The sequence below is a fragment of the Thalassovita autumnalis genome, from assembly GCF_001458255.1.
Taxonomy (GTDB): Bacteria; Pseudomonadota; Alphaproteobacteria; order Rhodobacterales; family Rhodobacteraceae; genus Thalassobius; species Thalassobius autumnalis.
On record NZ_CYSB01000038.1, the window covers coordinates 56412 to 113710 of the forward strand.

Sequence of the window (57299 nt, forward strand, 5' to 3'; positions counted from 1 at the left end):
ATGACGGCGATGTTTGCGGGCTTTGGACTGGGGCTGTCCCTGATTGTGGCGATCGGGGCTCAAAATGCGTTTGTGCTGCGTCAGGGTATTCGGCGGCAGCATGTGCTGCCGATCGTGCTGGTCTGCGCGATCAGTGACGCTGTCCTTATCGCTGCTGGTGTCGCTGGGTTTGGTGTGTTGGTTGAACGGCTGCCTTGGCTGGAGGGCGTGATGCGGTTTGGTGGCGCAGCGTTTCTACTGTTTTATGGGGCAAAGGCTTTTCTTTCTGCCTGGAGGGGGCAAGGCAACATGCAAGGGGGCGATAGCAGCGCTGGCAACCTCTGGATCGCGCTGACGACCTGCCTGGTCTTCACCTGGGCCAATCCGCATGTCTATCTGGACACGGTGGTGCTGTTGGGCTCGATCGCGGCGCAATATGACGATCGCGTCGCCTTCGGTGTCGGGGCGGTAACCGCAAGCTTTTGCTTCTTCTTTGCGCTTGGCTACGGCGCGCGTTTGCTTGCACCGATCTTTGAGCGGCCTGTCGCGTGGCAGATACTGGATTTTGCCATCGGGTGTGTGATGTGGCTCATTGCGGTGAGCCTGTTGCTCTGACCAAGCCAGCAATTGCTTTGCGCAAGGGATATGGCTTGTGGTTCCGCCGAACCCATGTCTTCATGCGTGCATGAATGACAGGGCAGACAATAGGGTGAGCGCAGCCATCGGCTGGATGGTGGTGACAGGGCTGCTTTTTGTCTGCGTGACTGCGCTGGTGAAGCTGTTGGGGACAACATTGCCTGCCGCCCAAGCCTCCTTTTTGCGTTATGTTTTGGGGCTTATCTTTGTTGTGCCGGTGCTGGTGCGCAGTCAGTTGTCGGAGATCAATGCCGCCACTTGGCGGCTGTTTGTCTGGCGCGGCCTGGCACATTCCTTTGGCGTCTCTCTGTGGTTTTACGCCATGGCGCGGATCCCTATCGCCGATGTCACCGCGATGAATTACCTGTCGCCGATCTATGTCACCCTCGGCGCGGCTTTGTTTCTGGGCGAACGCTTGCATCTGCGTCGCTTGCTGGCCGTTGCAGGGGCGCTGATTGGTGCGCTGATCATTTTGCGGCCTGGGGTGCGTGAGGTCAGCCCGGGCCATTGGGCGATGATATTCGCCGCACTGGCCTTCGGGGCGTCTTATCTGATGGCGAAACGCCTAAGTGATGTGGTAAACCCGTCGCTGGTTGTCACAATGCTGTCGATCACTGTGGCTATCGGGCTTGCGCCGGTGGCGCTGGCAAATTGGGTGCGACCGGATCTTTATAGTCTTGGCGTGCTGTTCGTTGTGGCCTCTGCGGCGACGGCGGCCCATTACACAATGACGCTGGCCTTTGCGGCTGCGCCGGTGACTGTGACCCAGCCGGTCACCTTTTTGCAACTGCTTTGGGCGGTGCTTCTGGGCTATTTTGTCTTCGACGAAGGTCTTGATATCTGGGTGATAATTGGCGGTTTGGTGATCCTAGGCGCGGTCACATTCATCACCTGGCGCGAGGCTGTATTGAAACGGCGGCTGACCCCACCATCGCCGGCAACCAAACTTTAACCTTTTGCAGTTAAGCTGAGTCTGAGGCGCCGTTCAGAGGCCGCGGGCGGGCCTCTGAAACTTGTCTTAAGAATAGCTGCTGTGTTGGCTCAGGTGCCGCGCGGGTCCAGCAGCTTTTCCAGAACAGCTTGGGCGGTGATCTGGCCGATGATCTCGCCATTTTCAACCACGGCTACAGGTCCGTTTTGGGCCTGTGCCATGACATCACGAATGTCGCTTTCGGGCGGCAGGGCCACGCTGTGGGTGCCGCTGGCGGGTTCCATGACGTCACGGGCGCAAAGAACGCCCAGCGGGTTCATATGGGCGACGAAATCGGCGACATATTCGGTTGCCGGATCGGTGAAGATCTGCTGCGGGGTGCCACATTGCACAATGCGGCCGCCCTCCATGATGGCGATGCGGTTGCCGATCTTGAACGCTTCATCAAGATCGTGACTGACGAAAATGATGGTGCGGTGCAGTTTTTCCTGCAGCTCCAGCAGCTCATCCTGCAACCGGGTGCGGATCAGCGGATCAAGGGCTGAAAACGGCTCATCCATCAGCAGGATCGGCGCGTCGGTGGCAAAGGCGCGGGCCAGGCCCACACGTTGCTGCATCCCGCCCGAAAGGTCAGAGACTTTGCGGTCGCCCCAATCGGACAGGCCAACCAGCGCCAATTGCTCATCGGTTTTTTCCTGCCGCTCGGCCTTGGACATGCCGGCAAGTTCCAGCCCCAGCCAGACGTTTTCACGCACTGTGCGCCAGGGCAGCAGGCCAAATTGCTGGAAAACCATCGCAACATCGTGCTGGCGCACGTTGCGCAGGGTCTTTTCATCCGTTTCGGTGATATTCACCAACCCATGGTCGGTGGCCACCGAAACACTGCCGCGCGCCACCGGGTTCAACCCGTTGACGGCACGCAGCAAGGTCGACTTGCCGGAGCCGGAAAGCCCCATGAGAACAAGGATTTCGCCCTTGTCGACGGTGAGTGAACAATTGTGCACCCCCAGCACCTGACCGGTGCTGGCCTGAATTTCCGAGCGGCTTTGGCCCTGGTCCATCAGCGGCAGGGCCTGTTCGGGATTGTCGCCAAAGACGATGGAGACGTTATCAAAAACAACAGCAGTCATATCAGCGCTCCACCCGCAGCATTCGGTCAAGGGCAATGGCCACCGCCACAATCACCAGCCCGCTTTCAAACCCCAGTGAGGCGTTCACCGTGTTCAGCGCCCGCACCACCGGCACCCCAAGGCCATCCGCGCCCACCAGGGCAGCGATCACCACCATTGAAAGCGACAGCATGATGGTCTGGTTCAACCCGGTCATGATCTGCGGGAAGGCTGAGGGCAGCTCAATCTTCCACAGGGTTTGAAATTTGGTGGCGCCAAAGGCCTGACCCGCTTCGGTCAGGGCGGTGGGCACCTGCGAGACACCCAGCTGGGTCAGCCGGATCGGGGCCGGCAGCACAAAGATGAAGGTCGCCACAAGGCCAGGCACCATGCCGATGCCAAACAGCACGATCATCGGGATCAGATAGACGAAGGTCGGGATGGTCTGCATCATGTCCAGAACCGGAAGGATGGTTTTGTAAAACCGCGGCCGGTGGGCGGCGTAGATGCCGATCGGCACGCCAACCCCCATACAGAACAGCACCGCAAAGAAGATCAGCGTCAGGCTTTCGGTGGTTTCTTCCCAATAGCCCTGGTTCAGCACGTAAAGGAAACACAGGGTGACCAGCACCACCCGCGGCCAGCTGCGCTGCAGGTAATAGGTCAGGGCGGCAAACAGCGCCACGATCACCAGAGCGGGCGGGGCCTGCAAAAGCCACAAGAACCCGTCGATGCCGTTGCTCAGCAGGTCATCAATCGTGTCGAACAGATCGCCGAACGTATCGGTGAGCCAGTCAAACCCTGTTGCGATCCACTTACCAACCGGGATCTTACTTTCTTCAAGCCAGTTCATTTGGCCCCCTAAACGTGATGTGGTCGTGCCCTGTGTGACATCCTGTGTGACACCCAGAGTGATAGTGCCAGAATAATGGTGCCAGTCTAACTGTGACTGTTTCACAGGAATCGGTCTTGGCTGCGCATGCTTGCGGCAATTGCAAAGACAAACGCGCCAGACGGGATGGTCTGGCGCGTTCGGTATTGGCTTACATGCCCAGCGAGGCCTTGACGGCGGCAACAGCATCGCCACCGTCTTTGGTGGTCACGCCATCCAGCCAGCCCATGAAGGCATCGGGGTTGTCTTTCAGCCAGGCGCCGGCCGCTTTTGCAGGTTCTTCACCGTCATCCAGGATCGCACCCATGATTTCGTTTTCCATCGCCAGCGAAAACTCAAGGTTTTCCAGCATCTTACCAACGTTGGCACATTCGCTGATGTAGCCCTGACGCACGTTGGTGTTCACGATGGCACCGCCCAGGTTCGGGCCAAAGAACGCATCGCCACCGGTCAGGTAGGACATTTCAAAGTTGGCGTTCATCGGGTGGGGTTCCCAGCCGAGGAAGACGATCGGGTCTTCTTTGCGCACGGCGCGGGCGACCTGGGCCAGCATGCCCTGTTCGGAGCTTTCAACAACCTCAAAACCCTTCAGGCCAAAGGCGTCGCTGTCGATCATTTCCATGATCAGGCGGTTGCCGTCATTGCCCGGCTCAATGCCGAAGATCTTGCCGTCCAGCGCGTCACGCTGGGCGTTGATGTCGGCAAAGTCCTTGATGCCCAGATCGGCGGCGGCTTTGTTCACGGCGAGGGTGTATTTGGCGCCTTCCAGGTTGGCGCGCACAATCTCAACGGTGCCGGCCTCATAATAGGGGGCGATGTCACCGATCATGGTGGGCATCCAGTTGCCAAGGAAGACGTCAACGTCGCCATTGGCCATCGAGGTGTAGGTCACAGGCACCGACAGAACCTTGATGTCGGTCTCATATCCCAGCGCTTCCAGCACAACGGTGGTTGCGGCGGTGGTGGCGGTGATGTCGGTCCAGCCCACATCAGAGAAGGTAACCTTGCCGCAATCGGCCAAGGCAGGTGTGGCTGCCACAAGGGCCAGCGCGGAAAGAGTTGTCTTAAGGGTCATCATGACCTCCCTGAGTGTTGTCGTGTTTTTTCTTGATTGACGAGTCAATAAAAAACAAATTAGCTTAGCCTGGCAAGAATTATTCTACGAGTATCCGATGCCGAAGCTTGGAATGGAGCCTATACGGCGGGCTGCGCTTGTAAAAGCGACGATTGCCGAGATCGGTGAAACGGGCACATTGGATGTGACCGTGAGCCAGATTGCCAAGAGGGCAGGGATGTCCTCGGCTTTGGCGCATCATTACTTTGGTGGCAAAGAGCAGATCTTTCTTGCAGCGATGCGGCACACGCTGGCGGTCTACGCGGCTGAGGTGCGTGGCGCGATCGGCATGGCGGCGACGCCGCTGGAACGTGTTGAGGCGATTGTGAAATCCAGCTTCAGCCAGACCAATTTCCGCAGCGAAGTGGTGGCGGCCTGGTTGAATTTCTACGTTCTGGCCCAGGTGTCAGACGAGGCGAGGCGGTTGCTGAACGTCTACCAGATGCGGCTGCGCTCAAATCTCAGGTTTGCGCTGCGCCCGCTGGTTGGACCGGCCGCGCCAGAGGTGGCTGAACGGATCGCGGCGCTGGTCGACGGCGCCTATCTGAAACAGTCGCTGGGCCGCGGTGAGATTGCGCAGGGCGCCGCCGTGGAACTGGTGATGCAGAGTTTTGCCCATGAGGTGGCGGCGCATCAGGGGTAACGGCCCGGATTGCCCCTCTGACCGCCCCCAGGGCCGCCCGAACGGGCACAGGACCAAAGATCAAGATGAACAGGCCTGACCCGCGCCATGCGCGGCAGGGACATTTCCGAAAGGGAACGCAATGAGTTACAAATACCAGCCAGAAGGCAGCCATTTCATCAATGGCCGTTACGTTGAAGATACCACAGGGGCGGTGATTGACGTGATCTACCCCGCCACAGGTGAGGTGATTGCCAAGGTGCATGAAGCCACCGAAGCGGTGATCGAAGAGGCGATCACCAGCGCGCTGGCGGCGCAACAGGCCTGGGCAGCGATGTCGGGCACCGAACGCGGCCGCATTCTGCGCCGCGCCGCCGATATCATCCGCGAGCGCAATCATGAGCTTTCGGTTCTGGAAACCCATGACACCGGCAAGCCGTTGCAGGAAACGCTGGTGGCAGATGCCACCTCGGGCGCCGATGCACTGGAATATTTTGGTGGTCTTGCAGGCAGCCTGACCGGCGAACACATCGCGCTAGGCGACGGCAACTTCGCCTATACCATGCGTGAGGCGCTGGGCCTTTGTGTGGGCATTGGTGCCTGGAACTACCCGACGCAGATCGCCTGCTGGAAAGGCGCACCGGCGCTGGCCTGTGGCAATGCGATGATCTTCAAGCCGTCGGAAACCACACCCTTGTCGGCGCTGAAAGTGGCGGAAATCCTGCATGAGGCCGGTCTGCCCGCTGGCCTTTACAACGTGGTGCAGGGCACCGGCAAAGTGGGCGCGCCACTGGTGACGGATCCGCGGGTGAACAAGGTCTCGCTGACCGGATCAGTGCCGACCGGGCGCAAGGTCTATGCGGCGGCGGCCGAGGGCATGAAACATGTCACCATGGAATTGGGCGGCAAATCCCCGCTGGTGGTCTTTGATGACGCCGACCTCGACAGCGCGGTCAGCGGCGCGATCAACGCGAACTTCTATTCCACCGGCCAGGTCTGTTCAAACGGCACCCGTGTCTTTGTTCAGAAAGGCATCAAAGAGGCGTTTTTGAACCGTCTGGCCGAACGTCTGCAGGGCGCCAAAATGGGCGATCCGCTTGATGAGAGCGTGAACTTCGGCCCCATGGTTTCAGCCGCGCAGCTGGCGATCGTCGAAGGCTATATCGCCAAAGGCAAAGAAGAGGGCGCGCGTCTGGTCGCCGGGGGCAACCGGCTGGATCAGGAGGGTTACTGGATTGAACCAACCGTCTTTGCCGATGTGACCGACGATATGGTTGTGGCACGCGAAGAGATCTTTGGCCCGGTGATGTGTGTGCTTGACTTTGACGACGAAGACGAGGTTCTGGCACGCGCCAATGACACCGAATTTGGTCTGGCCGCTGGCGTCTTCACCGCCGATCTGGCGCGCGGCCACCGCATGGTTGCAGGGTTTGAGGCAGGCACCTGCTTCATCAACTCCTACAATGATGCGCCGGTCGAAGTGCCGTTTGGCGGGTCGAAAATGTCCGGGGTTGGCCGTGAAAACGCCAAAACCGCGATCAACCACTACAGCGAGCTGAAGTCGGTCTTTGTACGTCTGGATGCCTGCGAAGCAGCATTCTGAGGTTTGAGCGGGTTGGGGGCAGATCCCCCGGCCCATCGCCCACCCACCCGCCCCGATGCGCCGGGGGATCTTTCAAGATCTGGCGCGTCCTAAGGGGGCAGGGGCGGGCCACATCTGTTTCTGGAGAAGCGAAATGGAAGCGGATTTTGTCATTGTCGGCGCGGGCTCTGCCGGGTGCGCCATGGCTTACCGGCTGAGCGAAGCCGGTGCATCGGTCATTGTGATCGAACACGGGGGCACCGATGTGGGCCCCTTTATTCAGATGCCGGCGGCGCTGAGTTATCCCATGAACATGAGCCTTTATGATTGGGGCTATATGTCAGAGCCGGAGCCGCATCTGAACAACCGCGAACTGGTCTGTCCACGCGGCAAGGTGATTGGTGGATCCTCCTCCATCAACGGGATGGTCTATGTGCGCGGCCATGCTCATGATTTCGACCACTGGCGCGATCAGGGCGCGGATGGCTGGGGCTATGCGGATGTGCTGCCCTATTACAAACGTATGGAAAGCTGGCACGACGGCGGTCATGGCGGCGATCCCAGCTGGCGCGGCACTGATGGCCCGCTGCATGTCACCCGGGGGCCCCGCAACAACCCGCTGCACGCCGCCTTTGTTGAGGCGGGACGGCAGGCGGGCTACCCGGTCACGCAGGATTACAACGGCGAACAGCAAGAGGGCTTCGGCCCGATGGAGCAGACCGTCTACAAAGGGCGCCGTTGGTCGGCGGCCAATGCCTATCTGCGTCCGGCGCTGGAGTGTGAAAACTGTGAACTGATCCGCGGCCTTGCCTGCAAAGTGGTGATCGAAAATGGTCGCGCCACCGGGGTGGAGATCAAGCGCGGCGGCAAGGTTGAGGTGATTTCGGCCCGCCGTGAGGTGATCCTGTCGGCGTCCTCGCTAAACTCGCCCAAGCTGTTGATGCTGTCGGGGATTGGCCCGGCGCAGCATCTGGCAGAGCATGGGATTGAAGTGGTCGCGGACCGGCCCGGCGTCGGGCAGAACCTGCAGGACCATCTGGAGGTCTATTTCCAGATGGCGGCAAGCCAGCCGATCACCCTCTATAAATACTGGCCGCTGGTGCGCAAAGCGATGGTGGGGGCGCAGTGGCTCTTTACCAAAACCGGTCTGGGCGCCTCGAACCAGTTTGAAAGTGCTGCTTTCATCCGCTCACGTGAGGGGATTGATTACCCGGATATCCAGTATCACTTCCTGCCGTTGGCGGTGCGCTACGATGGCAAGGCCGCGGCCGAGGGGCATGGGTTCCAGGCGCATGTCGGGCCGATGCGGTCGGAAAGCCGGGGCAATGTGACCCTGCGCTCCGCCGATCCGAAGGACGCGCCGGTCATCCGTTTCAACTACATGAGCGAAGAAAGCGACTGGCGCGATTTCCGCCAGTGTCTGCGCCTTACCCGTGAGATCTTTGGCCAGGAGGCGTTCAAGCCTTTCGTCAAACATGAGATCCAACCGGGCAAGGATCTGGTCACCGATGATGAGTTGAACGGGTTTATCCGCGAACACGCTGAAAGCGCCTATCACCCTTGTGGCACATGCCGGATGGGGCGTGCTGATGATCCGATGGCCGTGGTTGACCCGCAGGCGCGGGTGATCGGGGTTGAGGGCTTGCGCGTCGCTGACAGCTCGGTCTTCCCGCGGATCACCAATGGCAACCTCAACGGGCCGTCGATCATGGTGGGCGAAAAAGTGTCAGACGCTGTGCTGGGTCGTGGGCCGTTGCCGTCGGACAATGCCGCGCCCTGGATCAACCCCAATTGGCAGAGCTCGCAGCGCTAAGCGCTACCTCTCTGATATGAAAACACACGGCGCGTGGGGCTTCCGCGCGCCGTTTTTGTTGCCGTTGTTCTCGCTGGGATGCGGGGACTAGATCTTACGAGCCATGGGCCGGGTGCCGTTATTTTAAGAAAGCCACAGCATAAGTTGATCCGGGTCAAAGTGGGGCGGCCCTGCCAGGGGTAGAGTCGGGGCAAGACAGAACAAGGAGAAACGCAATGTCGCACACCCCACATGAACTGGCCGAAGAATTCCCTGAATTTGTTGAAAAAATGTCGGCGCTGAAGGTTTCAGATGCGCATTTTGCCAAGCTGGCAGAGGCCTATCATGAGCTGAACCGCGCCGTGCACCGGGCGGAAACCAATGTGGAGCCGCTTGAGCAACTGGCAGAGGCTGAGCTGCGCAAAAAACGCTCAGCGCTCAAGGATGAGATCTATGCTTATCTGAAAGATGCGGCCTAACGCACCGGGGTCTGAAAGGCTTTAAGATTTCATGCTTGTCAGGTTATGCCTGACCAATGGGGCCGTCTGGCCCCATTTTCGTGTCGCGCCACATTCTTGTGGCGCATTATGGTGCCGTTATTCCACCTTATAGGGCAGCAATTCACGCCTATTGGTGTTGATGGTCAGGCGCCGCTCCAGTGGGGGGACAGATCGCTGGTGGCAGGTTTGTCGTTCGCAGATCCGGCAGGAAATGCCGATCGGCTCAAAGGTTTGCGGGTTTGAAAGGTCCAGGCCGTCCGCGTAGACCAGATCCGCGGCATGACGCACCTCGCAGCCCAGGGAAATGGCGAAACGACGCACTGGGGCGCCAAAGCTGCCACCCCATTTTGACACATCCCGCGCCAGGCTGATGTAGCGCACGCCATCTGGAGTTTCGGCCAATTGGCGCAGGAAACGGCCCGGCGTTTCAAAGGCGCGGTGCACATTCCACAGCGGGCAGGCGCCGCCAAAGCGGGCAAATTGCAGCCGGGTGGCCGAATGGCGTTTGGTGATGGTGCCCGCCTGATCGACCCGCACAAAGAAGAAGGGGATGCCCTTGGCTCCGGGGCGCTGCAGCGTCGACAGCCGGTGGGCGATCTGTTCGATCGAGGCGCCGAACCGGTGTGACAGCAGTTCCAGATCGTGGCGGGTGGCCTGTGCTTCGGCCAGAAAATCGCCATAGGGCATCAGGGCGGCGCCAGCGAAATAATTGGCCAGCCCGATCTTGGCGATCGACCGGGCCTCCTCGGATTGGAAGCGGGCCAGATCCAGCGTGGCCTCCAGCAGTTTGTCCTGTTGCAGCAGCGAGATCTGCAGCAGTAGCTGGAAGGTCTGGGTTTCCGGCGCGGTGCGCGAGGACATGGTCAACGTTCGGGTGTCGGCATCATAATGGCGCACTGGTGCGCTGTCGTTGAAGTTGACCTTCAGTCCGGCGGATTTCAGCGATTTCAACGCATGTAGCCGAATGCCACCCGGGCCTGCGGCACGTGCGAAGCTTTCAGCCGCCCGGTCCACTGCGTCGATGTAGTTGTCGCAATAGTGGAAGAAGTCGCGCACCTCTTCCCAGGGGCTCTGTTGGCTGCCGCGATCTTCACGCCCCAGCGCCTCATCCAGGGAGGCGAGGCGTTCATGGGTCTGCCGGTAGGCGCGGTGCAGATCCAGAAAGGCCCGCGCCAAAGCCGGCGCGTTCGAAGCGGTCAGTCGCAGATCGGCCAGCGGCGGCATGTTATCTGCGAACAGCGGGTCCGCCAGCGCCTCGCGCATATCACTGACCAGCCGCTCACTGTCACCGGTGCTAAGTTCGGTGACGTCAAAACCAAACTCCTGCGCCAGGGCCAGAACCACCGTGGTCGAAACCGGGCGGTTGTTGTTTTCCATCTGGTTCAGATAGGGCAGGGACACGCCGAGTTTGCTGGCAAACTCCTTCTGCGTCAGGCCCAGCCGCTGCCGTGTTTCGCGCAGTTTCGCCCCAGCGTAGAGTTTTTGCGTGGCCATGCGGCTGCCCTCGAATTTACAGATTTGCTCTTACGTGATCGTAAGTTTGCAAACCCCTGGGCGCAAGGTGGCTTGGCTTATGCGGATTGCAACTGTTTGTCGCGGCGGATCACATAGAGGATGCAGGCCATCGACAGGACTGAGGACAGGGTCATCAGGCTGATCAGCGGCAACTCATTGCTGCCGGGCTGGACCAGCACGCCCGCAAAGGCCGACAGCGCCGCGCCGCCGCCAATCATCAAGGTGCTGCCCAGACCTGCCGCGGTGCCTGCCAGATGGGGCCGCACGGACAGGAGGCCCGCGGTGGCATTGGGGATGGTCATGCCGTTGCCGATCCCCACAATGATCATGGAGCCGAAGAAAATGATCGGGCTGCTGATGCCAATCAGGATCAACCCATAGGCCAGCAATAGGCCAGCCGTGGCAAGGGAGGTGCCGCACATCACCATGCGGGTCACGCCAATACGGGCGGAAAAGCGGCCCGAGATAAAGTTGCCAAGGAAGTAGCCGATCCCCGGCGTGGCCATCCACATGCCCAATTGTGTCAGCGGAATGCCAAAATACTCAGTGCCCAGATAGGGCGCGCCGCCGAGGTAGGCAAAGAACGCACCGGACCCCAGCGCGGTGGCCATCGCATAGCCCCAGAACCGGTGCGAAGTCAGGATCTCCGGGTATTCACGGATCTGCTGGCGCATCGGCGTGCCAGTGTGGCGCGCGGTTTCGCCCTGATCAAAGTAGATCAAGGCAAAGATCAACACGCTGGCCACAAACAGCAACTGGAAGGAGGACTTCCAGCCAAAAAGACTGTCAAGCAACCCGCCAAGCGCGGGCGCAATCATCGGCACCAGCGCCATGCCCATGGTGACATAGCCCATGACCGAGGCAGCCTTGTCCTGCGGATAAAGATCACGCACCACCGCCCGGCTGAGCACGATCGCGACCGCAATCACCGCCTGCATCATGCGAAACAGCATGAACACCTCAGCTGTGGGCGCCAACAGGCAGCCGAGCGTTGCGATGCTGAACAACGCCGTGCCCCAGAGCAGCACGGGCCTGCGGCCAAAACGATCCGAGAGTGGGCCGATAAACAGCTGCATCACCGCATTGACCCCGAGGTAGAGCGCGACCGAAAGCTGCATGAAGGCATAATCGGTCTGATAATATTCCGCCATGTTGGGCAGCGAAGGCAGGAAGATATTCATCGCCAGTGCAGACATGCTGGCAAGGATGATCAGCGTTGCCATGGTGGGGGGCGTGCTGCGGTCTAGGAATCGGATCTCAACGCGGTCATTCATTTGTTAATCATATTCGGTGTGGCTGACCCGGCGCAATAGGCGAGGATAGGGTAAGCGTATTCTACCTCAGGCTAAAAGCGAATATATTTGCAAGTTTGCATTTAGCACTCACTGTTCTGCCAAGTGTTTGCAAATTTGCCGGATTCCTCTTTGAGTCGCGCCTCAGCCCCCCTATACCCTTGAGCAAACCATGAAGAGGTCCGTCATGAAAGATATTCTCCAGCAATTGGAAGACCGCCGCGCCGCAGCCCGTCTGGGCGGTGGCCAGCGCCGCATCGACAGCCAACATAAAAAGGGCAAGTTGACCGCACGCGAACGTATTGAGCTGCTTCTGGACGAAGACAGCTTTGAAGAGTTCGACATGTTCAAAACCCATCGCTGCACCGAATTTGGCATGGAAAAGGACAAGCCCGCAGGCGACGGTGTGATCACCGGCTGGGGTACGATCAACGGCCGTATGGTCTATGTCTTCTCTCAGGACTTCACCGTTTTCGGCGGCTCGCTGTCCGAAACCCACGCCCAGAAGATCTGCAAAATCCAAGACATGGCGGTGCAGAACGGTGCGCCGATCATCGGCCTGAACGACTCGGGCGGGGCGCGTATTCAGGAAGGTGTCGACTCGCTGGCGGGATACGCCGAAGTGTTCCAGCGCAACATCATGGCCTCGGGCGTGGTGCCGCAGATTTCGGTGATCATGGGCCCCTGTGCCGGTGGCGCGGTCTATTCGCCCGCGATGACCGACTTTATCTTCATGGTCAAAGACACCTCCTACATGTTTGTGACCGGCCCGGACGTGGTGAAAACCGTGACCAATGAGGTTGTGACCGCCGAAGAGCTGGGCGGTGCCTCCACCCACACCAAGAAGTCCTCGGTCGCTGATGGCGCCTTTGAAAATGACGTTGAAGCGATGGCCGAAGTGCGCCGTCTGGTCGACTTCCTGCCGCTCAACAACCGTGAAAAGCCGCCCGTACGCCCCTTCTTTGATGAGCCGGGCCGCATCGAAGCCTCGCTCGACACGCTGGTGCCGGAAAACCCCAACACCCCCTATGACATGAAAGAGCTCATTCATAAGATCGGGGATGAGGGCGACTTCTACGAAATTCAGGAAGACTACGCGAAAAACATCATCACCGGCTTCATCCGTCTGGAAGGTCAGACCGTGGGTGTTGTTGCAAACCAACCGATGGTTCTGGCGGGCTGTCTGGACATTGATGCCAGCCGCAAGGCCGCCCGTTTCGTGCGGTTCTGCGACTGTTTCGAAATTCCGATCCTGACACTGGTGGACGTGCCGGGCTTCCTGCCGGGGACCAGCCAGGAATATGGCGGCGTGATCAAACACGGCGCGAAACTGCTGTTTGCCTATGGCGAAGCCACGGTGCCGAAAGTGACTGTGATCACCCGTAAGGCCTATGGTGGCGCCTATGACGTGATGGCGTCGAAGCACCTGCGCGGTGATTTCAACTACGCCTGGCCAACCGCGGAAATCGCTGTGATGGGTGCCAAAGGCGCGACTGAGATCATCCACCGCGCCGATCTGGGCGATGCCGAAAAGATCGCGGCCCACACCAAAGACTACGAAGACCGTTTCGCCACCCCCTTTGTGGCGGCCGAACGGGGCTTCATTGATGAGGTGATCCAGCCGAAATCGACCCGTCGCCGTGTCTCCCGCGCCTTTGCCAGTCTGCGCAACAAGCAGCTGAAGAACCCGTGGAAAAAACACGACAACATCCCGCTGTAAATTGAGTGCCGCCGTGTAAGCGGCGGCCTCCATATGACTCCCGCAGGCTTTGTGCTGCTTTTGAGGTATCTCAAATGACCCGCCGCAATTGGCATATCCTGACAGACGGTGACGCGCTGGTTCTGGCGCGGCGCGTCCCTGTGCGTATGGATTTTGCGGCGACGGCTGATTTTCCTGCTTGCAACCGCTTGCTGCTTGCACAACAAATTCGTCAGGACATTTGGCGCAGGCTGCAGCGGCTCAAGGGATATGCACCGGTGGTGCGGATCCAAAGCGATGGCAACCGGTTGCAGGTCACCGCTGGCGGGCAGGTTGATGGGGCGATCCCTTCGGATCTGTCGGATCAGGTGGCTGAGATTTTGAACACACCAGCGCTGCGCCAGCGTTGGATCGCCCATGCGGCCCGCACCCGAGAGGGGCAGCGCCATGTCTAGGGGGATCAGACATACCGCCGCGCTTGGGGGCATCCTTTGTTGGATCGGCGCGGCCACGGCGGCAGGGCAAGAGGAGGCTCTCGCCGCTGTGCCCTCCGGGCTGACCCTTGCCTTGATGGATAAACGGATCGAAGCACAGCCCGACGGATCGGATTGGGCACGCTTCCGCTTTGTGGCACCGGCCCTGGCCGAAGGCGTGGGGTACGACGTGGTTGAGGGCGATTTTGCCCACCTCTGCCATGAGGTTGCCCTGCCGGATCTGCAGGATCGCGGCCGCGCTGTGGCGCAGGTGGTGATCTCCCTGTCTTCAAAAGAACTTGGTTTCGGCGAAATTCAGCCTGAAATCATTCAGTTTTTCGAGGCTTTTCGCATCGAAAACGACCGCTGCATCTGGGAGGCATTCTGATGTTCCCACTATATGTTGCGAAACCGGTGGTGACTCCAGCACAGGTTGCGGCTTTGACGTCACAGATCGGCGCGCTGCGGGTGGTTGCGTATGCTTGCACCCGGGCTTCCTGTATGATCGGATCAGGCGGCGATTGCGTCGCTCGCACCTCACAAAGGGGGCAGGTTGGGGCAAAAGCCCTTAATTGGTTGTTCCATTCGAACAGGAGAATCACATGTCGAACTGTTTCAAAACCGTTCTGGCGCTGGGTCTGGTTGCTGCTCTGGCAGCCTGCGCACAGCAAGAAGAAGAATACGTTGTCGTCGAGCCCGAGCCGATCTCGGTTGAGCCCGTCTACACCGGCAAATACAAGTAATGTAGGCTATCGCCTTCTTACACAGGAACAGGCCGCGGGTCGGCCTGTTCCGGTCAGCCCGCGCGCCCTTATCAAAGGGAGCAAATCATGCTGAAACATCGCGGGTTTCCGGGCCGTATGCCCAGCACCGATTACCAATTCACCATCCGTCGTGCGAACCCCAAAGGGGCAACCGCATTGATTGCGCGCGAACGCTACCGTGACCGCCGCCCGCCAGACCGGCGTGCCGACACCGCCTTTATGAAGGCGCTGTGGGAGCATTTTGGCGATCAGCCGTTTGAACGCGGCAATCTGGATGCAGGCCGGTTGAGCTGGATGTTTGGCCGTGAGGTGCTTGCTGCCGAAGATCCCTTTGATCCCGAAAGCTATGAGGCGCTCCTTGTCATTGATGAGGCCAAAGCGCGCGCGGCTTTTCCTGAGGCTTTTGAGGAAGAGTAATCGGCATGAACTTGCGCAGCCCCCAGAGATTTGAGCAGGAAGCGGCCCAAAGCACCGCGGCAGGTGCCGCGCGCTTGGCTGACTGCGCGCTCTGGGGCAGCGTGATCTTCGTAGGCAGCGCCCCAAAGCCTGGGGGCGTCTCTACAGCTTGTGTCCCAAGCCATACCCCTTCCCTTTACGGACGGAGGCGCCACACCCCTGGCCCTTCGTCCATTTTTTCCGCCATCCCCCGCATTACGGCCCGCAGCCGCGCCTTTGTGGCCCCGCAGAACCGGCAGAGCTTTGCCGATTTTGCCGCCCCCGCAGCGCGCCCCTTGGCAGCGGCAGCGGATGGCGATGTTCTCTCTTTCAGAGCAACAAGAAAGAGAGGCTATTCATGCAGTACAGAACACCAGCCGCGAAAGTTTGGATCCTTGCCGTCCTCGGCGCCACTGCGCTCAGCGCCTGCGGTGACTCGGTCGCGGAACGGGCGCTTTACGGCGCCGGCGCGGGCGTGGCCACAGCGGCCGTCGTCGATGGCAACCTTGGCACCGGCGCAGTTGCCGGCGCTGCGGCCAACGTCGCTTACTGCGAACTTTACCCGTCACGCTGCTGATGCGGCGCTGACATCCGTGCGGGCTGTGCCCGTGCGCCATCAAGAATTGAACCCCACCCCGGCCGCGCGCCGTGGTGGGGTTTTTGTTGCCATGTGTCCGGGCAGCCTCCGCCCGGATGCCAAATTGGAAGGGACGAGAAATGTTCAATAAGATCCTGATCGCGAACCGGGGCGAGATTGCCTGCCGCGTCATGAAAACTGCCCGCAAGATGGGTATCAAGACCGTTGCGATCTATTCGGATGCAGACAAACAGGCGCTGCATGTGAAAATGGCGGATGAGGCGATCCACATCGGCCCGCCGCCTGCGAACCAGTCCTATATCGTCATCGACAAGGTGATGGATGCGATCCGCCAGTCGGGCGCCGAAGCGGTTCACCCTGGCTATGGCTTCCTGTCGGAAAACGCCAAATTCGCTGAGGCGCTGGAGGCCGAAGGCGTTGCCTTTGTCGGCCCGCCCAAAGGCGCGATTGAGGCCATGGGCGACAAGATCACCTCGAAGAAGATCGCTCAAGAGGCCGGCGTGTCCACCGTTCCGGGCTACATGGGCCTGATTGAGGATGCCGATGAGGCGGTGAAGATCTCCAACGAAATCGGCTATCCGGTGATGATTAAAGCCTCCGCCGGTGGTGGCGGTAAAGGCATGCGGATTGCCTGGAACGATGACGAGGCTCGCGAAGGGTTCCAGTCGTCCAAAAACGAAGCGGCGAACAGCTTTGGTGACGACCGGATCTTCATTGAGAAATTCGTCACCCAGCCGCGCCACATCGAAATTCAGGTGCTTTGCGATGCGCATGGCAACGGCATCTACCTGAACGAACGTGAATGCTCGATCCAGCGCCGGAACCAGAAGGTTGTGGAAGAGGCCCCGTCGCCGTTCCTGGACGAAGCCACCCGCAAGGCCATGGGCGAACAGTCCGTCGCGCTGGCCAAGGCCGTGGGCTATGCCTCTGCCGGTACCGTTGAATTCATCGTCGATGGGGACAAGAACTTCTACTTCCTGGAAATGAACACCCGTCTGCAGGTGGAACACCCTGTGACCGAGCTGATCACCGGTGTCGATCTGGTCGAACAGATGATCCGCGTCGCCAACGGTGAGCCGCTGAGCATCACGCAGGACGACGTACAGATCAACGGTTGGGCCATTGAGAACCGCGTTTACGCCGAAGATCCCTATCGTAACTTCCTGCCCTCCATCGGCCGTCTGACCCGCTATCGTCCGCCGGCAGAAATCGCTGCGGGTCCCATGCAGGACAATGGCAAATGGGCCGATGATGCCACCGTTGGCGAAGGCTTTGCCGTGCGCAACGACACCGGCGTCTTTGAGGGTGGTGAGATCTCGATGTATTACGACCCGATGATCGCCAAGCTTTGCACCTGGGCGCCGACCCGTGGTGAGGCGATTGAGGCCATGCGCAACGCGCTGGACGGGTTTGAGTTGGAAGGCATCGGCCACAACCTGCCTTTCGTCAGCGCAGTGATGGATCATCCGAAATTCATCAGCGGTGACATGACCACCGCCTTCATCGCCGAAGAATACCCCGAAGGTTTCGAAGGGGTGGACCTGCCGGAAGAGGCGCTGAAACGCATCGCTGCCGCCTGTGCCGCCATGCATCGCGTCGCCGAAATCCGCCGCACCCGTGTTTCGGGCCGGATGGACAACCACGAACGCCGTGTTGGCACCGATTGGGTTGTGACCCTGCAAGGCGCTGAGTTCGGTGTTGAAATCGACGCTGACCACGAAGGTTCTACTGTGAAGTTCGCCGATGGCAGCAGCCTGCGCGTGGCCTCGGACTGGACACCGGGCGATCAACTGGCCGAACTGACCGTGGGCGGTGAAACCCTGGTCTTGAAGGTCGGCAAAATCTCGGGCGGCTTCCGCATCCGCAGCCGTGGCGCCGATCTGAAGGTCCATGTGCGCACCGCGCGTCAGGCCGAACTGGCCAAGCTGATGCCGGAAAAACTGCCGCCGGATACCTCGAAAATGCTGCTCTGCCCGATGCCGGGTCTGATCGTGAAGATCGACGTGGAAGTGGGCGACGAAGTGCAGGATGGTCAGGCGCTCTGCACCGTTGAGGCGATGAAGATGGAAAACATCCTGCGCGCCGAAAAGAAAGCCGTGGTCAAAAAGATCAACGCGGCCGCAGGCGACAGCCTGGCCGTGGATGATGTGATCATCGAGTTCGAATGATAAGATGTTGGGCAGGGTTACATACCCTGCCTGCGGTCTGCCCGCAGGCGGTGCCATCCCTTATTGGGGTGGCTCTCACTCCTTGCCCAGCTGTTCCCGGATTTCCTGCTGCCGTGTCGGCCATTTGTCGATGGAGCGGGTGATTTCGCGCACCGTCCAGGGGGCGGGTTTGCGCAGTTTGACTTCACCGTCCTTGTCGATCAGCGCCAGCATGAAGCCGCGCGGGCGCAGCTTCTTGCGCAGGGCGGAACCGCTTTTGCGGTCGGTGTCGGTCATCACAACCACATCGCGCAGCAGCAGCTCTTCGATGTCGGATTCCAGAAACCGCATCTGTTCCACAAAACGCGGATCGGCGGCGGCGTCGGCAAAGACGACAATGGGCCGTTTGACCCAGAGAAAGTCATCCAGCGTCACATCGGCGCTGTCCACGATGGGCAGGGCAGGGGCGGCAGCCGCTCCCGGTTCAGTTGCAGCTGCGGGCGCAGCTTCGGCCTCCGTGGCCTCTTGCGCCGCCAAAGAGGTGCCGCCCAGCATGGGCAGCGCCAAAAACGTAAGAATTCCAAACACTCGTCGCATCAAAGCAAGGCCTCCTGTCGATCACGATATAGGCATCCTTGCCCCGATTGCGACCGTGAAATGCACAAATCTTGGTGTGTCGGCAGGGCCGCAGGCCATCCCACCCCATTCCCGGACAAAGGGCGCCCCTCCCGGCGCAAAGAAGAGGACCAAAGCATGACCAACAGCAAAGACGATTGGCGCAAACTGGCCGAGAAAGAACTGCGCGGCCGCCCGCTGGATGATCTCAACTGGGACACGCTGGAAGGCATCAAGGTGCAGCCGCTCTACACGGCTGAGGACACCGAAGGCCTGCCGCATATGGGTGAGCTGCCGGGCTTTGGCCCCTTCACCCGTGGCGTGAAGGCCACGATGTATGCCGGCCGTCCCTGGACCATCCGCCAATATGCCGGTTTTTCCACCGCCGAAGAATCCAACGCCTTTTACCGCAAGAACCTTGCGGCAGGTCAGCAGGGTGTTTCGGTCGCTTTCGATCTGGCCACCCACCGCGGCTATGACAGTGACCATGAACGGGTTGTTGGTGACGTCGGCAAGGCCGGTGTGGCGATTGACTCGGTTGAGGATATGAAAATCCTATTTGACGGCATTCCGCTGGATAAGGTTTCGGTCTCGATGACCATGAACGGCGCGGTGATCCCGATCCTGGCAAGTTTCATCGTGGCCGGTGAAGAACAGGGCCATGACAAGAGCCTTCTGGCGGGCACCATTCAGAACGACATTCTGAAAGAGTTCATGGTGCGCAACACCTATATCTACCCGCCTGAGCCGTCGATGCGGATCATCTCGGACATCATCGAGTACACCTCGAATGAGATGCCGAAGTTCAACTCGATCTCGATCTCCGGCTACCACATGCAGGAAGCGGGTGCGAACCTGGTACAGGAACTGGCCTACACGCTGGCCGATGGCCGTGAATATGTGCGCGCCGCGATCAACGCCGGCATGGACGTAGACAAATTCGCCGGCCGCCTGTCGTTCTTCTTTGCCATTGGCATGAACTTCTTCATGGAAGCCGCCAAACTGCGCGCGGCGCGGATGCTGTGGCACCGCATCATGACCGAATTTGGCGCCCAGTCCGAACGTTCCAAGATGTTGCGCACCCACTGCCAGACCTCAGGCGTCAGCCTGCAGGAACAGGATCCTTATAACAACGTGATCCGTACTGCTTATGAGGCGATGTCAGCGGTTCTGGGCGGCACCCAGTCGCTGCACACCAACGCATTGGACGAAGCCATCGCCCTGCCGACCGAGTTCTCGGCGCGGATTGCCCGCAACACCCAGATCATCCTGCAGGAAGAAACCGGTGTGACCAATGTGGTCGACCCGCTGGCAGGTTCTTACTACGTGGAAAGCCTGACCAATGAACTGGCCGAAAAGGCCTGGGCCTTGATCGAAGAGGTTGAGGAAATGGGGGGCATGACCAAGGCCGTGGCCTCAGGCATGCCGAAACTGCGGATTGAGGAATCGGCGGCGAAACGTCAGGCGATGATCGACCGCGGCGAAGAGGTCATTGTGGGCGTGAACAAATACCGCCTGTCCGAGGAAGACCCGATCGATATTCTGGATGTGGACAACGTCGCGGTGCGCGAAAGCCAGATTGCCCGTCTGAACCAGATCCGTGAGACCCGCGATGAGGCGGCGTGCAGCGCTGCGCTGGAGGCCTTGACCAAAGGCGCCTCCGAAGGGGGCAACCTGCTGGCGCTGTCCGTCGAAGCCGCCCGCGCCCGTGCAACAGTAGGGGAAATCAGCATGGCCATGGAAAAAGAATTCGGCCGTCACCGCGCCGAGGTCAAAACCCTCGCCGGGGTCTACGGTGCCGCCTATGAAGGCGACGAAGGTTTTGCCGCCATTCAGAAATCCATCGAGGCCTTCGCCGAGGAAGAGGGCCGTCGCCCGCGTCTCTTGGTGGTCAAAATGGGTCAGGATGGCCACGACCGTGGCGCCAAGGTGATCGCCACTGCCTTTGCCGACATCGGCTTTGACGTGGACGTTGGCCCGCTGTTCCAGACCCCGGCTGAGGCCGCACAGGATGCGGTGGACAACGATGTGCATGTGGTTGGCATCTCGTCCCAGGCCGCCGGTCACAAGACGCTTGCCCCGCAGCTGATCGAGGCGCTGAAAGAAAAAGACGCCGAAGACATCATCGTGATCTGCGGCGGCGTGATCCCGCAGCAGGATTATGAGTTCCTGCAAAACGCTGGTGTGAAGGCGATCTTCGGCCCCGGCACCAATATTCCTGAGGCGGCAGAGGACATCCTGAAGCTGATCCGCGAAGCCCGCGCCTGATGTGATCGCGTGCTGGGGGGCGGCAGGGCAGGGAGGGCGTTGCCCTCTTCGCCCCTCCTGCGGCGGGCCGCCTTCACCAAGAGTACTTGCGGTAAGATGAATGCGCAGGAAACGGATCGTGCGCTGAAAAGAACACTCTAAGATCCCCGGCAGACCAGCTGTCGGGGATTTTTTTCGTGAAGACCACCTCCCAACCCAACTCAATGATCGCGCAGAGCTTTCTGCTGCTGCTCTGCCTTGCTGCCGTTTGGGGCGGCTCCTTCCTGTTTGCCGAACTTGCTCTGCGCGAGGTACCCCCCCTGACCATCACCCTGCATCGGGTGGTCTGGGCGGTGCCTGCGCTGTTGCTGGCGCTGCGCTTGGGGGGGCTGGCGCTGCCCCGGTCTGCGCGGTTCTGGGGTGGCGCCTTGGGGATGGGGCTGTTGAACAACGCGATCCCATTTTCGCTGATCTTCTGGGGGCAACAGCAGATTGAGGCCGGGCTGGCCTCAATCCTGAACGGCACCACAGCGATGTTCGGCGCAGTAGTGGCGGGGCTGTTGCTGCCGGATGAGCCGTTGACGCGAAACAAACTGACAGGCGCCGTGCTGGGCCTTTCGGGCGTGGCGGTCATCATGGGACCAGAGGCGCTGGGCGGTTTTGATCCGGCCAATCTGGCGCAGCTGGCGGTGCTTGGGGCGGCGCTATCTTATGCGCTGGCCAGTGTCTGGGGCAAACGCCTGCTGGGCGGCCATCCACCTTTGGTGAATGCCTCGGGCATGCTGATCGGCGCGGCTGTCTTGATGCTGCCCGTGGTGTTGCTGGTCGAAGGTCCACCCCGGTTTGACCTCTCCGCGGGCACTTTTGGCGCGCTCGCCGGGCTGGCGCTCCTGTCGACGTCATTGGCCTATGGCCTTTACTTTGCGATCCTGCGCCGGGCTGGGGCGGCCAATCTGATGTTGGTCACCCTGTTGATCCCACCCTTTGCCATTGCGCTGGGCGCTCTGGTCCTGGGGGAACGGATCGGCGCGGCCGAGGGGGTAGGCTTTGCGGTGATCGCTCTGGGCTTTGTGGTGACAGACGGACGTCTATTGTCACGGTGTCGCCGCGTAAGCCAAACGCGCGGCGCAGGCTCGTAACCTCAACACCCCTTTTCAATGTTCCCCAAATACTCCCGCCGGAGGCGGCGCAGCGGTGGTCACAAAAAAGGCGCCCGAAACAGGGGCGCCTTCTTGCAGTCTTTCAGTATGAAGAAATCAGGCCGCTTCGGTCTGCGGCTCTTCCTTCTCGCGTCCCGCCAACAGAAGCGCACCGGCGCCCAACAGGGCCGAGATGGCTGAACCGGACAGCACGCCAAGGCGCACCTGGTTCATCATCGCCGCATCCGAGAAGCTGAGCGAGCCGATGAACAGCGACATGGTAAAGCCGATGCCCGCCAAACAGGCGACGCCATAGATATGCATCCAGTTGGCGCCATGTGGCATGCGTGACATGCCGGATTTGACCATCACATAGGTGATGCCGAAGACACCCAGCTGCTTGCCCGCGATCAGACCCAGGGCGATGCCCAGCGGCAGCGGCGCAAGGAGATCGGCAAAGGTCATGCCCTGCAGCACCACACCGGCGTTTGCAAAGGCAAAGATCGGGATGATCAGGTAGAGCACATAGGGCGTCAGGCCGTGTTCCAGCGAATGCAGCGGGCTCTTGCCCCATTTGTCGGTCAGCGGGATGCAGAAGGCGGTGACAACACCGGCCAGCGTCGCATGGACACCCGATTTCAGCACGAAGAACCACATCACCACACCCAGCATCAGCGCCGGGGCCACGCGGTGCGCACCTTTCAGGTTCAGCCAGATCAGCCCGCCCAGCGGCAGCAGCGCCAGATAGAGGTAATCCACCTTCAGCTCCGCCGTGTAGAACAGCGCGATGATCACGATGGCGCCAAGGTCATCAAGGATGGCCAGCGTCAGCAGGAACACCTTCAGCGATGCGGGCGCGCGGGTCCCCATCAGAGCCAGGATCCCCAGCGCAAAGGCAATGTCGGTTGCGGCGGGAATGGCCCAGCCGGAAATCGAAGGCAGCCCCCAGTTGAAGAAGGCAAAGATCAGCGCCGGGACGATCATACCGCCCACAGCCGCCATGCCCGGCAGCACCACATCGGCGGGGTTCTTCAGTTTGCCTTCCATCATCTCACGCTTCAGCTCAAGACCGATGAGGAAGAAGAAGATCGCCATCAAACCGTCGTTGATCCACAGGATCAGCGGTTTCTTCAGCCCTTCACCGTCCAGTGTGACCGCCAGATAGCTGCCCAGCACGCTTTCATAGGTTCCAGACAGGGCCGAGTTTGCGACGACCAGCGCGGCCACAGCGGATAGCATCAAGAGGATGCCACCAGAGGCCTCATGCCTGAAAAATTTGTCGATTGCGCGAAGCAGCATTGCGTTTCCTTTGCTCTGTATCCAAGTTTCCTGCCGAGATGGGTTGATTTTTGCTTAGTGCAATACCAACGACTGGGGAGAAAAACTGTTTAATGCTGGTTCTAGACCATATTGCCGTGGCGGCAAACACACTTGATGAGGGCCGCGCCTTTGTGGCGCAGCGTCTTGGGATTGAAATGGGGCCCGGCGGTCAACATGCGCGCTTTGGCACCCATAACCTGCTGATCGGATTGGAAGACGGGCTATATATGGAAGTCATCGCAATTGACCCAGAGGCACCCCCACCCCCGGATGCCCGTTGGTTTGATCTGGATGGCTTTGCCGGTGCGCCTTGCCTGCACAATTGGATCTGCCGGTCTGAGGATATTGAGGCCGCGCTGGCACAGATGCCCGCAGGGGCCGGGCGGGTCGTGGATTTGGCACGGGGTGATCTGCGCTGGAAGATGGCGGTGCCGCAGGAGGGCAAGCTGCCCTATGATGAGATCTGTCCGGCGTTGATGCAGTGGCAGGGGGATCACCCGGCGGCCAAGCTGCCGCAAAGTGGCGCGCGCCTGAAACGGTTGGAGCTGACCCATCCAGACGCGGATACGCTGGCGGCGACATTGGCACCGTTGCTGCAGGATCCGCGGATTGCCCTGCAAACCGGTGACGCCCCTTTGATGCGTGCTTGTTTTGAGGTTGAAGGGCAGGAGCGGTGGCTGTGACCCCTGAGATCCGACCGGCCAAGGCGGCAGATGCGGCGGCAATTGCGGCGATCTGGAACAAGATCATCGTTGAAACCACGGTGACCTTCACCACGATTGAAAAGACCCCCGAGGCTGTGGCCGAAGATATTGCCGCACGTCAGGCGGCGGGGCAGGGCTATCTGGTGGCCAGTGACGGGGCGCAGCTTCTTGGTCTGGCCTGTTACGGGCCGTTTCGCGGCGGGCCGGGCTACCGTTTTGCGATGGAACATACGATCTACCTCAGTGAGGCGGCCAAAGGCCAAGGGCTGGGGCGGCGGCTGATCACCGCGCTTGAAGAGCACGCGCGCGCCGCTGGTCACAGCTGCCTGATTGGGGCGGTCAGTGGGGAAAACACCGCCGCGCAGGCCTTTCACAGCCGCATGGGCTACGTTGAGGTCGGCAGATTACCGCGCGTTGGGCATAAATTCGGCCGTTTCCTCGATATGGTCTTGATGCAGAAGCTGCTTTAGGTCTTTCTATCGCGCAACTTACACCGCCCCCCAAACCCACCGCAGCTATTTGGCGGTGGGATCTGCAATATTTCTCAAGACATTCTGAACCCTGAGATCCACCTTACACCCTGACAGCCGCAGCCCGGCAGGATAGACTGACCCCATGTCCATTTGGAAACGCATAGGCGAGGCGCTGAGCGCCCTGACCAGCGGTGAGCCGCTGAGCGAGATCTTTGACCGGCTGCGCACGCCGCCGGAACGCTCGGTCGCGTTCACGATTGCGGTGATCGCGCTCTCGGCCAAGATGGCCAAGGCGGATGGTCTGGTGACCCGGGATGAGGTCACCGCGATGCGTGAGGTGTTCCAGATCGCGCAGGAAGATGAGGCTGGCGCCGCCCGTGTCTTCAATCTGGCGCGGCGCGATGTGGCTGGCTTTGAGGATTACGCGCTGAAGATCCGGCGAATGTTTGACAGTTCAGACACCTGCCTGTGTGATCTGATGGAGGGGCTGTTCCACATTGCAATGGCGGATGGCACCTACCACCCGGCGGAGGACGATTTCCTGCATCAGGTGGCCGATATCTTTGGCATTGCCGATCACGACTTCCGCGCGCTGCGGGCCCGTTTTGTGCCGGATGCCGCGCCGGATCCCTATACCGTGCTGGGTGTGGCGCCGGAAACGCCGATGTCTGACATTCGCAAGGCCTGGAAACGTCTGGTGCGCGATACCCATCCCGATGCGATGATGGCACGCGGCGTCCCGCAGGAGATGATCCGCATGGCCGAAAAGCGGATGATTGACCTCAACCGCGCCTGGGAAGAAATCACCGCACTGAAGGGGCCAGAGGCCGCCTGATGCGGATCGCCACCTACAACGTCGAATGGTTCAACAGCCTCTTTGATGATGCGGGCACCCCGCTGGAGGATGGTGGCTGGTCGTCCCGGCGTGATGTCACCCGGGTCCAGCAGCTGACGGCGCTGGGCATTGTCTTTACCGCGATGGATGCCGATGCCGTGATGGTGATTGAGGCACCGGATCAGAACTCCCGCCGTCAGACCGTACCTGCGCTGGAGGCGTTTGCCGCCAAGTTTGACCTGCGCGCGCGCAAGGCGGTGATCGGCTTTGCCAATGACACCCAGCAGGAAATTGCACTGCTTTATGACCTGGATGTGCTGCAGGCCCGTCATGACCCGCAGGGCGATGAAACCGGCAAGAAGGGCAGCCAGGGCGCGCCGCGGTTTGATGGGGTGTTCCGCATTGATCTGGATGTGGACGCGACCGAAGATCTGGTGCGGTTTTCCAAACCTCCGCTGGAGCTGGCGCTGGAAACCGCTTCTGGCTTTCAGTTCCGCATGATCGGGGCGCATCTGAAATCGAAAGCCCCCCATGGCGCGCGGGGGCGGGATGCGGTGATGCGGGCCTCCATCGCCAATCGGCGCAAACAGCTGGCGCAGGCCATCTGGCTGCGGCAGCGGGTGGAAACCCATCTGGCGGCGGGCACCCCGCTGATGGTGCTGGGGGACCTGAACGACGGCCCCGGCCTGGATGAATACGAAGATCTGTTTGGCCGGTCCTCGGTTGAGATTGTGCTGGGCCAGAAGGGGCAGCACGATCCGCAGCTGTGCCTCTTTGATCCGCACGCGCAGGCGGTGCTGAACAATCGCTGGGCCTCTCCCTCCTCGTCACGGTTCTATATCGCGGAGGAGAAGCGGTATCTGCAGGCGCTCTTGGACTACATCATGATTTCGCCTGATCTGCGGGGCCGGTCGCCTGAGTGGCGGATCTGGCACCCGTTTGAGGATCAGGCCTGTTTCGGGCGCCCTGAACTGCGTGAGGCGCTGTTGGCCGCCAGTGACCATTTCCCGGTGGTGCTGGACATCGACCTGCCGTGAGCGGCAGGGGCCGGATGCGCGCAAGCGGGATGAGCGAAAATAGGCGCGAATTCGGTGAGGCGAATACACCAGCCTCGGAATCGCCCCGCTGACGCGCTATACTGGCACCATGAGACATCTGCTGATCCTCCCCGTGTTCTGCGCCGCATTCGTCGCGCCCTATGCAACCCCGCTTGCCGCGCAAGAGGCTGAGGCGGAGGAGGAAGGGTTTTCCCTGATGGAGGAGGGGGCCAAGCTGTTTCTCAAAGGCATCATCCAGGAGATGGAGCCCGCCATTGATGAGCTGAATGACCTCACCGCCGAAATGGAACCTGCGCTGCGGGCCTTGGTGGATGAAATGGGCCCGGCCTTCATGGAGCTGCTGGACAAGGTCGATGACATCACCATGTATCACGCCCCCGAGGTGCTGCCGAACGGCGATATCATCCTGCGCCGTAAACAACCTGATGAGGTTGAGCCTCCTGCGGGGGAAGCCAATAATGAAAACGGCGCAATCGATCTGTGATCGCGGATCTGATCAGCCTTTGATCTTGACCGTGACCTCAGCATCCAGCGATCGCGCCAGCGAATTCAGACGGGATTCCGCCACTTCGCCAAACAGTGGTTCCGCATCACGGCTGAGGATCAGCTCCAGCTGCTTTTTCTTCGGAAACAGACGGAATTCACCGATTTTCTGATCCGCCTTGGGCCAGAGCATGGCGCCCAGACGCATGGCCTTGCCCAAAACCTCGGCCTCTTTGATGGCCTTTTCATCCAGAATGTCGAAGATCCCGGGGAAGCGGCTGTCTGAGCGGCTGTTCTTGTACCGGTTCATCAGCGCCAGCCCCAGAAACACCCGTTCGGAATGACGCAAACCGCCAAGGTTGGCGCGGGTCACATTGTCAAAACAGACCTCCGCCCGGTAATCGGGATGGGCGCGCCAGCTGACATCATGCAGCAGGCAGGCGGCTTTGATCAGCCGTTTGCGTTCCCATTTGGCGGATTTGAACAGCGGCGAGACAAAGTCATAAAGCGTTTTGCCAAAGCCGGGCAGGCGGGCGTCTTTGGCCTCAGCGAACCGCGCGGCCTCAATCAATGGATCACGCTGGCGCAGCTGATCGGGCATCTGCTCATACAGCAGCCCCTCGCGGATCCCGTAGGAGGAAATGGCAATGTCATGTGGCTTGAAGGTGCGGATCAGCCGTTTCAGCACCTCGCAGGCGATCGGGACAAGGATCATCCGCGCCTCTGAGATGCCGCAGGTTTTGCGCAGGGTCTCGATGCCCTGTTCTTCGATATAGGCGACAGTGTCGCGCACCGATTTTGCGGTCATCCGATATTCATGCAGCACGTGCAGCGGATAGCCCCGGCGCACCATGTCGATCTTGGCAATCGCCCGCCAGGATCCGCCGACCAGAAACAGGCGGTTGGGTTGCGGGCCCATCTGTTGTGCCAATTCGTCCATCACCGCGGCGATATGGGCCTTGCGTCCCTTTTTGCCACCTTTGATGTCGCGCAGCTTCAGCGGCCCCAGTGAGGAGGTGACGCGCTTGCCCACCTGACCATCGTTGATCTCGGCCAGTTCCAGTGAGGAGCCACCGATGTCACAGATCAGCCCGTAGGCCCCCGGCCAGCCCAAGAGAACCCCCTGTGCGGAGAGCCGCGCCTCTTCCTGACCGTCGATGACATGAACCTTGATGCCGGTTTCGCGCTCAACCTCGGCCACAAAATCCGGGCCGTCCGTTGCATCGCGCACCGCCGCAGTGGCCACCGCCGTCAGGGTTGGGGCATCCATGCCCACGGCCAGTTTCTGAAACCGCCGCATGGCCGAAAGCGCCCGTGCGCGTCCTTCCGGGTTCAGCTTGCCGGTTTCGGCCAGTCCTGCCCCCAGCGCACACATGATTTTTTCGTTGAAGAAATAGGCGGGTGAGCGCGCCGCGCCGTCAAACACCACCATCCGGACCGAGTTTGAGCCGACATCAATCACCCCAACCCGGCTGAGCGCGCGCGAAGCCGGATCGTTGAACAAAGGCCGCCCAAAGGGACCCCAATCATCTGTGGTGTCGCCCTTTTCAGGCAGAGGCTGAGCCACATGGCCGGTGGAATCGTCCATGGCGATGTTCCTTCTTTACCAATACCTTGATGCCTTGACCCGGCGGCCGGGTCAATCATCCGTATGGGTCAGTTTCGGTACATCTTTTGCGCCCGCAGATCCACGACCGGACAGTGAGGGATTTTCCATGAAGAAGCGGTGGCAGTTAAAGTTGAAGCCGCCTTCGACACGCTCGGCACGGGTGAATTTCCCGTCAGGTGCCATGACCCAGCTTTGTGCCACATCCGCCAGATTTGCCGCCATCACCTGGCTGACGATCTGGGCTTTCACGGTGGGGTTGGTGATTTCCACCAGCGTTTCCACCCGGCGGTTCAGGTTGCGGCCCATCCAATCGGCTGAGGACATGTAGACTTTGGCCTTTTTCGAGGGCAGGCCGTGGCCATTGCCGAAACAGGCGATGCGCGAATGTTCAAGGAACCGCCCGACAACCGATTTCACCCGGATGTTTTCGCTCAGGCCTTTGATGCCGGGGCGCAGACCACAGATGCCGCGGATCACAAGGCTGATTTTCACACCCGCCTGACTGGCCTTGTAGAGGCCATCGATGATCTCAGGATCGATGAGGGAGTTCATCTTGGCCCAAATCTCGGCCGGACGGCCAGCGCGGGCGTGTTCGGCTTCTTTTTCAAAGTTTTCCAGCAGGCGCTGTTTCAGGCCAATGGGGGAAATCGCCAGATTTTCCAGCCCTTCAGGTTCGACATAGCCGGAAAGGTAGTTGAACACTTTGGTGGCGTCGCGGCCCAGCTTGTCATCGCAGGTGAACAGGCTGAGGTCGGTGTAGATCCGGGCGGTGATCGGGTGGTAGTTGCCGGTGCCGTAATGGGTGTAGGTGACCAGCCGGTCGCCTTCGCGGCGCACCACGGTGGAGATTTTGGCGTGGGTTTTCAGATCGACAAACCCGTAAACCACATGGGCGCCAGACCGTTCCAGCCGGCGCGACTGGCGGATGTTGGCAGCCTCATCAAACCGCGCTTTCAGCTCGACCAGCGCGGTGACGGATTTGCCATCCTCTGCCGCCTCGCACAGGGCTTCGACGATGGGGGATTTCTTGGAGGTCCGGTAAAGCGTCTGTTTGATCGCCACCACATTCGGATCAGCGGCGGCCTGTTTCAGGAAGCGCACCACCATGTCGAAGGTTTCATAGGGGTGGTGCAGCAGCATGTCCTTCTGCTTGATCGCGGCAAACATATCGCCGTCAAAATCCTGCACCCGTTCCGGCACCCGTGGGGCGAAGCTGGGCCACAGCAGATCGGGCCGCTCATCCGAGACCAGCTCTTTCACGTCAGCGATGCCGATCATGCCGTCCACTTCGACGATCTCATCCGCATCAACGTGCAGCTCTTCGGTGATCACCGATTTCAGCATCTCCGGCGCCCCGGAGGAGATTTTCATCCGCACCACTTCGCCACGGCGGCGGCGTTTCAGCGCCACCTCAAATTCGCGCACCAGATCTTCGGCTTCTTCCTCGACCTCAAGGTCGCTGTCACGCAGCACCCGGAAGGTGCAATGGCCTTTCATGTGATAGCCGGGGAACAGCTTGTCGGTGAACAGCAGCAGCATCTCTTCCAGCGGCAGGAAGCGCAGGGTGCCGTCACTGGCGGGCAGTTGCACAAAACGGCTGATCCGCGCCGGGATCGGCAGAAGGGTGATCAACTGCCGTTTGCCGGGGCGGCGTTCCAGCTGCAAGGCCAGCGAAAAGCCGGTATTGGGGATAAACGGGAACGGGTGCGCCGGGTCCACCGCCAGCGGTGACAAGACCGGAAACACCTGATTGAGGAACACATCCTCAAGATAGGGCATATCCGCATCCTCGACCCCGGTGCGGTCCAGAATATGGATGTTTTCTGCCGCCAGCTGGTTGCGCAGATCATCAAAGATCCGCTGCTGGCTCATCATCAGATTACGCGCGTCTTCATTGATCAGCACCAGCTGCTCAGACGGGCTCAACCCATCGGCGGCCGGGGTCTGGTGGCCTTCGCGCTTCAGCTCGCGCAGGCCAGCGACGCGGACGGTGTAAAACTCATCCAGGTTGGTGGCCGAGATGGACAGGAACCGCACCCGTTCCAACAGCGGCACCTTGGGGTTTTCCGCCTCTTCCAGCACGCGCCAGTTAAAGCCCAGCCAGCTGAGTTCGCGGTTATAGAACCGGGCGGCCCCGGTTTGGTCGAGATCGGGAAGGTCGATCGGTTCCGGGAAGGGAGCGTTCAGAAAATCTGCGTGTGACATGAGGCGCTTATGCTCAAAGCATGTGAAACTATGGTGACGAGAGTGCCGCCCTTAGCCGGGATTGTCCAGCAGATCGGGCAATTCGCTCTGGCCCAGTACCTCCGCCGCCAGTTTGCGCGTTACCGGACGCTTGCGCGCCAAGGCTTCGCGGTCAATGGCAGCCACCAGATCACGAGCGGCATCAAAGCTGCGGTCCATCCGCGCCACCAGATAGGAAATCACATCCGGGCTGGGCATCAGCTGACGGTCGGCAAAGAGTTTGGCCACCACGGCGGACAGCAGCTGATCATCGGGCTGTTCCAGATTGACCGATTGGGTGCCCTGCATCCGGCTCATCAGATCCGGCAGGCTGAGCCCCCACAGATGCGCCGGCCGATCTGCGGTGATCAGTAGGGGGAAACCTTCGGCCAGCACCAGATTGTGCAGGTGAAACAGCGCTTCTTCCAGCGGGCGCAGGCCGGCGATGTCCTGCACATCCTCCACCACCACAGGGCCCATCGCGACGGCGGGGATTTCCACATCGCCCAGATCCGTGGCCTTCAGGATCAACGCGCCCGAGGTCACCGCCCACACATGGGCCAGATGGGTTTTACCGGATCCTTTCGGACCGATCAGCGCCAGTTTGCGCCCGGACCAGTCGCGCCAGTTTTCCAACAGGACAACCGCCATCGCATTGGCCGGAGAGACAAAAAAGTCTTCCCGTCCCAGCGCGGGACGCACTGGTAGATCAAAGCTTAATTGGCGGTGGTTCACTCGTCGCGCTTTCCGGCGTGGCCTTGGTAGAGTCGGCCCCCTTTGTAATTGTCCATGCCAAAGCGGGCAACCACACCGATGGAGGCCGCCACCGGCACTGCCACCAGCATGCCGACAAATCCAAAGAGCGAGCCAAAGACCGACAACGCAAAGATCAGCCAAACCGGGTGCAGCCCAACCGAGCTGCCAACCATCTTGGGCGTCAGCACATTGCCCTCAATCACCTGACCCAACACAAAGATGCCGGCGACCAGACCGATCGACAGCCAATCGCCCCAGAACTGAAACAGCGCCAGACCAATGGCCAGCACACCGCCAAACAGTGCCCCGATATAGGGGATGAAGGTCAGCGCCCCGGCGACAAAGCCAACCACCAGGCCAAATTGCAGCCCCACCAGCATCAAGGCCACCGCATAATAGGTGCCCAGCACCAGACAGACCGTGCCCATGCCGCGAATGAAAGAGGCCAGCGTGCCATCGATCTGTTTGGCCAGCTGACGGATCACCGGCGCATGATCGCGCGGCAGCATATCGTCCACCTTGGCCACCATCCGGTCCCAGTCCAGCAGCAGATAAAAAGCCACCACAGGCACGATCACAAAGAGCATCACAACGTTGATGATCGACAAGGCTGAGGAGAAGACCGCGTTCAGCAGCTCGCCGCCTTTGGATTCGATGGTCTGGCCGATCTGCTGCAGTGATTGGTTCAGGGTGGAGGTTTCATCCAGGATCTGTGGGAAACGCTGGATCAGGAAGGCCCAGAGATCCTCAAAGACCTGCGGCATCACCTGCAACAGCGCCGCCGACTGGTTGATCAGTGAGGGCACCACCAAGAGCACCAGCATAACAAAGGTCAATACAGCCACGATGGTGATGATTGCAGTGGCAAAGACTCGAGAAAATCCCCACGCCTCCAGCCGATCGGCGACCGGATCCAGGAAGTAGGCAATCGCGCCGCCCAGAACAAAGGGCAGGATCACATCGCCCAGATACCACAGCGCTAGCGACGATGCCGCCAAGGCCACACCCCAATACCCTACCTGTTCCTTCGCTGACAAAGCCATCTGCGCCCCCTGTTTTTGCTTAGCCTCCTATGTCGTCGGTTCTGGGCGACAGATCAAGGGGCAGGGCAGGGGGACGCCCTGTTTCGGCGGCTTCTAACCGGTTGCAGTGGCGCGTTTTACCGGCAGGCGGGAGTGCCTTATGGTCGCCGCTTGGCCGCGCGGGCGTGGGACTGGGGAAAAAGACCGGCGGCCTTGGGGCCACCTTGCCCCTTGTCTGCCTTGCGCCCCTCTTCTAAACCCGTCTCTAACCAAGTTTTACCAATCCCAAGGGGTCATCCATGCGTCTGTCGCGCTATTTCCTGCCCGTTCTGAAAGAAAACCCGTCCGAGGCGCAGATTGTCAGCCACCGTCTGATGCTGCGCGCTGGCATGATCAAACAGCAATCCGCCGGGATCTATTCCTGGCTGCCGCTGGGCTTCAAGGTGCTGCGCAAGATCGAAAACATTGTGCATCAGGAACAGATCCGCGCCGGTCACATCCCGATGCAGATGCCGACCCTGCAGTCCGCCGATCTCTGGCGTGAGTCGGGCCGTTATGACGGCTACGGTGAGGAAATGCTGCGGATGCAGGACCGTCACGGCCGTGACATGCTGTTTTCGCCCACCGCAGAAGAACTGTTCACCGATGTGTTCCGCGCCCATGTGAACAGCTACAAAGACCTGCCGCTGACGCTCTATCAGATCCAGTGGAAATTCCGCGATGAGATCCGTCCGCGTTTCGGCGTGATGCGGGGCCGTGAGTTCTATATGAAAGACGGCTACAACTTCGACCTCACCAAAGAGGACGCGCTGCACGCCTATAACCGCCACCTGGTCAGCTACCTGCGCACCTATGAGCGTATGGGCCTGCAGGCGATCCCGATGCGCGCGGATTCCGGCCCGATTGGCGGTGATGACACACACGAATTCCTGGTGCTGGCCGAAACTGGTGAGTCCGAGGTCTTCTATGACCGCGAAATCACCGATCTGACCTTTGGTGAGCGTGAGATCGACTATAACAGCGTGGAGCAGTGTCAGGCCGTGCTGGAAGAGTTCACCTCGCGCTATGCCCGCACCGATGAGACCCATGATGAGGCGCTGTTTAACGAAGTGCCTGAGGAACGCCGCTGCGTTGCCCGCGGCATTGAGGTGGGTCAGATCTTCTACTTCGGCACCAAATACTCCTCGGCCCTTGGCGCCACCGTCCAAGGCCCTGATGGCAAACCGACTGAGGTCCACATGGGCAGCCACGGCATCGGCGTTAGCCGCCTGCTGGGCGCCATCATTGAGGCCAGCCATGATGACAATGGCATCATCTGGCCGGAAGGTGTCACCCCGTTCCACGTTGGCATCGTGAACCTGAAACAGGGCGATGAGGAGGCCGATGCCGCCTGTGAAGCGCTTTACAACAGCTTCACCGCAGTGGGTCTGGAACCGCTTTATGATGACCGCAAGGAACGCGCTGGTGGCAAGTTCGCCACCATGGACCTGATCGGCTTGCCCTGGCGCATCACGGTTGGCCCGCGTGGTCTGAAAAACGGTGTGGTCGAACTGACCTGCCGCCGCACCGGCGAAAGCGAAGAGATGACCCCGGAACAGGCCGTTGCGAAGATCATCGAGATCTACGCGCCTCACCGCGTCAACGTCTTCTGATCGCACCCTGCACGATAGACCATCCAGGCCACCTCTCGGGGTGGCCTTTTTCGTTGCTGAACCTCACCCTTTCAATGTTCCCCAAATACTCACTGCGCGGCCGCAGATACAGCAAGCGAAGCTTTCGATTTGGCGGCGGGCACAATCGGTGCATTATACCGGTTCAGACCGGAGGGAGGCCGCGATGAAGTTCTTGCGTACAGAAGACAGCCGTTTTGAAGGGCTGCAGGATTATGATTTTGCGCCGCAGTATCTGACTGTTGGTCAGGGCGCTGCGGCGCTGCGGATGCATTATGTTGATGAGGGCCCGCGGCAGGCGGCCCCGGTTCTGATGCTGCATGGGGAGCCGACCTGGTCCTACCTTTACCGGCACATGATCCCGCTCTTCACCGCCGCCGGGCATCGGGCCGTGGCGCCTGATCTGATTGGATTTGGCCGTTCTGACAAACCGACGCAGCGCAGCGATTATAGCTATCAATCCCATGTCGACTGGCTGGCCGATTGGCTGGTGCAGATGGATCTGCAGGGGATCACATTGATCTGTCAGGACTGGGGTGGGCTGCTGGGGCTCAGGCTGCTGGCAATGATGCCGGATCGTTTTGCCCGGCTGGTGGTGGCTAACACGGCCCTGCCAACGGGGGATCAGCCGATGAATGAGGCGTTCAAAAGCTGGCGCGCCTATTCGCAGGCGGCAGATCCGTTCAACGCGGGCCGGATCGTCTATGGTGGGACCATCAGCAAGCTGACCGAGGCTGAGGTTGCCGCCTATAACGCCCCCTTTCCTGATGAAACCTATTTGGCCGGCGCGCGGCAGTTTCCCATGTTGGTGCCGGACAACCCCGATGATCCCGCCGCCCAGCCCAACCGCGATGCCTGGCAGGTGCTCAGAGGGTTGGATCTGCCGGTGCTGACCGCCTTTGGCGCTGAGGATAAGGTGATGGCGGGGATTGATGGGGTGTTTCAGAAATTGATGCCGGGGGCGGCGGGGCAGCCGCATGTTCTGTTCCCGGCGGCAGGGCATTTCCTACAGGAGGATGTCGGCCCCGAACTGGCGCGCAAAACACTGGCGTTTATCGCGAGTACCTGAAGGAGCGCGTGACCGCGTTACATCAACAGCTCTTCGACCAGTTGTGAAAACAGCTGGGATTTGCCGCTGACCCCGGCCTTGCGGTAGATCGCGGTGGATTGCGCCTTGACCGTGCCTTGTTTGGTTTCCCTCAGCGCAGCAATCTCACTGGTCGACATGCCTTTCAGCATCAGCCAGGTGACGTCCCGCTCGGCCTCGGTCAGTTCAATCCGGGCAAAAAACTCCTCGACGGCATCGGTAAACTCACCCGCGGTCAGGCGGTGGGCGTGGTCCGCGCGCGCCTTGGCGGCCTGGGCGGAGAGGCTGAGGCGCAGGCTGGTGAAGGCGCCTAGGATAAGCCCGGCACAGGCCCCCAGTTCGACCACTTCCCGGGTTTGCCACCGCAGCGGCAGGGAGGGCAGATCAAAGATGGAGGCCAGGATTTCCCAGGTGAAATAGCCGCCGCAGAGGCACTGCAGCAGCACCAGCCCCAAGCCCAGCCCCGTGCTAAGGCCAGACCCCAAACTTGAACCGAGTTTCGGGCGCAGCGCTGCCGAGCTGGCGTTTTTTCTTGTTCATGATCCCCATCTTGCGGTGCTCAGCGACTATGGCGGTCACCACCATCGCGGTTGCGCTCTGGCCTCTCGGAACGCTCCCTATCATCTGGGCGATCTGGAATAAGATCCGCTGGAAGGGCGCCAGGTCCCGGTGTGGGGATTTGACCGGGACCTGGCAGCGGTAGAACGGTCGGTGCAGAAGGGACTTTCCCTGCGTTTTCCTTGGCGTTTGCATCCAACGCAAACACCCGATCACGCAAAACCTCGTCAGACTTTCGATGGATGACAACTTCACGCAAGTTCTCGCCATTCTCGGCCGTGATGAGAATTCGGCCCAGCCAGGTGCGTTTGACCTCGACGATCACATAGCCATCCGCCTCGATCCGAGACACGATCGCGGCGTCGACCCTTTCTTCGGCCTGTAGGACGACAGGCCAGGACAGAAGAAAGCCCAGAAGGGGAGCGTAAAGAGGTCGCATCATATCAGCCTTTAGCTTCTACACATTTCGCCTACCGCGTTGGGGAAGGGGATGTCAAATCCCCTAAACCGTAACGATATGGGCGGTGGGGATCACTCCGTGGTGGCACCCCCCTCAGCTGCGCCGCCCGCACCCGAACGATCCCCGCCACCTTTGCCGGGGCCGTTGCCCCGTGCCGCGCCCGGGCCTTTGCCAGCCCGTTTGCCGTGGCCCGCGCCATCCCCCGAGGGCGCACCGGCCAGATCCAGCGCGGCAACTTCGTCCCGCAGGGCCTGACGCTGTTCGTCTGTCAGGGCGGATTTGTCGATTTCGGCCAATGTGGTGGTTTCACCGGTGAGGGGATCTGTGACCTCAACCGCGCTCATCAGTTCGCGTTTGACATCGCGCCGGGTCACGCCCTGGGTGCGGGCCTCTTCTAGGATATCGGCCAGTTCTTCATCGCTGAGCGCGGTAATGTCGATTTCGTCCAGCGCCACCAGAATGCCGGTGTCAGGATCGGTCACGGTGACATCGTCCAGCAGCGCCGATTTGATGGCCTCTTTGGCATCTTTGCGGCTGTAGCCGAGATCCTGCAGTTCTTTGCTGATCGCATGGATTTGCGCGCGGGTCAGGGCCGCCAGATCCACCTCCGTCAGGGCGACGGTGTCACCGCTGATCGGGTCGGTGACCTGCGGCACCTCTTGCGCCGCGAGCGGCAGTGCGCAGACGGCGCTGGTCAGAAGGGCAGAGAACCCGGCCCGGATCCAATAGGTATATGTCATTCGCGTGCCTTTCGTTTTCACTGGTCGTTTCTGCGTGTGGCGGTGGCGTGACGCTGGGCCCTGATGGCCGCGAAACGGCGGCGACCTCTATTGGTCAAAAGCTTGTTTTTGTGCGCATAAACCAAAGTCATACGGTGTATTTGCGGGGGATTTCGTGGTTTTGGCCGCGAATGGCAGCAGATAGGCGGTGTACTTGGCCCGCTGTCCGCGCCTAGGCTGGGGCCAGCGTGACAGGGCGCATCATTGGGCAGGAGCAGCAGATGATCGTGAGAACACTAACCCTAATCGCAGGGCTGTCCGGGGCGGCGGTCACGGCGCAGTTCCCTGAGTTTTCGCAGCAATATGCCCAGCGTCTGGGCGGCGCGGTGGATGAGCTGACAGCGGTGGTTGCGGATTTTGATACCTCGGCACAGGCTTCGGGCCTCACCCGGCAGGAGGCATTGGCGCAGATGCAGGGAAGTGACTTCCTGACCCGCCGTCGCGCCGATATGGAAACCACGCTGCAACGTCATGAGCGGCTGAGCGCGGCCATGTCGGCCTTGCAGGATGCCGGACCCTTCACCCGCGCCTATGAGCTGCGCCACTTCTCAGACGCTGAGATCGCGCGCCGCACATATGATGCCTATAAACCGGCGCTGCCCCTGACCTTTGAAGGGGCCGCCTTTGCCATTGCGGGCTACGCCGGTGCGGCGCTGATCATGGCGCTGCTGCTGGCCCTGCTGAAATGGCCTTTCAGTCGGGGCAGGCAGGCCCGATCTGGGCGCAGAGCTGCCCGCTAAGCCCTTGGGGCGCCGAAAGGCTTGACCTTATCGCAAGGCTGGTTCACCTCTGACAGCACACAACCGGGATGAGGCGGATATGGCGGGCACACCCCCACCTTTTGCACGATTTGAATGGATGATTGCGTGGCGCTACCTGCGGGCCCGCCGCGCTGAGGGTGGGGTCAGTGTGATGACCTGGATCTCATTGATCGGCATCACGCTGGCGGTATTCGCCTTGATTGCCACCCTGGCAGTACGCGCAGGATTTCGGGCGGAATTTGTCGACACGATCCTGGGATCCAACGCCCATGTGACGGTCTACAGTATCGGCACGGTGGATCCCAACACTGGCCGGATTGACCGGTCTATCCCCGACTATCAGGCCATGGCGGACCGCCTGCGCACGGTGGAGGGCGTGACCCGCGTCGCGCCGCTGATCAAGGGCCAGGTCATGGCCAACCGTGGCAGCTACAACGCCGGGATCGAAGTTTACGGCATCTCGCTGGAGAACCTCAAAACCATCCCGCGTATCGTGAACCCCGAAACCGGATTTGGCGACATCTCCCGTTTTGGCGAAGGGGTGGCCATCGGGTCCGGCGTGGCGCGTGAGTTGGGCGTGACGGTGGGCGATAAGATCAAGGTGATTTCCCCCAATGGGGTGAAAACCGCCTTTGGCACCTCACCGCGCGTGAAAGCCTATGAGGTGATCTATGTCTTCTCGGCCGGGCGCTATGACATTGACCGGGTGCGCGTCTACATGCCCTTCACCGAAGCGCAGAGCTATTTTAACCGCGACGATGCCGCCGACGAGATGGAAGTCATGGTGCGCAGCCCGGAAAACATCGATGACCTGCAGCTGCCGCTGTTGCAGGCGGGCGGGCAGGGCACCCAGCTTTGGACCTGGCGCGATGCCTCGGGCAGTTTCCTCAGGGCGTTGAAAATCGAAGACAATGTGATGTTTGTCATCATGTCGATCCTTGTGTTGATCGCGGCGATGAACATCGTGTCGGGCCTGATCATGCTGGTGAAAAACAAAGGCCGTGACATTGGTATCCTGCGCACCATGGGGCTGACCGAAGGCGCGGTGCTGCGGGTGTTTTTCATCTGCGGCTCTCTGACTGGCATGGTGGGCACTCTGGCGGGGGTGATCCTGGGCTGCCTCTTTGCTTATTACATCGATCCGATCTTTGCCTTTGTGAACTGGATGGCCGGCGGGCAGGCCTGGGACCCCTCGATCCGGGGCATTTACCATCTGCCGGCAAAACTGCAGCTGGGCGATGTGGTGACGGCGGTGTCGCTGTCGCTGAGCCTCAGCTTTATTGTCACGATCTTCCCGGCCCGCCGTGCGGCCCGGATGAACCCGGTGGAGGCCCTGCGTTATGAGTGATCCGGTTCTGAGCCTTGAGGGCATCACCAAAACCTATGCCAAGGGCAGCGCCAATCCGGTTGCCGTGTTGCGCGGGGTGGATCTGACCATCCAGCCGGGCGAAGTGGTCGCTCTGGTTGCGCCTTCGGGCGCCGGCAAATCGACTTTGCTGCATATCGCTGGTCTGCTGGACACGCCGGATCAGGGGCAGGTCACATTGGCGGGGCAGGCGCTGACCGGTCAGTCTGATCGCCGCCGCACCCGGGCCCGGCGCGAAGATGTCGGCTTTATCTATCAGTTCCATCATCTGCTGCCTGAGTTCAGCGCGCTGGAAAACGTGGTACTGCCGCAGCTGGCCAATGGTGTGGCCCGGGCTGAGGCGGTGACGCGCGCCAGTGACCTGTTGTCCCGTGTGGGCGTCGGCGCACGGGCGGACCACCGGCCTGCGGCCCTGTCGGGCGGGGAACAGCAGCGGGTGGCCTTCTGTCGGGCCTTAGCAAATGAACCACGCCTTTTGTTGGCCGATGAACCCACTGGCAATCTGGATCCTGCCACCTCGGATCAGGTGTTTGACGCGCTGATGACGCTGGTGCGCTCCACCGGGATGGCGGCGCTGATTGCCACCCATAATATGGAGCTGGCCGGGCGCATGGACCGGATGCTGCGGCTGGAGGCCGGGCAGCTTGGCTGAGACCGCTTGACGCTACCGTTGTGATCCGTCAGTTTCGCGCTCTTTCGTTAAAGGAATTGTGTGATGCAGGCAGCGATGCAACGGGTGATGATTGTGGGCCAACCCGGATCGGGCAAGTCCACATTGGCGCGTCAGATCGGGGCCATCACGGGGCTGCCGGTGGAACATATCGACCGCATTCACTGGATGCCCGGTTGGCAGGAACGCCACCGGAAGGAAAAGACCCGCATGTGCCATGAGGTGCATGCCCGCGACCGCTGGATTTTTGAGGGCGGCCATTCCGCCACCTGGCGCGAACGTCTGGCCCGCTGTGATACCTATATCTGGGTTGATCTGCCGCTTGCCCTGCGGTCTTGGCGGGTGCTGAAACGCACCCTGCGCCACTATGGTCGCAGCCGCCCGGACCTGCCCGAGGGATGTCCGGAACAGATCTCATGGGAGTTCTACCGTTGGATCTGGGACACCCGCAAAACCGGCCGTATCGGCCCCGCGCGGTGCCTGAGATCGGCGCAGAAAACCAAAGCCGCCCACCATCTGCGCAGCCCGGCGGAGGTCAAACGGTTCGTTGTGAACCTGGCCGCTGCCTATGGCACCCCGGTTCCGCCGGTGGATTGAGCAAAACCTGACACGCATCAAAGCGCCAGCGGGCGGAACCTGTCACACTTATAGGACCAAATGAGGTTCCAAGTGACAGGAGGCCCCGATGTCAGATGCACCTAAAACGTCCCCAAAGGCCCAAGTGGTCTTTGCCCTAAGGCACTGCCGCAGAGCGATCACATTGCTGGCGATGGTCTGGGCATTGCTTGTGGTTTTGCCCACGGTCGCCACCGCGCAAGAGATCGACAATAGCGCCGATGTGGCCACGGGCCGCGCCCTTTACATGACCCATTGCGCCACCTGCCACGGGCTGGAGGCAGAGGGAAACGGCCCGATGGCGCCTGTGTTGCTGGTGCAGCCCAAATCCCTGGCAGCGTTGAGCGTTGAAAATGGCGGGATCTTTCCGCTAAAGCGTGTTGTGGCGCGCATTGATGGGCGCGATCCGCTGGTCAGCCATGGATCCGCAATGCCGGTTTACGGCGAGGTCTTTCAAGGCGATGATCGCGCTATGAAAACTGAAACCGGCCAGCCGATGCTGGCAGGTGGCCCGATTGTGGATCTGGTCGCCTATTTAAGGAGCATCCAGCAATGACTTTTGTCGCCCGTTGCACCCCTTTTGCCTTTGTCGCGTTGGCGGCCTGTGCCCCCAGCCAGGACGTTGCCATGCCGGAACCTGCTGAGGGGGCGCTGCTGTTTGCGCAGAATTGCGCCATCTGCCATGGCGCCAACGGGCAGGGCGGTAGCACCGGCACGGACGGCCCGCCGCCTGCAGACCTGACGCGTCTGTCACTGGCCAATGGCGGCGTGTTCCCGCGTGAAATGGTGCTGACGACGGCGGATGGCTACAACCGGCAGGCGCTTGGCGATCAACGGATGCCGGAATTTGGCGGCTTTCTGGGTGGTGAAACCGTGCCGCTGGATGTCAGCGGCACCGCATCGGCCGAGGATGCCAATCTGACCCCGGTGCCACGGGCGCTGGCTGCCCTTGTGGCCTATCTGGAAACCCTGCAGGTGGAGTGATCGCGCTCAGCTGCAGATGCCGTTCAGATCGGCATCTTTCCACGGCACCACCGCGGCGCGGTCGATCCGTGTTTGCAGCAGCTGCACCGGCATTACCTCAGACAGCATCGCATGCAGCCGCTTTGTGCGCTGCGCCTTTGGAGCCAGGGCGCGGCAACAGGTGAACTCTTCCACAATTGCGGCCTGCTGTTCAAAGGGGAAGCTCAGGAAATCGGGCTGGCTGTCCAGTTCAAACAGATAGGGATCATGGCCCGGCTTATGTTCGCTGGCGGCGCGCCAGGGGGTGTAACCGGTGCGATCACGGTTCTGCCATTGCCAGACATGGGTCATCTCATGGGCAAAGAGCATCAGATCCCACAGATCAGTGCCCTGCGGGTATTCATGTGTGAAATCAGGCCGGTAGAGGTCTTTGCGGTAAAAGACGTTCTGATAGACGGCAATCGCCCCGGGGGAGGTTTTGAACGTCTCCCCTTTGACCGGGGGAAACACCCGCTCCTGACAGGTCACCCGGGGCCGCGCGGCATAGGTAAAGGTCACGCTGCGGGCAAAATGCCCGTCGTTAAACCGCACCGGTTTCGGATCCAGCTGGTCGCCATAAAACGTCCGCGCATAGGCGCGTTCGCGTTCCGTCAGGGGACGGCCACAGGCGGTGAGCAGCAGGCAGCAGGCCAGGAGGCCGATCAGAATGCGCATAGGGTCAGACTGCACCTCTGGCGGCGCAAGGTCCAGCCCTATGAAACGATCCTAACGGGCGATCCAGATCGGCAATCCGTGGGGCTGATTATTGCAGGATGTGATAAGGCAGCAACCGCTCAGGAGTCGCCGCATGGGTCGACATGATGGAAAACGCCGTGAGGGCCGCAGCCGACCCCAGAACCAGAGTGATAAAGCGCATGACCGTTACCTCCTACCGTACCGAAAACGCAAAACATGATCACAGCTCAAACCGAGCATAAACGCCCTCTGGCCCGACCCGAAAAGGCGAGGCCAGAGGCGGGGCTTAACCTGCTGTGTAAGCAGGGACCGAGTGAGGAACCTCACTCGCCGCGCCGGGGATTGACGCGATGGCTGACAGGGCTGAGGCAGCTATGACCCAGCCCAATACGACGGGCAGAAATCGCATGGGTGGCCTCTCAGTTTATGGTGCGGGGTGGTCGCTAGCAGACAGCAAACACCTTACCGCATGGTTAAGACAACGGTCGGAAGATGCAGCAATTTTACAGAATTTCTGTGGATAACTTTTCGAGCCCGCTCAAAGCCTTACCCATAGGTTAACGCAGGGCGACCAGATCCGCGCGTTTGACCTCTTTGAGGATCACATTGGTCTGTGCCCCTGCGACCGCCTCAATCCTGAACAGCACCTCTTCGAGGAAGCGGTTATGCGCGGCGATGTCTTCGACCAGGACCCGCAGGTGATAATCGGCCTGACCGGTGGTGGCATAGCATTCCAGCACCTCCCGGCGTTCCCCGATCACCCGGATGAAATCCTTCAGCTTTTCAGGGTCGTGGCGGGTCAATTGCACATGCACGATGGCGTGAAATCCTAGGCCCAGCTTCTCCAGCGCCAGCTGCGCGCCATAGCGCCGAATGAGGCCGCTTTCTTCCAACGCGCGGATCCGCCGCCAGCAGGAAGAGGCCGACAGCCCGGCCCGTTCTGCCAGATCAGCGTTGGACATGCGGCAATCCTGTTGCAGCAGTTCCAGAAGGGTCAGGTCACGGTCATCGAGGTGCATGAAACATCTGTCCAGATTTGGTGATTCAGGAAGACTCGCATTTTATCGCGATTGTCTTTTCTGGATAGTCTATCCGCATTTTGACGTCAAATTGGTCAATTCTGATCGTTTCATCGACCGGATAACATGTATTTTGACCGCATTTTTCAAATTGCCCGCGATAGTTTGCCCCAAACCACTCGCGAGGCATAAAATGACCGCCCAGCCACAGGGATTCACCCAATATAAACTTAATGACCGCTATGACCTGGAAGAGGGCCGCGTGTTCCTCACCGGAACGCAGGCGCTGGTGCGGATCATGCTGGAACAGACCCGCCGGGACCGGGCGGCTGGCACCAAGACGGCGGGCTTCGTCTCGGGCTATCGTGGATCCCCCCTGGGCGGCCTGGATCTGGAACTGTGGCGCGCCCGCAAAACGGTTGAAGCGCATGACATCACCTTCATGCCCGCCGTGAACGAAGATCTGGGCGCCACCGCTGTGCTGGGCGCCCAACAGGCCAGCCTTGACCCTGAATGTGAGGTCGAGGGGGTCTTTTCCATGTGGTACGGCAAAGGTCCGGGCGTTGATCGTTCGGGCGACGCATTGCGCCACGGCAACGCCTATGGATCCTCCCCCAAAGGCGGTGTGCTTGTGGTCGCGGGCGATGACCACGGTTGTGTAAGCTCCTCCATGCCACATCAGTCCGATGTGGCCTTCATGACCTGGTTCATGCCCACGCTGAACCCCGCCTCGGTTGAGGAATATCTGGAGTATGGCGAATACGGTTTCGCCCTTTCCCGCTATTCCGGCACCTGGGTGGGGTTCAAAGCGATTTCGGAAACCGTGGAAAGCGGCCGTTCGGTGCCGCTGCACAAGGATCGGGAGTTTACCTATCCCGAGGTGGATCTGCCGCCCAACGGCATCCACGTGCGCCACGGCGACCTGCCCAGCCCCGAGATTGAGACCCGCATCGGCTATAAACTGAACGCGGTGGAGGCCTTTGTGGAGGCCAACCCGATCGACAAACGCATCTATGACGTCAAAGACGCCAAGTTTGGCATCGTCACCACCGGCAAAGGCCATCTGGACACGATGGAGGCGCTGCGCCTTTTGGGGCTGGACGCGGCCGCCTGTCGCCGTTTGGGCATCGACATCTACAAGGTCGGCATGGTCTGGCCGCTGGCCCGCCGTGACGCGCTTGCCTTTGTGAAAGGCAAGCAAGAGGTGCTGGTGATCGAAGAAAAACGCGGCATCATCGAAAGCCAGTTCAAGGAGTATTTCTACGACTGGCCCGGCGACAAACCAGAGAAAATGGTTGGCAAACACCGCGCCGCCGGCGATCCGCTCTTGCCCTGGACCGGTGAGCTGAGCCCGCTGGATCTGGTGCCGGTGATCGCCGAACGGCTGGAACGGTTCTTCCCCGAAGAGGGGCTGATGGCCAAGGCGCAAGAATTGACCGCGCCGAAGCCGCCGGTGCTGAACCTGCCCGGCGCCAACCGCACCCCCTATTTCTGCTCGGGCTGTCCGCATAATACCTCGACCAAAGTGCCCGATGGCTCCATCGCGGCCTCGGGCATCGGCTGTCACGTCATGGCCTCCTGGATGGGGCGCAACACGGTGGGCTATGCCCAGATGGGCGGCGAAGGTGTGCCCCATGTGGTTGCCAGTAAGTTCAACGGTGGAAAGCATATTTTTCAGAACCTGGGCGAAGGCACCTGGTATCACTCCGGCTCTCTTGCCGTGCGGCAGGCAGTGGCGGAAAACGCCAATATCACCTTCAAGGTGCTCTACAATGATGCGGTTGCCATGACCGGTGGCCAGCCGGTGGACGGGCCGGTTTCGGTGCTGGGCATCGCGCAGGCCAGCCGCGCCGAAGGGGTGCAGCGGATTGCACTGGTCTCAGATGACATCGGCAAGTTTGACCGCGCCGAATACCCCAGTGACATCACATTCCATCCGCGCGAAGACATGGATGCGGTGCAGCGTGAGCTGCGTGAGGTCAAAGGCGTTTCGGTGCTGATCTACGAACAGACCTGCGCCACCGAAAAACGCCGCCGCCGCAAACGGGGCAAGATGGAAGATCCGAAGAAATTTGCCGTCATCAACCCACTGGTCTGCGAAGGCTGCGGCGACTGTTCGGTGGCATCCAACTGCCTGAGTGTAGAACCGGTGGAAACCCCATTGGGCCGCAAGCGTCGGGTGAACCTGTCAAACTGCAACAAGGATTTCAGCTGCCTCAACGGCTTCTGCCCCAGTTTCGTGACCATTGAAGGGGTGGAACGGCGCAAGAAATCCGGCGCCTATCTGGACATGCCGGCGCTGCTGTCGGATCTGCCGCAGCCCGAAATGCGTTCGCTCGCGACACCGTTTGACCTGCTGGTCACGGGTGTTGGCGGCACCGGTGTTGTCACTGTCGGGGCGCTGATCACCATGGCTGCGCATATTGAGGGGCGCGGCTCCTCGGTGTTGGACTTCACCGGCTTTGCGCAGAAATTCGGCACGGTTCTCAGCTACATCCGTCTGGGCGAAACGCCCGAGGCGGTGCATCAGGTGCGCATCGATCAGGGCGCAGCCCATGCGGTGATTGGTTGCGATATGGTGGTGTCCTCTGCGCCCAAAGCTTCGGTCCATTATCGTCCGGGGACTGAGGTGATCCTGAACCGTGCCGAAATGCCGACCGGGGATCTGGTGCTGAAACGGGACGCGGCGCTGAAGGTGGATCGCCGCGAACAGATGATCCGCAACGCGGTTGGCGCCGACAACGTCGCGGGCTTTGATGCAAACAAAGCGGCCGAGGCACTGCTGGGGGATGCGGTTTTTGCCAATGTGATGATGCTGGGCGCGGCCTGGCAAAAGGGGCTGGTGCCGGTGTCAGAGGCGGCGCTGAAACAGGCGATTGAGCTCAATGGCGTGGCGATTGAGAAAAACGCCCGTGCCTTTGATCTGGGCCGCGTGATGGCGGTGGATGCCACCCGCGTTCTGCCGCAAGAGCCCGAGGTGGACGACAGCCTGGAGGCGGTGATCGCGCTGCGCGTCGACTTCCTGAAAGATTATCAGGATGAGGCCTACGCCCTGCGCTTTGCCGATGCCATCGCCGCCTTCCGCGCCAGCCTGCCCCCAGAACATGAGGAGGAGCTGACCCGCGAAGCGGCCAAAACCCTGTTCCGGCTGATGGCGATCAAAGACGAATATGAGGTGGCCCGCCTGCACAGCCAGACCGGTTTTGACGCTATCCTGAAGGCTGAGTTCGAAGATGGTTACAAAAAGGTCTACCACATGGCGCCGCCTCTGCTGTCCCGCAAGAAAGACGCCCGTGGCCGGCCAGTGAAACGCAGCTTTGGTCCCTGGATGTCACCTGTTATGGCGCGCCTGGCGGGCCTCAAAAACCTGCGTGGCAGCATGCTGGACCTGTTCGGCTACACCGCCGAACGTCGGATGGAGCGGGGGCTGCGCGATTGGTTCATCGCCGGTCTGAGCGATATCACCGGCAAAGTGTCTGAGGACACGCTGGAGGACACCCGCCGGTTCCTGACCCTGCCGCAGGAGTTCCGCGGCTACGGCCCGGTGAAAGAGGCCAGCGTCAAGGCGCTGAAACCCACCGCCGAAAAAGCCCTGCAAGCGGTGCGCGCGACTTGAGCGACAAGACATTGAGTATTTAAGGATCATTGAAAGGCGCTTTCATCTTGCCGCAAATACTCTGGGGGGGCTAAGGGGGGGCAAAGCCCCCCCCTTTTTCATGTCAGACCCGCAATCCGTCTGTGTCAAAGAACGACAGACGTTCCGGATCAAAACTTAGGCCAACACGTTCGCCTTCGCTGAGCGCGGTGTCGCCGCTTTCGCGCACGGTGATCTGCCCAAGGGGGCCGCCATCTATCACCAGATAGCTGTCCGCACCCAGGTATTCGATCACGTCCACGGTGCCGTCACATTGGCCACTGCCCTCAGCGCCTAAGGTGATGTGTTCGGGGCGGATGCCGAGATGTTCGGCCGCGCGGTCGCCGGCGAAGGCGCCACCACGACCAGCGGTCAGGCTGTAGTGGCCGGCCTCGGTGGTGCAGGGCAGGATGTTCATCTTCGGGCTGCCGATGAACTGGGCGACAAACAGGTTGGCCGGGCGTTCATAAAGTTCGCGCGGGGTGCCGACCTGGGCAATTTTGCCAAACTCCAGCACCACAATCCGGTCGGCCAGCGTCATCGCCTCGACCTGATCGTGGGTCACATAGATCATGGTGGATTTCAGTCGCTGGTGCAGCTTGGCGATTTCGTAGCGCATTTCGACCCGCAGCGCCGCGTCGAGGTTCGACAGCGGTTCGTCAAACAAAAATGCCGTGGGATCGCGCACGATGCAGCGCCCGATGGCCACCCGCTGACGTTGGCCGCCTGACAGGTCCTTGGGACGGCGATCCAGATAGGGTTCCAGTTTCAGCACCTCGGCGGCGGCATCTACCTTGCGGGTGATCTCCTCCTTCGGGGCGCCCGAGGTTTTCAGGCTGAAGCCCATATTGTCGCGCACCGACATATGCGGGTAGAGGGCGTAGGACTGAAACACCATCGCCAGGCCACGTTTGGCGGGGGGCTCGGCGGTGACATCGCGCCCGTCAATATCCAGCGTCCCACGCGAGATATCCTCCAACCCGCCGATCATCCGCAGTAGAGTGGACTTGCCGCAGCCTGAGGGGCCGACGAAGACGATGAATTCACCGTCTTCAATCTCCAGGTCGACACCTTTGATGACCTGCACCTCGCCGTACCATTTCTCAACCGCGTTTAGCTTGATTGATCCCATCACTGCTCTCCTCTCTGCGGCTCAGTTTGCGTGGCGCCTTGATAGGCGGGCGCGCTGGGCGAGGCCCAGGCCAACCAGATCGCGGCGGTCCAGGTGAAGGTGCCACCGCCCGCCGGATCACCGGTATGCGGGTTGAAATATTCGGCAAAACCGCGTTCTGCCAGCAGTCGGGCGGAGCGGATGCGCAGCTCTTCTGCGGCGTCCGGGTGGCCCATATCGATCAGCCCCAGCGCAGTGATGGCGTTCATCATGGTCCAGGTCGGGCCGCGCCAGTAGCGCATGGCGTCAAACTTGGGATCGGTGACTTTCTGGCTGGGCACCGGGAATTGGCTGGCCTCAAAAGCCTCCATCAATTCACCCAGCATCACCGGGCATTCGATGCCCGCATACCAGCACAGGAAGGCTGCTGAGGTCACATTGCCCGCATGGGCCCCGGTTTTGAGGTCAATCGCTTCAAAGACGCCGCTGGCCGGGTTGCGCAGCCGTTCGGCGCCCTCTTCCAGCACATTGATCCAGCCTTCGATCTCGGCGCTGTCTTCGCCAAGTTCCGCGGCCAGAGCCAGCAGATCGCGGTTGGCGCGCAACAGGATGAAGGTCATGGTGGGATCCGCGACCTTGAAGGGCATGCTGTCGGCCATTTTGGCGTCATCCCAGCCCAGATCACGGCCCCGCTGCACCAGGTAGAGGTAGCGATCATAGTCTTCTTTGGTGGGGCGCATATGCGGATCCACATGGGCGGTGTCGCGGCGGGTGTAGGGGTCAATCCCGACCGGATCAATGGCCGCCATCGGCCCGTCCCAGTCCACCGTATTATCGCGGCCCGACTCCCAGGGGTGGGTGACAAAGATCATGCCCTCATGGCAGCGCCACTGCATGAACCAGCGGTGCCAGGCCAGTAGCTTCGGGTACAGCGCTTCGATATGGACGCGGCCGGCAGCGCGGTCTTTTTCGTAGGTCAGCCGGGTAAAGGTCGCGGCGACGGGGGGCTGGCTGATGCCGGAGGAGGGCACCGGCCCCAGCCCCTCGGTGCCCCAGACCTCGGGCCCCGGGAAGTAGCCGGGATCCGGGCGGTGAAACAGGATGTGGGGCAGCATGCCGGTGGGCCACTGGCCGGAAAACAGCGTTTCCAGCTCGGACCAGGCACGCGGCAGGTCAAACTGGGCAAAGCCCCAGGCGGCGAACCCGCTGTCCCAGTTCCACTGGTACGGGTAGAGCCCGTCTGTCGGCACGGAATAGCCGCCCCGGTCATTGCCGCGCAGCACCGCGCGGGCCTGCTCGTCTAGGCTGATGTGATCTCTGGCATTGGTCATTTTTTTATCCTTTGACGGATCCGGCCGTCAGGCCTTTGGTCATGAAGCGTTCAAGTCCCAGGAACAGCACCATGATCGGGACGGTGGCGATCACCGATCCGGCCATCAGGTGCTGGCGGGGAATTTCAGATGAGTTGAGGCTGGCAATCCCACGGGTCAGCGTGAACTTGGAAGGATCATCCAGCAGCATGAAGGCCAGCAGAAACTCGTTCCAGGCAATCATGAAGACATAGAGCGAGACCGAAGCCAGCGCCGGCAGTGACAGGGGCAGGGTGATCTTCCAGATCACTGCCAGACGGCTGAGGCCATCCATCAGCCCGGCCTCTTCGATCTCATGTGGCAGGCCCCGGAAGTAACCCTGCAGCATGTAAAGCGCGACGGGGATTGTGGTCACCGGATAAATCAGCAGGATCCCCACCACCGTATTGCGCAGCCCCGTGACCGAAAAGGCGATGTAGATCGGCAGCGCCAGCACGATGATCGGCACCATGTAGATCAACAGGATCGAGCGGGACAGCACCGCCCGGCCTTTGAAGCGCAGCCGCGCCACCGCATAGGCGCCGGGCACCGAAAACAGCAGGGTGATGAAGACTGTCAGCACCGAAATCAGCATGGAATTCAGCAGGTAATCGCCAAAATTGAAGTCCCGGAACAGCTCCACATAAGAGCGGAACAGATCCCAGCCCTTGGACAGATCGATGGAGAAATCCAGCGGGTTCTTCAGCAGCTCGGATTGGCTTTTGAGGCTGGTCATCACCATGACGTAAAACGGGATCGCCACAATTGCGGTGAAGAAAATATAGCCAAACCCGGTGAGGAACCGGATCACCGCATCCTCAATCGCGTGGCGGGTCTGGGACCCGGGGCCGGTGACCTCGGCCAGCAGCACCGGCTGGCTGAGGCCAAAGATCAGGCCCAAGGCCCCATTGACCAGGATCCGCGCCGTCAGGCTCAGCTCTGCGACCACCGGGGGCAGGCCGATCACCGACAGGGCCACCAGCGCAGCCGCCCCGATCACCATCGAGAGGGATTTTCCCGGCCCGGTATAGACAACTGCCAGGCCGCCGATAAGCCCCCAGAGGAGCGATAGCAACAGGTCCGGGCGAAACGCCTCACCCGTGGCAAAGGCGGCGGCCACGGCAAAGGTGGTGGCCAGAACCATCATCCACAGGGCGCCCAGCAGGGCGGCGGTAAAGGCGCCGTTCAGAAAGATCCGCATCTGACCGCTCCTTTCAACGTTTCACAAATACTCTGGGGTGAATGGGTCGCAGACCCAGAGGGGCAAAGCCCCTGAACAACAAGCGCCTGAACACGGCTCGTAAACAGACCCATCACAGACCCTCCTCTCGGCTCATGAAGCGGAAGAAGAAGACCGAGAAGCTGAGCAGGCAGAGGAAAATCACCACCGCCACGGCTGCACCGGCCCCGATGTTGGAGATTGCAAAAGCCTGTTCATAGACATTCACCGTCAGGGTCCGCGTGCCCGCATTGCCCCCTGTCAGCAGGAAGATGTCATCAAACTTGTTGAAGGTCCAAATGAAGCGCAAAAGGAACAGCACCGACAGGATGCCAAGGAGCTGCGGCAGGCTGAGGTACCAGAACTTCTGGAACGGGCTGGCGCCATCCATATCGGCGGCCTCATACATATCGGTATCAATCGACTGCATCCGCGCCAGAATGAACAGGAAGGACAGCGGGAAATAGCGCCAGATCTCAAACACCGTGACCATGATCAGCGCCAGGGGGCGTTCGCCAAAGAAGTTGATCGCCCCTTCGGTCACCCCCATCCGGATCAGCAGCGCATTGGCCGAGCCTGAGAAAGGATCAAACAAGATCAGCCAACTGAAGGCGACGGCGATCACCGGGGCCACATAGGGAAACAGGTAAAGCCCGCGCAGGATGCCCTGACCCTTGAAGCTTTTGTTCAGTAGCAGGGCGGCAAACAGGCCGACACCCAGCGCACCGATGGTGCCAAACACCGTGTAGAACAGGGTGACCCCCATGACGGCGATGAACTCATCACTATCAAAGATGCGGGCGAAGTTTTCGGTGGAAAACTCGAAATTCGTCAGGATGCTGTCCGCCTCACCGCTGACCTGCGGCTCGGACCCTTCGGCGGCCTCTTCGGCGGCGTCTTCATCCGCTGCGGCCACGGGAATGCGCAGCCGTTCGTTATAGCCCCCCTCCAGCTGGTCAAAGGCACAGCGCAGGTCGCGGCCGGTCAGGGCGCAGCCGGCAGGCAGATCGCCGGTGACGGTCAGATCCGTCGGCAGCGTGTCGGTGATCACGACGTTTTCGATCACCTTGTCCTGGCTGGAATTGCGCAGCCGGTATTCGATGCGCAGGCTGTCACCGGAACCGCGCAGGGATTCACGCAGGATCGGGGCAGGCGGGCGCAGATCGGCCAGACCAATGGGTTTGAAACTGATCCAGAAGATCGCCAGCAGCGGAATCACCACGACGAGAGCAACCGAGATCAACGTGGGTGCAAGCAACCCCCAGGCCAGCCGGGCTTCGCGCCGGGCAAGCGGAGTCACACCACGCGGAGGGAGCGGGGAATGTGTCATGTCAGGAAGGGGGGGGGACCTGAACCGCAGTTCAGGCCCCCGCCGTCACCGTTAGTTGATTTTCGACAGTTCGTCGTTCATGGCGGCCACGGCTGCGGCGGCATCCACCTCACCGTCGATGTATTGGCGCACCACGCGGTTGATCGCTTGGCTGTTGATCATTTTCGACGCCAGCGAGAGCTGACCTTCGGCCACGCCCCAGCGCTGGGCCACTTCCAGGCCACCGACGATTTCGTCAATCATCTCTTGCGCATAGAGGTCACCCAGCGGGGCCTTGCGGTCCACGCCAACCGGCAGGGTTGCCCACAGCTCTTTGAACTTCTTCGGCTCAGCTTCGGTGCCGGCACGCACAGGGAATTTGCCCTCAGGTGCGATCGACAGGGTCTGGCCGTAGCCCGCATCCATCGAGAATTTCACAAACTCCATCGCATTGTCGGTGTCTGCGTCCGAAGTGATGCCGAAGTAACGCACGTCACCCCAGGCGGCGCCATCAGGGTTCGACGGGCCGGCGAAGTTGGTGACGATACCGGTCATAGAGGCCAGCGCCGCCGAGGTCGGATCATCGTTGATGGTGGGCGGGGCGCTGTCGCGCAGACCGGCCAGTTCATCCAGGATGAAGGGCGACCAGATGATCATCGCAGCATTGCCCGAGAAGTAGAGCTCACGCGATTGCTTCCAGTAGAGATCACCGGGAGGCGAGGCTGCGGCGATGGATTTGTAGAAATCCAGAACCTCAGTGGTGGCTTTCACGTCCAGCGGCTGGAAACCATCTGCGCCCACAGGGCTGACACCATTGGCCAGGAACACATGTTCCAGAACCTGGCTCATGAAGTTTTCATCCACTTTGGTGGCGGCAACGAAGCCGAACATCTCTGGCGGGTTGTGCAGTTTTTCCAGCGCGGCGGTGACAGCGCCAAAGGTGGTGGGGGCCTCAAGGCCGTTGGCCTCAAACAGGTCCTTGCGGTAAACCACCATCTGGGTCCAGCCATCGACGGGAACCGAGGCGGTTTCACCTTCGTAGTTGGCCATCGCCAGGGCGCCGGGGGCGAACGTGTCGGTGCCCAGCTCAGAGACCACTTCGGTGGCAGCTTCGGTGTCCAGAATGCCGGCTTCGGCCCAGGGCAGGGCGTATTGCAGGGTGTGATAGATCACATCCGGCAGGTCGCCTGCCGCAAAGGCGGCGGTGGCGCGGGTGCCGAGATCGGATTCCGAAACCGGGATCACGGTCACTTCGATGCCGGTGGATTTCTGGAAATCGGCAGCCATGGCTTCCTGTTTCGCCAGACGCTCGGGCTGTTCTTCGGTGGTCCAGAAGCGAATGGTATCGGCCGATACCCCCTGGGCCATCAGAGCCAGCGCAAGCGCTGAGCCAGCCAGTAGTTTGCTATGTTTGGTCATGTCTTCCTCCCGTTTATTCATCTTGGTTAAGGTCTTTTATTCAGTGGGTCCCGCGGGGTTCGGCGCCGGCCCATGTGACGCCCGATCCAACAGGCGGGCGCGGGCCAATTCGCGCAGGTCTTCGGGATCGGCCCCCCGGATTTGTTGAATTAGTAATTCCGCCAGCCGTTTTCCGGCCTTGCGGCTATCCACCTGGAATGTGGTCAGGGGCGGATCGATCAGGCTGCCTTCGGGCAGGCCATCGTAGGAGATCAGCGACAGGTCCCGGCCGATGTGCAGCCCGCGGTCCCTGGCAACAGTATAGGCGCCAAAGGCCGCCCGGTCGACCGAGTAGAGGATCGCGGTGGCCGGTTCATCCAGATCCAGCAGCGTTTCTGCGGCTTTGGCGCCGTCAGCAATGTTGACCGCAGGGGCGGTGATCAGGCTGGAATCCTGCGGCAGGCCAGCCAGTTGCAGCCCGCGCTGATAGCCTTCGAGGCGCAGTTTGGCATAGGTGTAGCCCGGCGCACCGGGGACAAATCCGATGCGGCGATGGCCTAGGCCTGCCAGCATTTCCACCGCTTCCACCATGCTGTCTTCGCTGGTGATGTCATACCAGCTGCAGCCGGTCGGATCGCCGGTCCGGCCATAAAGCACGAAAGGGATCTCCTGATCCCGCAGGAAGCTGATCCGGGGATCGCTGAGGCGGGTGCGGGGCAGGATGAAGCCATCGGCCTTCTGGTCATCGGCAAGCGCTTCCAAGAGGCGCAGCGTGTCCTCATCGCTTTCGGCGGTTGAAACGGTGAGGGTCCAGTTCTGGGCTGAGGCGGCCTCGGACACGCCGGCAAGGAAATCGGCCACGAAGGGGCGGTGGCCGTCATGTTCGTTCACCTGCAGCACCAAACCCAGCGAGCGCACCAGACCGGTACGGATCGCCTGCGCATGGCTGAGCGGGCGGTAGCCCATCTGGTCGGCCACTTTGCGCACCCGGATGCGGGTCATTTCAGAGATGTCGGAATAGCCGTTCAGGGCCCGGCTGACGGTGCCCTTGGACAGGTTCAGATGCTGCGCCAAATCATCGATGGTCACGCGTTTCGCGCGCCACGATTGGATGGCCTTTTTCTGGTCCTGTGTATTCACGTCGATTCGTCCTCCCAGTCTCAGAAAAGTCTCCGAAACCGGTTTCGGCAAACGATCTGTGCAGTTTTTGCCCGATTTTAGCACGCTGCACTGCGGCGTTGCGCAAGTATTGGGCAGAAAAAACAGGCTGGCGGTGCAGCATGGAGCCACAAAAAAGGCGGGTCTGTGAGGATCTCACAGCCCGCCGTGATGCGCCTTAGGGGGGTGTTTTTAGGTTACACGTTGCCCGTTTTGGTCGAAGAGATAGGACTTGGCCGGATCAAAGGCCAGACCCACGGTTTCGCCAATTTTCACCCCATGCTGGCCAAACAGGCGCAGGGTCATCGGCTGATCCTCCAGGGTGACGATGACGTTGGTGTCGCCACCCAGATGTTCCACATGGGTGACCTGACCGCTGAGCGGCCCGTCGCTGCTGATGGTCAGGTCCTCGGGGCGAATGCCGATGGTGCGCAGATCACCTGGGGTGATCTTGTCGGCGGCGATAAAGTTCATCGACGGCGCGCCAAGGAAGCCCGCAACAAACTGGTTGGCCGGGTTGTTATAAAGCTCCATCGGCGAGCCGATCTGTTCCACACGCCCGTCGCGCAGCACCACGATCTTATCCGCAAGCGTCATCGCTTCGGTCTGGTCGTGGGTCACATAGATCATCGAGGCGTCCAGCTGACGGTGCAGGTTGGCGATCTCAATCCGGGTGTTCATTCGCAGCGCTGCATCAAGGTTCGACAGGGGTTCATCAAACAGGAAGAGTTTCGGCTGGCGCACAATGGCCCGGCCGATGGCAACCCGCTGACGCTGACCGCCCGACAGTTCCGAGGGGTAGCGGTCCAGGTATTGTTCCAGATCCAGCATCCGGCTGGCCTCGGCCACACGGGCATCGATCACCTCTTTTGAGCGTTTTGCCTGTTTCAGCGCCAATGTCATGTTGTTGCGCACATTGAGGTGCGGGTAGAGCGCGTAGCTCTGGAACACCATGGCGATGCCCCGTTTGGCGGGCGGGGTCAGGTTGACCAGATCCTCACCAATGTGAATATCGCCAGAGGAGGCATCCTCCAGCCCGGCAATCACCCGCAGCAGGGTGGACTTACCACAGCCCGAGGGGCCAACGAAGACAACAAATTCGCCTTCTTCGACCTCTAGATTGATGTCCTTCAAGACATGGACGGATCCGAAGGATTTGTTGACGTTTTTCAGCGACAATGCGGTCATGGTCTGCTCCTTACAGGATCACGGGCTGGCCGGTGCGGATGCTTTCATCTGCGGCAAGGCAGATGCGTAGCGATTGCACGGCGTCATTCATATGGCGGGTGAGGTCCAGGTCTTCGGCGATGGCGCGCAGCATATGGGCTTGCTCACTGTCACACAGTTCCTGATGGCCGGGTTCCCCCGGCAGGTCGATCAATTGGTCGCCGCCAGTGCGATGCACCAGCAGGCTGCCCACAGCGGTGTGGCTGTCGACATCGGAGGAGTCGGATTTATCGCCCTCCACAATCGAGACGGAGCCGTTCGGGCTGACCACGTCTTTCACGAAGAACGCGGTTTCTGACATCATCGGGCCCCAGCCGGCCTCATACCAGCCGACCGAACCGTCATCGAAGGTCACCTGCAGCTGGCCGTAATTGTACATGTCTTCGGCGATCTCATCGCTCAGCCGCAGGCCCATACCGTTGACCTTGACGGGTTGCGCATCGGTGATCTGGCACATGACATCCACGTAATGCACGCCACAGTCCACAATGGGGCTGGTGGTCTGCATCAGGTTTTTGTGGGTCTCCCACTCTGCCCCAGAACTTTGCTGGTTCAGGTTCATGCGGAAGACATAGGGCCCGCCCAGATCACGCGCTTCCTTGATCAGCCGCACCCAGGACGGGTGGTGGCGCAGGATATAGCCAACAACCAGCTTGCGGCCGGTCTCCTTGGCCTTGGCAACAACCCGTTCGGCATCAGCCACGGTAGTAGCCAGCGGCTTTTCGATAAAGACATGTGCGCCGGCCTCCATCGCCGCGCAGGCATAATCTGCGTGGCTGTCGGAGTAGGTGGCGATCACGGCCAGATCGGGTTTGGTTTCTGCCAGAGCGGTCTCAAAGTCCGAAAAGGCGGGGTATTGGCCCAGCTCGGGGTGGGTGACCACGCCAGAGCGGTTGACCAGACCAACGATCTCGGCCTCGGGGTGTTTGTGGTGGGCCAGGGCATGGGACAGGCCCATGTTGCCCAGACCTGCAATCAGAACTCGGGTCATTTTACCGCTCCTGATGTGATACCGCGGATCAGCTGACGCGAGAAGATGACATAGAGCACCAGCACCGGCAGGATCGCCATCGACAGGGCTGAGAGGACCGCGTTCCAGTCGGTCACAAACTGGCCGATGAAGACCTGGCTGCCCAGCGTCAGGGTTTTGGTTTCCTCGGCCGGGGCAAGGATCAGCGGGAACCACAGGTCGTTCCAGATCGGGATCATGTTGAACACCGCCACCGTCGCCATGGCCGGGCGCACCAGCGGCAGCACCAGACGGAAGAAGATGGTGTATTCGCTGAGGCCATCAATCCGGCCCGCGTTTTTCAGATCATCGCTGATTTGGCGCATAAACTCACTGAGGATGAAGACCGCCAGCGGCAGACCCTGCGCCGTGTAGACCAGGATCAGCGCCCAGAGGGTGTTCACCAGCCCGCTGGCCACCATCATGTCCAGGATCGCAACGGTGCCGATGCGGATCGGGATCATGATCCCCAATGCCAGATACAGGCCCATCAGCGTGTTGCCCTTGAAGCGGTATTCCGACAGGGCAAAGGCCGCCATGGCGCCAAAGAGCAGCACAAAGAACAGCGAGGCAACCGTGACGATGAAGCTGTTCTGGAAATAGAGGAAGAAATCCCCCTGTTTCATCACCGTCTGATA

The 57299-nt window shown here is 60.6% G+C and carries 54 protein-coding genes (1 of these 54 only partly in view); 29 read left to right on the forward strand and 25 right to left on the reverse strand.

What is annotated here, in order from left to right:
- Both TL5118_RS15015 and TL5118_RS15020 read left to right on the forward strand, forming a co-directional pair.
- Positions 1-594 (forward strand): LysE/ArgO family amino acid transporter, encoded by a 594-nt coding sequence (locus tag TL5118_RS15015; protein WP_058244846.1) that lies wholly within the window; start codon positions 1-3, stop codon positions 592-594.
- A gap of 70 nt (positions 595-664) precedes the next feature.
- On the forward strand, positions 665-1567 hold the full coding sequence (locus TL5118_RS15020; RefSeq protein ID WP_058244845.1) for a DMT family transporter: 903 nt from the start codon (positions 665-667) through the stop codon (positions 1565-1567).
- Between the two features lie 89 nt (positions 1568-1656).
- Here the strand turns inward: TL5118_RS15020 and choV are convergent, their stop codons facing one another.
- The 3 genes from choV to choX all read right to left on the reverse strand — a co-directional run bounded on the left by choV (position 1657) and on the right by choX (position 4622).
- Positions 1657-2676, reverse strand: coding sequence for a choline ABC transporter ATP-binding protein (gene choV / locus TL5118_RS15025; RefSeq protein ID WP_058244844.1), 1020 nt, complete (start codon positions 2674-2676; stop codon positions 1657-1659).
- A 1-nt stretch (position 2677) separates the two neighbouring features.
- Positions 2678-3508 carry a choline ABC transporter permease subunit gene (gene choW, locus TL5118_RS15030; protein ID WP_058244843.1) on the reverse strand — a complete coding sequence of 277 codons (831 nt, stop codon included), beginning with the start codon at positions 3506-3508 and terminating at the stop codon, positions 2678-2680.
- A gap of 190 nt (positions 3509-3698) precedes the next feature.
- A complete protein-coding gene (gene choX, locus TL5118_RS15035) occupies positions 3699-4622 on the reverse strand; it encodes a choline ABC transporter substrate-binding protein (protein WP_058244908.1) in 924 nt (307 codons plus the stop codon).
- A gap of 97 nt (positions 4623-4719) precedes the next feature.
- Here choX and betI point away from each other — a divergent pair, with 97 nt between their 5' ends.
- From betI to TL5118_RS15055, 4 genes are all read left to right on the forward strand, one after another.
- Complete coding sequence (gene betI, locus TL5118_RS15040) at positions 4720-5304, forward strand: choline-binding transcriptional repressor BetI (protein ID WP_106404226.1); 585 nt, start codon at positions 4720-4722, stop codon at positions 5302-5304.
- Positions 5305-5425: 121 nt separating this feature from the next.
- Positions 5426-6886: a betaine-aldehyde dehydrogenase gene (betB, locus tag TL5118_RS15045; protein WP_058244841.1), complete on the forward strand. Its 1461-nt coding sequence runs from the start codon at positions 5426-5428 to the stop codon at positions 6884-6886.
- 133 nt (positions 6887-7019) lie between these two features.
- Complete coding sequence (gene betA / locus TL5118_RS15050) at positions 7020-8678, forward strand: choline dehydrogenase (RefSeq protein ID WP_058244840.1); 1659 nt, start codon at positions 7020-7022, stop codon at positions 8676-8678.
- A 215-nt stretch (positions 8679-8893) separates the two neighbouring features.
- Entirely contained in the window at positions 8894-9136 is a 243-nt protein-coding gene (locus tag TL5118_RS15055) for an HP1242/YdcH family protein (protein ID WP_058244839.1), read from the forward strand.
- 117 nt (positions 9137-9253) lie between these two features.
- Here the strand turns inward: TL5118_RS15055 and TL5118_RS15060 are convergent, their stop codons facing one another.
- The gene (locus tag TL5118_RS15060; RefSeq protein WP_058244838.1) at positions 9254-10651 is read right to left on the reverse strand and encodes a helix-turn-helix domain-containing protein; all 1398 of its coding nucleotides are present in this window, start codon (positions 10649-10651) and stop codon (positions 9254-9256) included.
- A 77-nt stretch (positions 10652-10728) separates the two neighbouring features.
- Positions 10729-11946, reverse strand: a complete 1218-nt coding sequence (locus TL5118_RS15065; RefSeq protein WP_058244837.1) for a multidrug effflux MFS transporter — start codon at positions 11944-11946, stop codon at positions 10729-10731.
- Positions 11947-12151: 205 nt separating this feature from the next.
- On the opposite strand from TL5118_RS15065, the gene TL5118_RS15070 reads away from it, so the two are divergent.
- The 7 genes from TL5118_RS15070 to TL5118_RS15095 all read left to right on the forward strand — a co-directional run bounded on the left by TL5118_RS15070 (position 12152) and on the right by TL5118_RS15095 (position 18101).
- Positions 12152-13684, forward strand: coding sequence for an acyl-CoA carboxylase subunit beta (locus TL5118_RS15070; protein WP_058244836.1), 1533 nt, complete (start codon positions 12152-12154; stop codon positions 13682-13684).
- Between the two features lie 74 nt (positions 13685-13758).
- A complete protein-coding gene (locus tag TL5118_RS15075; protein WP_058244835.1) occupies positions 13759-14118 on the forward strand; it encodes a hypothetical protein in 360 nt (119 codons plus the stop codon).
- Positions 14111-14524: a DUF6497 family protein gene (locus tag TL5118_RS15080; protein WP_131727448.1), complete on the forward strand. Its 414-nt coding sequence runs from the start codon at positions 14111-14113 to the stop codon at positions 14522-14524. The genes TL5118_RS15075 and TL5118_RS15080 overlap by 8 nt, the downstream gene beginning before the upstream one ends.
- Before the next feature lie 214 nt (positions 14525-14738).
- A complete protein-coding gene (locus TL5118_RS21415; protein WP_165590053.1) occupies positions 14739-14879 on the forward strand; it encodes a hypothetical protein in 141 nt (46 codons plus the stop codon).
- A gap of 87 nt (positions 14880-14966) precedes the next feature.
- Complete coding sequence (locus tag TL5118_RS15085) at positions 14967-15317, forward strand: hypothetical protein (protein ID WP_058244833.1); 351 nt, start codon at positions 14967-14969, stop codon at positions 15315-15317.
- A gap of 376 nt (positions 15318-15693) precedes the next feature.
- Entirely contained in the window at positions 15694-15912 is a 219-nt protein-coding gene (locus TL5118_RS15090) for a hypothetical protein (RefSeq protein ID WP_058244832.1), read from the forward strand.
- Positions 15913-16052: 140 nt separating this feature from the next.
- On the forward strand, positions 16053-18101 hold the full coding sequence (locus tag TL5118_RS15095) for an acetyl-CoA carboxylase biotin carboxylase subunit (protein WP_058244831.1): 2049 nt from the start codon (positions 16053-16055) through the stop codon (positions 18099-18101).
- Between the two features lie 75 nt (positions 18102-18176).
- Here the strand turns inward: TL5118_RS15095 and TL5118_RS15100 are convergent, their stop codons facing one another.
- Positions 18177-18677 carry a DUF4174 domain-containing protein gene (locus TL5118_RS15100; protein ID WP_058244830.1) on the reverse strand — a complete coding sequence of 167 codons (501 nt, stop codon included), beginning with the start codon at positions 18675-18677 and terminating at the stop codon, positions 18177-18179.
- A gap of 156 nt (positions 18678-18833) precedes the next feature.
- On the opposite strand from TL5118_RS15100, the gene scpA reads away from it, so the two are divergent.
- Both scpA and TL5118_RS15110 read left to right on the forward strand, forming a co-directional pair.
- Complete coding sequence (gene scpA / locus TL5118_RS15105; protein WP_058244829.1) at positions 18834-20963, forward strand: methylmalonyl-CoA mutase; 2130 nt, start codon at positions 18834-18836, stop codon at positions 20961-20963.
- 176 nt (positions 20964-21139) lie between these two features.
- Entirely contained in the window at positions 21140-22081 is a 942-nt protein-coding gene (locus TL5118_RS15110; protein WP_242601793.1) for a DMT family transporter, read from the forward strand.
- 117 nt (positions 22082-22198) lie between these two features.
- On the opposite strand, the gene nhaA is transcribed toward TL5118_RS15110, so the two are convergent.
- Entirely contained in the window at positions 22199-23380 is a 1182-nt protein-coding gene (gene nhaA, locus TL5118_RS15115; RefSeq protein WP_058244827.1) for a Na+/H+ antiporter NhaA, read from the reverse strand.
- Positions 23381-23472: 92 nt separating this feature from the next.
- Here nhaA and TL5118_RS15120 point away from each other — a divergent pair, with 92 nt between their 5' ends.
- From TL5118_RS15120 to TL5118_RS15140, 5 genes are all read left to right on the forward strand, one after another.
- Positions 23473-24084 carry a VOC family protein gene (locus TL5118_RS15120; protein WP_058244826.1) on the forward strand — a complete coding sequence of 204 codons (612 nt, stop codon included), beginning with the start codon at positions 23473-23475 and terminating at the stop codon, positions 24082-24084.
- Positions 24081-24575 (forward strand): GNAT family N-acetyltransferase, encoded by a 495-nt coding sequence (locus tag TL5118_RS15125; RefSeq protein ID WP_082626406.1) that lies wholly within the window; start codon positions 24081-24083, stop codon positions 24573-24575. Before TL5118_RS15120 ends, TL5118_RS15125 begins: the two co-directional genes overlap by 4 nt.
- 145 nt (positions 24576-24720) lie before the next feature.
- The gene (locus TL5118_RS15130; RefSeq protein WP_058244825.1) at positions 24721-25413 is read left to right on the forward strand and encodes a molecular chaperone DjiA; all 693 of its coding nucleotides are present in this window, start codon (positions 24721-24723) and stop codon (positions 25411-25413) included.
- Positions 25413-26450 carry an endonuclease/exonuclease/phosphatase family protein gene (locus TL5118_RS15135; RefSeq protein WP_058244824.1) on the forward strand — a complete coding sequence of 346 codons (1038 nt, stop codon included), beginning with the start codon at positions 25413-25415 and terminating at the stop codon, positions 26448-26450. The genes TL5118_RS15130 and TL5118_RS15135 overlap by 1 nt, the downstream gene beginning before the upstream one ends.
- 109 nt (positions 26451-26559) lie before the next feature.
- Positions 26560-26955: a hypothetical protein gene (locus TL5118_RS15140; protein WP_058244823.1), complete on the forward strand. Its 396-nt coding sequence runs from the start codon at positions 26560-26562 to the stop codon at positions 26953-26955.
- Between the two features lie 12 nt (positions 26956-26967).
- Here the strand turns inward: TL5118_RS15140 and TL5118_RS15145 are convergent, their stop codons facing one another.
- The 4 genes from TL5118_RS15145 to TL5118_RS15160 all read right to left on the reverse strand — a co-directional run bounded on the left by TL5118_RS15145 (position 26968) and on the right by TL5118_RS15160 (position 32585).
- Complete coding sequence (locus tag TL5118_RS15145) at positions 26968-28542, reverse strand: Ppx/GppA family phosphatase (RefSeq protein ID WP_058244822.1); 1575 nt, start codon at positions 28540-28542, stop codon at positions 26968-26970.
- 51 nt (positions 28543-28593) lie between these two features.
- On the reverse strand, positions 28594-30768 hold the full coding sequence (locus tag TL5118_RS15150) for an RNA degradosome polyphosphate kinase (protein ID WP_058244821.1): 2175 nt from the start codon (positions 30766-30768) through the stop codon (positions 28594-28596).
- Positions 30769-30819: 51 nt separating this feature from the next.
- Entirely contained in the window at positions 30820-31437 is a 618-nt protein-coding gene (locus TL5118_RS15155; protein ID WP_082626395.1) for a P-loop NTPase family protein, read from the reverse strand.
- 80 nt (positions 31438-31517) lie between these two features.
- A complete protein-coding gene (locus tag TL5118_RS15160) occupies positions 31518-32585 on the reverse strand; it encodes an AI-2E family transporter (RefSeq protein WP_058244819.1) in 1068 nt (355 codons plus the stop codon).
- 278 nt (positions 32586-32863) lie between these two features.
- On the opposite strand from TL5118_RS15160, the gene proS reads away from it, so the two are divergent.
- Both proS and TL5118_RS15170 read left to right on the forward strand, forming a co-directional pair.
- Positions 32864-34216, forward strand: a complete 1353-nt coding sequence (gene proS, locus TL5118_RS15165) for a proline--tRNA ligase (RefSeq protein ID WP_058244818.1) — start codon at positions 32864-32866, stop codon at positions 34214-34216.
- A 184-nt stretch (positions 34217-34400) separates the two neighbouring features.
- Positions 34401-35303 (forward strand): haloalkane dehalogenase, encoded by a 903-nt coding sequence (locus TL5118_RS15170; RefSeq protein ID WP_058244817.1) that lies wholly within the window; start codon positions 34401-34403, stop codon positions 35301-35303.
- A gap of 17 nt (positions 35304-35320) precedes the next feature.
- Here the strand turns inward: TL5118_RS15170 and TL5118_RS15175 are convergent, their stop codons facing one another.
- The 3 genes from TL5118_RS15175 to TL5118_RS15185 form a co-directional block, all read right to left on the reverse strand.
- On the reverse strand, positions 35321-35767 hold the full coding sequence (locus tag TL5118_RS15175) for a helix-turn-helix transcriptional regulator (protein WP_242601799.1): 447 nt from the start codon (positions 35765-35767) through the stop codon (positions 35321-35323).
- Positions 35768-35880: 113 nt separating this feature from the next.
- Positions 35881-36321 (reverse strand): hypothetical protein, encoded by a 441-nt coding sequence (locus TL5118_RS21185; protein ID WP_131727449.1) that lies wholly within the window; start codon positions 36319-36321, stop codon positions 35881-35883.
- 89 nt (positions 36322-36410) lie between these two features.
- Positions 36411-37079 (reverse strand): hypothetical protein, encoded by a 669-nt coding sequence (locus tag TL5118_RS15185; protein ID WP_058244814.1) that lies wholly within the window; start codon positions 37077-37079, stop codon positions 36411-36413.
- Positions 37080-37339: 260 nt separating this feature from the next.
- Between TL5118_RS15185 and TL5118_RS15190 the strand changes: the two genes are divergently transcribed.
- From TL5118_RS15190 to TL5118_RS15215, 6 genes are all read left to right on the forward strand, one after another.
- Positions 37340-37858: a DUF2937 family protein gene (locus TL5118_RS15190; RefSeq protein ID WP_058244813.1), complete on the forward strand. Its 519-nt coding sequence runs from the start codon at positions 37340-37342 to the stop codon at positions 37856-37858.
- Between the two features lie 79 nt (positions 37859-37937).
- On the forward strand, positions 37938-39227 hold the full coding sequence (locus TL5118_RS15195; RefSeq protein ID WP_058244812.1) for a lipoprotein-releasing ABC transporter permease subunit: 1290 nt from the start codon (positions 37938-37940) through the stop codon (positions 39225-39227).
- On the forward strand, positions 39220-39897 hold the full coding sequence (locus TL5118_RS15200) for an ABC transporter ATP-binding protein (RefSeq protein ID WP_058244811.1): 678 nt from the start codon (positions 39220-39222) through the stop codon (positions 39895-39897). The genes TL5118_RS15195 and TL5118_RS15200 overlap by 8 nt, the downstream gene beginning before the upstream one ends.
- Positions 39898-39972: 75 nt before the next feature.
- Entirely contained in the window at positions 39973-40512 is a 540-nt protein-coding gene (locus TL5118_RS15205; RefSeq protein ID WP_058244906.1) for a P-loop NTPase family protein, read from the forward strand.
- 88 nt (positions 40513-40600) lie between these two features.
- Positions 40601-41086, forward strand: coding sequence for a c-type cytochrome (locus TL5118_RS15210; protein WP_242601794.1), 486 nt, complete (start codon positions 40601-40603; stop codon positions 41084-41086).
- Positions 41083-41514 (forward strand): c-type cytochrome, encoded by a 432-nt coding sequence (locus TL5118_RS15215; protein WP_058244810.1) that lies wholly within the window; start codon positions 41083-41085, stop codon positions 41512-41514. The genes TL5118_RS15210 and TL5118_RS15215 overlap by 4 nt, the downstream gene beginning before the upstream one ends.
- Before the next feature lie 6 nt (positions 41515-41520).
- Here TL5118_RS15215 and TL5118_RS15220 read toward each other — a convergent pair whose 3' ends face one another.
- On the reverse strand, positions 41521-42207 hold the full coding sequence (locus TL5118_RS15220) for a hypothetical protein (RefSeq protein WP_058244809.1): 687 nt from the start codon (positions 42205-42207) through the stop codon (positions 41521-41523).
- A 578-nt stretch (positions 42208-42785) separates the two neighbouring features.
- Positions 42786-43247, reverse strand: coding sequence for an Lrp/AsnC family transcriptional regulator (locus TL5118_RS15225; protein ID WP_058244808.1), 462 nt, complete (start codon positions 43245-43247; stop codon positions 42786-42788).
- Between the two features lie 193 nt (positions 43248-43440).
- On the opposite strand from TL5118_RS15225, the gene TL5118_RS15230 reads away from it, so the two are divergent.
- Entirely contained in the window at positions 43441-46863 is a 3423-nt protein-coding gene (locus tag TL5118_RS15230) for an indolepyruvate ferredoxin oxidoreductase family protein (RefSeq protein ID WP_058244807.1), read from the forward strand.
- 103 nt (positions 46864-46966) lie between these two features.
- Here TL5118_RS15230 and TL5118_RS15235 read toward each other — a convergent pair whose 3' ends face one another.
- From TL5118_RS15235 to TL5118_RS15275, 9 genes are all read right to left on the reverse strand, one after another.
- Positions 46967-48013: an ABC transporter ATP-binding protein gene (locus TL5118_RS15235; protein WP_058244806.1), complete on the reverse strand. Its 1047-nt coding sequence runs from the start codon at positions 48011-48013 to the stop codon at positions 46967-46969.
- The gene (locus TL5118_RS15240; RefSeq protein ID WP_058244805.1) at positions 48013-49323 is read right to left on the reverse strand and encodes an MGH1-like glycoside hydrolase domain-containing protein; all 1311 of its coding nucleotides are present in this window, start codon (positions 49321-49323) and stop codon (positions 48013-48015) included. The genes TL5118_RS15235 and TL5118_RS15240 overlap by 1 nt, the downstream gene beginning before the upstream one ends.
- A gap of 4 nt (positions 49324-49327) precedes the next feature.
- Positions 49328-50542 (reverse strand): carbohydrate ABC transporter permease, encoded by a 1215-nt coding sequence (locus TL5118_RS15245; RefSeq protein ID WP_058244804.1) that lies wholly within the window; start codon positions 50540-50542, stop codon positions 49328-49330.
- A gap of 112 nt (positions 50543-50654) precedes the next feature.
- The gene (locus tag TL5118_RS15250) at positions 50655-51890 is read right to left on the reverse strand and encodes a carbohydrate ABC transporter permease (protein ID WP_058244803.1); all 1236 of its coding nucleotides are present in this window, start codon (positions 51888-51890) and stop codon (positions 50655-50657) included.
- 51 nt (positions 51891-51941) lie between these two features.
- Complete coding sequence (locus TL5118_RS15255; RefSeq protein ID WP_058244904.1) at positions 51942-53288, reverse strand: ABC transporter substrate-binding protein; 1347 nt, start codon at positions 53286-53288, stop codon at positions 51942-51944.
- A 36-nt stretch (positions 53289-53324) separates the two neighbouring features.
- A complete protein-coding gene (locus tag TL5118_RS15260; RefSeq protein WP_058244802.1) occupies positions 53325-54407 on the reverse strand; it encodes a LacI family DNA-binding transcriptional regulator in 1083 nt (360 codons plus the stop codon).
- Between the two features lie 210 nt (positions 54408-54617).
- Positions 54618-55613, reverse strand: a complete 996-nt coding sequence (locus TL5118_RS15265) for an ABC transporter ATP-binding protein (protein ID WP_058244801.1) — start codon at positions 55611-55613, stop codon at positions 54618-54620.
- A gap of 10 nt (positions 55614-55623) precedes the next feature.
- Positions 55624-56643, reverse strand: a complete 1020-nt coding sequence (locus TL5118_RS15270) for a Gfo/Idh/MocA family protein (RefSeq protein WP_058244800.1) — start codon at positions 56641-56643, stop codon at positions 55624-55626.
- Positions 56640-57299: the 3' portion of a carbohydrate ABC transporter permease gene (locus tag TL5118_RS15275; protein ID WP_058244799.1), read on the reverse strand. It continues 180 nt past the right edge of the window; only the last 660 of its 840 coding nucleotides appear in the window; its start codon lies off the right edge, out of view — the gene reads right to left on this strand; it ends in the stop codon at positions 56640-56642. The genes TL5118_RS15270 and TL5118_RS15275 overlap by 4 nt, the downstream gene beginning before the upstream one ends.

Coding starts and splice junctions, on each gene's coding strand:
- TL5118_RS15015 (WP_058244846.1), top strand. CDS start 1: ATGACGGCGATGTTTGCGGGCTTTGGACTGGGGCTGTCCCTGATTGTG.
- TL5118_RS15020 (WP_058244845.1), top strand. CDS start 665: ATGAATGACAGGGCAGACAATAGGGTGAGCGCAGCCATCGGCTGGATG.
- choV (WP_058244844.1), bottom strand. CDS start 2,676: ATGACTGCTGTTGTTTTTGATAACGTCTCCATCGTCTTTGGCGACAAT.
- choW (WP_058244843.1), bottom strand. CDS start 3,508: ATGAACTGGCTTGAAGAAAGTAAGATCCCGGTTGGTAAGTGGATCGCA.
- choX (WP_058244908.1), bottom strand. CDS start 4,622: ATGACCCTTAAGACAACTCTTTCCGCGCTGGCCCTTGTGGCAGCCACA.
- betI (WP_106404226.1), top strand. CDS start 4,720: ATGCCGAAGCTTGGAATGGAGCCTATACGGCGGGCTGCGCTTGTAAAA.
- betB (WP_058244841.1), top strand. CDS start 5,426: ATGAGTTACAAATACCAGCCAGAAGGCAGCCATTTCATCAATGGCCGT.
- betA (WP_058244840.1), top strand. CDS start 7,020: ATGGAAGCGGATTTTGTCATTGTCGGCGCGGGCTCTGCCGGGTGCGCC.
- TL5118_RS15055 (WP_058244839.1), top strand. CDS start 8,894: ATGTCGCACACCCCACATGAACTGGCCGAAGAATTCCCTGAATTTGTT.
- TL5118_RS15060 (WP_058244838.1), bottom strand. CDS start 10,651: ATGGCCACGCAAAAACTCTACGCTGGGGCGAAACTGCGCGAAACACGG.
- TL5118_RS15065 (WP_058244837.1), bottom strand. CDS start 11,946: ATGAATGACCGCGTTGAGATCCGATTCCTAGACCGCAGCACGCCCCCC.
- TL5118_RS15070 (WP_058244836.1), top strand. CDS start 12,152: ATGAAAGATATTCTCCAGCAATTGGAAGACCGCCGCGCCGCAGCCCGT.
- TL5118_RS15075 (WP_058244835.1), top strand. CDS start 13,759: ATGACCCGCCGCAATTGGCATATCCTGACAGACGGTGACGCGCTGGTT.
- TL5118_RS15080 (WP_131727448.1), top strand. CDS start 14,111: ATGTCTAGGGGGATCAGACATACCGCCGCGCTTGGGGGCATCCTTTGT.
- TL5118_RS21415 (WP_165590053.1), top strand. CDS start 14,739: ATGTCGAACTGTTTCAAAACCGTTCTGGCGCTGGGTCTGGTTGCTGCT.
- TL5118_RS15085 (WP_058244833.1), top strand. CDS start 14,967: ATGCTGAAACATCGCGGGTTTCCGGGCCGTATGCCCAGCACCGATTAC.
- TL5118_RS15090 (WP_058244832.1), top strand. CDS start 15,694: ATGCAGTACAGAACACCAGCCGCGAAAGTTTGGATCCTTGCCGTCCTC.
- TL5118_RS15095 (WP_058244831.1), top strand. CDS start 16,053: ATGTTCAATAAGATCCTGATCGCGAACCGGGGCGAGATTGCCTGCCGC.
- TL5118_RS15100 (WP_058244830.1), bottom strand. CDS start 18,677: ATGCGACGAGTGTTTGGAATTCTTACGTTTTTGGCGCTGCCCATGCTG.
- scpA (WP_058244829.1), top strand. CDS start 18,834: ATGACCAACAGCAAAGACGATTGGCGCAAACTGGCCGAGAAAGAACTG.
- nhaA (WP_058244827.1), bottom strand. CDS start 23,380: ATGCTGCTTCGCGCAATCGACAAATTTTTCAGGCATGAGGCCTCTGGT.
- TL5118_RS15120 (WP_058244826.1), top strand. CDS start 23,473: ATGCTGGTTCTAGACCATATTGCCGTGGCGGCAAACACACTTGATGAG.
- TL5118_RS15130 (WP_058244825.1), top strand. CDS start 24,721: ATGTCCATTTGGAAACGCATAGGCGAGGCGCTGAGCGCCCTGACCAGC.
- TL5118_RS15135 (WP_058244824.1), top strand. CDS start 25,413: ATGCGGATCGCCACCTACAACGTCGAATGGTTCAACAGCCTCTTTGAT.
- TL5118_RS15140 (WP_058244823.1), top strand. CDS start 26,560: ATGAGACATCTGCTGATCCTCCCCGTGTTCTGCGCCGCATTCGTCGCG.
- TL5118_RS15145 (WP_058244822.1), bottom strand. CDS start 28,542: ATGGACGATTCCACCGGCCATGTGGCTCAGCCTCTGCCTGAAAAGGGC.
- TL5118_RS15150 (WP_058244821.1), bottom strand. CDS start 30,768: ATGTCACACGCAGATTTTCTGAACGCTCCCTTCCCGGAACCGATCGAC.
- TL5118_RS15155 (WP_082626395.1), bottom strand. CDS start 31,437: ATGGCGGTTGTCCTGTTGGAAAACTGGCGCGACTGGTCCGGGCGCAAA.
- TL5118_RS15160 (WP_058244819.1), bottom strand. CDS start 32,585: ATGGCTTTGTCAGCGAAGGAACAGGTAGGGTATTGGGGTGTGGCCTTG.
- proS (WP_058244818.1), top strand. CDS start 32,864: ATGCGTCTGTCGCGCTATTTCCTGCCCGTTCTGAAAGAAAACCCGTCC.
- TL5118_RS15170 (WP_058244817.1), top strand. CDS start 34,401: ATGAAGTTCTTGCGTACAGAAGACAGCCGTTTTGAAGGGCTGCAGGAT.
- TL5118_RS21185 (WP_131727449.1), bottom strand. CDS start 36,321: ATGATGCGACCTCTTTACGCTCCCCTTCTGGGCTTTCTTCTGTCCTGG.
- TL5118_RS15185 (WP_058244814.1), bottom strand. CDS start 37,079: ATGACATATACCTATTGGATCCGGGCCGGGTTCTCTGCCCTTCTGACC.
- TL5118_RS15190 (WP_058244813.1), top strand. CDS start 37,340: ATGATCGTGAGAACACTAACCCTAATCGCAGGGCTGTCCGGGGCGGCG.
- TL5118_RS15195 (WP_058244812.1), top strand. CDS start 37,938: ATGGCGGGCACACCCCCACCTTTTGCACGATTTGAATGGATGATTGCG.
- TL5118_RS15200 (WP_058244811.1), top strand. CDS start 39,220: ATGAGTGATCCGGTTCTGAGCCTTGAGGGCATCACCAAAACCTATGCC.
- TL5118_RS15205 (WP_058244906.1), top strand. CDS start 39,973: ATGCAACGGGTGATGATTGTGGGCCAACCCGGATCGGGCAAGTCCACA.
- TL5118_RS15210 (WP_242601794.1), top strand. CDS start 40,601: ATGTCAGATGCACCTAAAACGTCCCCAAAGGCCCAAGTGGTCTTTGCC.
- TL5118_RS15215 (WP_058244810.1), top strand. CDS start 41,083: ATGACTTTTGTCGCCCGTTGCACCCCTTTTGCCTTTGTCGCGTTGGCG.
- TL5118_RS15220 (WP_058244809.1), bottom strand. CDS start 42,207: ATGCGCATTCTGATCGGCCTCCTGGCCTGCTGCCTGCTGCTCACCGCC.
- TL5118_RS15225 (WP_058244808.1), bottom strand. CDS start 43,247: ATGCACCTCGATGACCGTGACCTGACCCTTCTGGAACTGCTGCAACAG.
- TL5118_RS15230 (WP_058244807.1), top strand. CDS start 43,441: ATGACCGCCCAGCCACAGGGATTCACCCAATATAAACTTAATGACCGC.
- TL5118_RS15235 (WP_058244806.1), bottom strand. CDS start 48,013: ATGGGATCAATCAAGCTAAACGCGGTTGAGAAATGGTACGGCGAGGTG.
- TL5118_RS15240 (WP_058244805.1), bottom strand. CDS start 49,323: ATGACCAATGCCAGAGATCACATCAGCCTAGACGAGCAGGCCCGCGCG.
- TL5118_RS15245 (WP_058244804.1), bottom strand. CDS start 50,542: ATGCGGATCTTTCTGAACGGCGCCTTTACCGCCGCCCTGCTGGGCGCC.
- TL5118_RS15250 (WP_058244803.1), bottom strand. CDS start 51,890: ATGACACATTCCCCGCTCCCTCCGCGTGGTGTGACTCCGCTTGCCCGG.
- TL5118_RS15255 (WP_058244904.1), bottom strand. CDS start 53,288: ATGACCAAACATAGCAAACTACTGGCTGGCTCAGCGCTTGCGCTGGCT.
- TL5118_RS15265 (WP_058244801.1), bottom strand. CDS start 55,613: ATGACCGCATTGTCGCTGAAAAACGTCAACAAATCCTTCGGATCCGTC.
- TL5118_RS15270 (WP_058244800.1), bottom strand. CDS start 56,643: ATGACCCGAGTTCTGATTGCAGGTCTGGGCAACATGGGCCTGTCCCAT.